This is a genomic window from Ruminococcus sp. D54t1_190329_F1, from assembly GCF_015551645.1.
In the GTDB taxonomy this organism is placed as follows: domain Bacteria; phylum Bacillota; class Clostridia; order Lachnospirales; family Lachnospiraceae; genus Blautia_A; species Blautia_A faecis.
In genome coordinates this window covers 78,100-135,770 of record NZ_JADNDC010000007.1, presented here as the reverse complement: position 1 = coordinate 135,770, position 57,671 = coordinate 78,100, and the positions used below count along the sequence as shown (strand labels likewise).

Annotated in this window: 50 protein-coding genes, 1 tRNA gene and 1 pseudogene (1 of these 52 running past the window's edge); 15 read left to right on the top strand and 37 right to left on the bottom strand. The window is 45.1% G+C overall.

Translation table 11 applies throughout. The annotated features are described in order from the left end of the window. The 7 genes from I2D69_RS04930 to I2D69_RS04905 form a co-directional block, all read right to left on the bottom strand. Window positions 1–1,118: the 5' portion of a serine hydrolase domain-containing protein gene (locus I2D69_RS04930; RefSeq protein ID WP_195379485.1), read on the bottom strand. It extends 55 nt beyond the left edge of the window; only the first 1,118 of its 1,173 coding nucleotides appear in the window; its start codon is at window positions 1,116–1,118; its stop codon lies off the left edge, out of view. A gap of 103 nt (window positions 1,119–1,221) precedes the next feature. Beyond that, a complete protein-coding gene (locus I2D69_RS20790) occupies window positions 1,222–1,368 on the bottom strand; it encodes a DUF6783 domain-containing protein (RefSeq protein ID WP_347708379.1) in 147 nt (48 codons plus the stop codon). Beyond that, window positions 1,352–2,902: a cardiolipin synthase gene (cls, locus tag I2D69_RS04925; RefSeq protein WP_227199262.1), complete on the bottom strand. Its 1,551-nt coding sequence runs from the start codon at window positions 2,900–2,902 to the stop codon at window positions 1,352–1,354. The genes I2D69_RS20790 and cls overlap by 17 nt, the downstream gene beginning before the upstream one ends. Before the next feature lie 174 nt (window positions 2,903–3,076). Continuing rightward, window positions 3,077–3,253 (bottom strand): 30S ribosomal protein S21, encoded by a 177-nt coding sequence (gene rpsU, locus I2D69_RS04920; protein ID WP_004222305.1) that lies wholly within the window; start codon window positions 3,251–3,253, stop codon window positions 3,077–3,079. 159 nt (window positions 3,254–3,412) lie between these two features. Then, window positions 3,413–6,052 carry an alanine--tRNA ligase gene (gene alaS / locus I2D69_RS04915; RefSeq protein ID WP_195379484.1) on the bottom strand — a complete coding sequence of 880 codons (2,640 nt, stop codon included), beginning with the start codon at window positions 6,050–6,052 and terminating at the stop codon, window positions 3,413–3,415. Between the two features lie 210 nt (window positions 6,053–6,262). After that, on the bottom strand, window positions 6,263–7,492 hold the full coding sequence (gene tyrS, locus I2D69_RS04910) for a tyrosine--tRNA ligase (protein ID WP_173772460.1): 1,230 nt from the start codon (window positions 7,490–7,492) through the stop codon (window positions 6,263–6,265). Window positions 7,493–8,089: 597 nt separating this feature from the next. After that, window positions 8,090–9,463: a cell wall hydrolase gene (locus I2D69_RS04905; protein ID WP_195379483.1), complete on the bottom strand. Its 1,374-nt coding sequence runs from the start codon at window positions 9,461–9,463 to the stop codon at window positions 8,090–8,092. Window positions 9,464–9,837: 374 nt separating this feature from the next. On the opposite strand from I2D69_RS04905, the gene I2D69_RS04900 reads away from it, so the two are divergent. After that, window positions 9,838–10,128, top strand: a complete 291-nt coding sequence (locus I2D69_RS04900) for a hypothetical protein (RefSeq protein ID WP_195379482.1) — start codon at window positions 9,838–9,840, stop codon at window positions 10,126–10,128. Window positions 10,129–10,302: 174 nt separating this feature from the next. On the opposite strand, the gene I2D69_RS04895 is transcribed toward I2D69_RS04900, so the two are convergent. Continuing rightward, entirely contained in the window at window positions 10,303–10,461 is a 159-nt protein-coding gene (locus I2D69_RS04895) for a hypothetical protein (RefSeq protein WP_173717738.1), read from the bottom strand. A gap of 186 nt (window positions 10,462–10,647) precedes the next feature. On the opposite strand from I2D69_RS04895, the gene I2D69_RS04890 reads away from it, so the two are divergent. Together I2D69_RS04890 and I2D69_RS04885 are read left to right on the top strand one after the other, a co-directional pair. Beyond that, the gene (locus tag I2D69_RS04890; protein ID WP_118578020.1) at window positions 10,648–11,013 is read left to right on the top strand and encodes a hypothetical protein; all 366 of its coding nucleotides are present in this window, start codon (window positions 10,648–10,650) and stop codon (window positions 11,011–11,013) included. Between the two features lie 75 nt (window positions 11,014–11,088). Then, window positions 11,089–11,361: a hypothetical protein gene (locus I2D69_RS04885; RefSeq protein WP_118578019.1), complete on the top strand. Its 273-nt coding sequence runs from the start codon at window positions 11,089–11,091 to the stop codon at window positions 11,359–11,361. Window positions 11,362–11,385: 24 nt separating this feature from the next. Here I2D69_RS04885 and I2D69_RS04880 read toward each other — a convergent pair whose 3' ends face one another. The 7 genes from I2D69_RS04880 to I2D69_RS04850 all read right to left on the bottom strand — a co-directional run bounded on the left by I2D69_RS04880 (window position 11,386) and on the right by I2D69_RS04850 (window position 17,093). Continuing rightward, window positions 11,386–12,648, bottom strand: a complete 1,263-nt coding sequence (locus tag I2D69_RS04880; RefSeq protein ID WP_195379481.1) for a competence/damage-inducible protein A — start codon at window positions 12,646–12,648, stop codon at window positions 11,386–11,388. 127 nt (window positions 12,649–12,775) lie between these two features. After that, entirely contained in the window at window positions 12,776–13,315 is a 540-nt protein-coding gene (gene pgsA, locus I2D69_RS04875) for a CDP-diacylglycerol--glycerol-3-phosphate 3-phosphatidyltransferase (RefSeq protein ID WP_195379480.1), read from the bottom strand. Then, a complete protein-coding gene (gene rimO / locus I2D69_RS04870; RefSeq protein ID WP_118578016.1) occupies window positions 13,299–14,636 on the bottom strand; it encodes a 30S ribosomal protein S12 methylthiotransferase RimO in 1,338 nt (445 codons plus the stop codon). Before rimO ends, pgsA begins: the two co-directional genes overlap by 17 nt. Window position 14,637: 1 nt before the next feature. Further along, window positions 14,638–14,982, bottom strand: coding sequence for a DNA-directed RNA polymerase subunit omega (gene rpoZ / locus I2D69_RS04865; protein WP_173769072.1), 345 nt, complete (start codon window positions 14,980–14,982; stop codon window positions 14,638–14,640). 135 nt (window positions 14,983–15,117) lie between these two features. Beyond that, the gene (gmk, locus tag I2D69_RS04860) at window positions 15,118–15,744 is read right to left on the bottom strand and encodes a guanylate kinase (protein ID WP_173769073.1); all 627 of its coding nucleotides are present in this window, start codon (window positions 15,742–15,744) and stop codon (window positions 15,118–15,120) included. Continuing rightward, window positions 15,737–16,003, bottom strand: coding sequence for an extracellular matrix/biofilm biosynthesis regulator RemA family protein (locus tag I2D69_RS04855; RefSeq protein ID WP_118578014.1), 267 nt, complete (start codon window positions 16,001–16,003; stop codon window positions 15,737–15,739). Before I2D69_RS04855 ends, gmk begins: the two co-directional genes overlap by 8 nt. Before the next feature lie 211 nt (window positions 16,004–16,214). Next, the gene (locus I2D69_RS04850; protein WP_195379479.1) at window positions 16,215–17,093 is read right to left on the bottom strand and encodes a YicC/YloC family endoribonuclease; all 879 of its coding nucleotides are present in this window, start codon (window positions 17,091–17,093) and stop codon (window positions 16,215–16,217) included. A 262-nt stretch (window positions 17,094–17,355) separates the two neighbouring features. Here I2D69_RS04850 and I2D69_RS04845 point away from each other — a divergent pair, with 262 nt between their 5' ends. Together I2D69_RS04845 and I2D69_RS04840 are read left to right on the top strand one after the other, a co-directional pair. Next, on the top strand, window positions 17,356–19,104 hold the full coding sequence (locus I2D69_RS04845; protein WP_195379478.1) for an NFACT RNA binding domain-containing protein: 1,749 nt from the start codon (window positions 17,356–17,358) through the stop codon (window positions 19,102–19,104). A gap of 131 nt (window positions 19,105–19,235) precedes the next feature. Further along, the gene (locus I2D69_RS04840; protein ID WP_148461965.1) at window positions 19,236–20,792 is read left to right on the top strand and encodes an ABC-F family ATP-binding cassette domain-containing protein; all 1,557 of its coding nucleotides are present in this window, start codon (window positions 19,236–19,238) and stop codon (window positions 20,790–20,792) included. 169 nt (window positions 20,793–20,961) lie between these two features. Here I2D69_RS04840 and I2D69_RS04835 read toward each other — a convergent pair whose 3' ends face one another. Then, window positions 20,962–22,020, bottom strand: coding sequence for a hypothetical protein (locus tag I2D69_RS04835; RefSeq protein WP_195379477.1), 1,059 nt, complete (start codon window positions 22,018–22,020; stop codon window positions 20,962–20,964). An 85-nt stretch (window positions 22,021–22,105) separates the two neighbouring features. Next, complete coding sequence (locus I2D69_RS04830) at window positions 22,106–24,196, bottom strand: elongation factor G (protein ID WP_118578841.1); 2,091 nt, start codon at window positions 24,194–24,196, stop codon at window positions 22,106–22,108. A 210-nt stretch (window positions 24,197–24,406) separates the two neighbouring features. Here I2D69_RS04830 and I2D69_RS04825 point away from each other — a divergent pair, with 210 nt between their 5' ends. From I2D69_RS04825 to I2D69_RS04815, 3 genes are all read left to right on the top strand, one after another. After that, the gene (locus tag I2D69_RS04825) at window positions 24,407–25,516 is read left to right on the top strand and encodes a prephenate dehydrogenase (RefSeq protein ID WP_148461963.1); all 1,110 of its coding nucleotides are present in this window, start codon (window positions 24,407–24,409) and stop codon (window positions 25,514–25,516) included. 174 nt (window positions 25,517–25,690) lie between these two features. Further along, window positions 25,691–26,965, top strand: coding sequence for a 3-phosphoshikimate 1-carboxyvinyltransferase (aroA, locus tag I2D69_RS04820; protein WP_195379476.1), 1,275 nt, complete (start codon window positions 25,691–25,693; stop codon window positions 26,963–26,965). Window positions 26,966–27,410: 445 nt separating this feature from the next. Further along, on the top strand, window positions 27,411–28,400 hold the full coding sequence (locus tag I2D69_RS04815) for a 2-hydroxyacid dehydrogenase (protein WP_118578845.1): 990 nt from the start codon (window positions 27,411–27,413) through the stop codon (window positions 28,398–28,400). Window positions 28,401–29,069: 669 nt separating this feature from the next. On the opposite strand, the gene I2D69_RS04810 is transcribed toward I2D69_RS04815, so the two are convergent. Beyond that, complete coding sequence (locus tag I2D69_RS04810) at window positions 29,070–29,903, bottom strand: deoxyribonuclease IV (protein WP_195379475.1); 834 nt, start codon at window positions 29,901–29,903, stop codon at window positions 29,070–29,072. Between the two features lie 369 nt (window positions 29,904–30,272). On the opposite strand from I2D69_RS04810, the gene I2D69_RS04805 reads away from it, so the two are divergent. Next, a complete protein-coding gene (locus I2D69_RS04805; protein ID WP_177968310.1) occupies window positions 30,273–31,646 on the top strand; it encodes a sodium-dependent transporter in 1,374 nt (457 codons plus the stop codon). 148 nt (window positions 31,647–31,794) lie between these two features. Next, window positions 31,795–33,048: a CapA family protein gene (locus tag I2D69_RS04800; RefSeq protein ID WP_195379474.1), complete on the top strand. Its 1,254-nt coding sequence runs from the start codon at window positions 31,795–31,797 to the stop codon at window positions 33,046–33,048. Between the two features lie 55 nt (window positions 33,049–33,103). Here the strand turns inward: I2D69_RS04800 and queA are convergent, their stop codons facing one another. The 13 genes from queA to plsX form a co-directional block, all read right to left on the bottom strand. Beyond that, window positions 33,104–34,129 (bottom strand): tRNA preQ1(34) S-adenosylmethionine ribosyltransferase-isomerase QueA, encoded by a 1,026-nt coding sequence (gene queA / locus I2D69_RS04795; RefSeq protein ID WP_148461957.1) that lies wholly within the window; start codon window positions 34,127–34,129, stop codon window positions 33,104–33,106. Beyond that, window positions 34,116–34,880, bottom strand: a complete 765-nt coding sequence (gene trmD, locus I2D69_RS04790; RefSeq protein WP_118578851.1) for a tRNA (guanosine(37)-N1)-methyltransferase TrmD — start codon at window positions 34,878–34,880, stop codon at window positions 34,116–34,118. The genes queA and trmD overlap by 14 nt, the downstream gene beginning before the upstream one ends. After that, window positions 34,881–35,384 carry a ribosome maturation factor RimM gene (gene rimM / locus I2D69_RS04785; protein ID WP_148461956.1) on the bottom strand — a complete coding sequence of 168 codons (504 nt, stop codon included), beginning with the start codon at window positions 35,382–35,384 and terminating at the stop codon, window positions 34,881–34,883. Between the two features lie 104 nt (window positions 35,385–35,488). Then, window positions 35,489–35,719 (bottom strand): KH domain-containing protein, encoded by a 231-nt coding sequence (locus tag I2D69_RS04780; RefSeq protein ID WP_021926512.1) that lies wholly within the window; start codon window positions 35,717–35,719, stop codon window positions 35,489–35,491. Between the two features lie 160 nt (window positions 35,720–35,879). After that, on the bottom strand, window positions 35,880–36,125 hold the full coding sequence (rpsP, locus tag I2D69_RS04775; protein ID WP_117852013.1) for a 30S ribosomal protein S16: 246 nt from the start codon (window positions 36,123–36,125) through the stop codon (window positions 35,880–35,882). Between the two features lie 54 nt (window positions 36,126–36,179). Beyond that, window positions 36,180–37,532 (bottom strand): signal recognition particle protein, encoded by a 1,353-nt coding sequence (gene ffh / locus I2D69_RS04770; RefSeq protein WP_177968306.1) that lies wholly within the window; start codon window positions 37,530–37,532, stop codon window positions 36,180–36,182. Between the two features lie 3 nt (window positions 37,533–37,535). Further along, the gene (ylxM, locus tag I2D69_RS04765) at window positions 37,536–37,859 is read right to left on the bottom strand and encodes a YlxM family DNA-binding protein (protein WP_118578857.1); all 324 of its coding nucleotides are present in this window, start codon (window positions 37,857–37,859) and stop codon (window positions 37,536–37,538) included. A 460-nt stretch (window positions 37,860–38,319) separates the two neighbouring features. Beyond that, the gene (gene trpS / locus I2D69_RS04760; RefSeq protein WP_177968305.1) at window positions 38,320–39,381 is read right to left on the bottom strand and encodes a tryptophan--tRNA ligase; all 1,062 of its coding nucleotides are present in this window, start codon (window positions 39,379–39,381) and stop codon (window positions 38,320–38,322) included. 274 nt (window positions 39,382–39,655) lie between these two features. Then, on the bottom strand, window positions 39,656–40,867 hold the full coding sequence (ilvA, locus tag I2D69_RS04755; RefSeq protein ID WP_118578861.1) for a threonine ammonia-lyase: 1,212 nt from the start codon (window positions 40,865–40,867) through the stop codon (window positions 39,656–39,658). A gap of 29 nt (window positions 40,868–40,896) precedes the next feature. Further along, window positions 40,897–41,838: a signal recognition particle-docking protein FtsY gene (ftsY, locus tag I2D69_RS04750; RefSeq protein WP_118578863.1), complete on the bottom strand. Its 942-nt coding sequence runs from the start codon at window positions 41,836–41,838 to the stop codon at window positions 40,897–40,899. 14 nt (window positions 41,839–41,852) lie between these two features. Next, entirely contained in the window at window positions 41,853–45,413 is a 3,561-nt protein-coding gene (gene smc, locus I2D69_RS04745) for a chromosome segregation protein SMC (protein ID WP_177968304.1), read from the bottom strand. Window positions 45,414–45,431: 18 nt separating this feature from the next. Continuing rightward, complete coding sequence (gene rnc, locus I2D69_RS04740; protein ID WP_118578867.1) at window positions 45,432–46,115, bottom strand: ribonuclease III; 684 nt, start codon at window positions 46,113–46,115, stop codon at window positions 45,432–45,434. 79 nt (window positions 46,116–46,194) lie between these two features. Then, a complete protein-coding gene (plsX, locus tag I2D69_RS04735; protein ID WP_173717143.1) occupies window positions 46,195–47,220 on the bottom strand; it encodes a phosphate acyltransferase PlsX in 1,026 nt (341 codons plus the stop codon). A gap of 261 nt (window positions 47,221–47,481) precedes the next feature. Here plsX and I2D69_RS04730 point away from each other — a divergent pair. Beyond that, a tRNA-Sec gene (locus I2D69_RS04730) sits at window positions 47,482–47,578 on the top strand. Window positions 47,579–47,611: 33 nt separating this feature from the next. On the opposite strand, the gene selB is transcribed toward I2D69_RS04730, so the two are convergent. The 3 genes from selB to I2D69_RS04715 form a co-directional block, all read right to left on the bottom strand. Continuing rightward, window positions 47,612–49,234 carry a selenocysteine-specific translation elongation factor gene (gene selB, locus I2D69_RS04725; RefSeq protein WP_195379473.1) on the bottom strand — a complete coding sequence of 541 codons (1,623 nt, stop codon included), beginning with the start codon at window positions 49,232–49,234 and terminating at the stop codon, window positions 47,612–47,614. Between the two features lie 153 nt (window positions 49,235–49,387). Beyond that, entirely contained in the window at window positions 49,388–51,226 is a 1,839-nt protein-coding gene (gene glmS / locus I2D69_RS04720) for a glutamine--fructose-6-phosphate transaminase (isomerizing) (protein ID WP_195379472.1), read from the bottom strand. Window positions 51,227–51,250: 24 nt separating this feature from the next. After that, window positions 51,251–52,633, bottom strand: coding sequence for an exopolysaccharide biosynthesis polyprenyl glycosylphosphotransferase (locus tag I2D69_RS04715; RefSeq protein ID WP_173717140.1), 1,383 nt, complete (start codon window positions 52,631–52,633; stop codon window positions 51,251–51,253). A 447-nt stretch (window positions 52,634–53,080) separates the two neighbouring features. Here I2D69_RS04715 and I2D69_RS04710 point away from each other — a divergent pair, with 447 nt between their 5' ends. The 4 genes from I2D69_RS04710 (at window position 53,081) to I2D69_RS04695 (ending at window position 56,424) form a co-directional block, all read left to right on the top strand. Further along, window positions 53,081–54,091, top strand: a complete 1,011-nt coding sequence (locus I2D69_RS04710; RefSeq protein ID WP_173717139.1) for an LCP family protein — start codon at window positions 53,081–53,083, stop codon at window positions 54,089–54,091. Between the two features lie 75 nt (window positions 54,092–54,166). Continuing rightward, window positions 54,167–54,916, top strand: a complete 750-nt coding sequence (locus I2D69_RS04705) for a Wzz/FepE/Etk N-terminal domain-containing protein (protein ID WP_118578879.1) — start codon at window positions 54,167–54,169, stop codon at window positions 54,914–54,916. Then, on the top strand, window positions 54,916–55,707 hold the full coding sequence (locus I2D69_RS04700) for a CpsD/CapB family tyrosine-protein kinase (RefSeq protein WP_195379471.1): 792 nt from the start codon (window positions 54,916–54,918) through the stop codon (window positions 55,705–55,707). The genes I2D69_RS04705 and I2D69_RS04700 overlap by 1 nt, the downstream gene beginning before the upstream one ends. 123 nt (window positions 55,708–55,830) lie before the next feature. After that, complete coding sequence (locus I2D69_RS04695; protein ID WP_173717137.1) at window positions 55,831–56,424, top strand: hypothetical protein; 594 nt, start codon at window positions 55,831–55,833, stop codon at window positions 56,422–56,424. 85 nt (window positions 56,425–56,509) lie between these two features. Here I2D69_RS04695 and I2D69_RS04690 read toward each other — a convergent pair whose 3' ends face one another. From I2D69_RS04690 to I2D69_RS20785, 3 genes and pseudogenes are all read right to left on the bottom strand, one after another. Next, the gene (locus I2D69_RS04690; protein ID WP_173717136.1) at window positions 56,510–56,890 is read right to left on the bottom strand and encodes a hypothetical protein; all 381 of its coding nucleotides are present in this window, start codon (window positions 56,888–56,890) and stop codon (window positions 56,510–56,512) included. A gap of 155 nt (window positions 56,891–57,045) precedes the next feature. Further along, window positions 57,046–57,231 (bottom strand): hypothetical protein, encoded by a 186-nt coding sequence (locus I2D69_RS04685; RefSeq protein ID WP_173717714.1) that lies wholly within the window; start codon window positions 57,229–57,231, stop codon window positions 57,046–57,048. A gap of 238 nt (window positions 57,232–57,469) precedes the next feature. Continuing rightward, window positions 57,470–57,671: pseudogene (locus tag I2D69_RS20785) on the bottom strand (AAA family ATPase); the annotation flags it as partial.

Here is a 57,671-nt window from a genome sequence, read left to right as displayed (position 1 = left end):
GCATCTTTCTTCTGCATCATCATAAGAATCGTCATATTCTCCTTGGGAATATTGGCGAAATAGCAGCCAAGCCAGCCATCCCAGCCATATTCACCCTCACAGCATGCAAAAGGTGCCTTCCACGGATCCGTCATCACACGCATCAGATTACCATAAGAATATCCATTCATCTCCCACCATTTGTCAAACCACTCCTGCTGACATGGTATAAGCTTGTGGGTGGTCATATATTCCACAGAAGCAGGCTTAAGGATCTGTCTGCCCTGGAAGCTGCCTTTGTTTATAAGCATAGCCGCAAATCTGGAATAATCCTCAATGGTGGAAACAAGTCCTGCCCCTCCGGCTTCATAAGCAGGAGGCACGTCCATGGAAAGACGGATTCCAAGACTATTGTCACGAAATTCTTTCATTTCACCAGCAGTCTGCTCATAGGTCATGGCCAGTCTGTCCAGCTTCTCACTGGGAACATAGAAATCTGTATCTTTCATTCCCAAAGGCATAAACAACTCTTTCTTAAGAAATTCACCGTATTTCATGCCGGAAGCCTTCTCCACCACTGCTGCCAGAATATCTGCGGATACCCCATACTTCCAGCGTTCTCCGGGCTGAAACTCCAAAGGGCATCTACCGATCTTATCTGCAAATTCCAGTGTTGTCATGGGATGCTCTGTATTCAGACGTGCATGTATTTCTTCGATCACATTTCCAACGGCAAACTCTGCAGCACTGCTGTTTCCGCCATAAGTCAAACCACTGGTCATAGACAACAAATGATAAACCGTTACATTATGCCATACTGGTGCCAGTCCACCAGGTACAGACACCATCTGGTCTGCAAATCCCGGAATATATCTGGAAACCGGATCTGCCAGATCAATTACTCCTCTTTCAAATAAAATCATGGCCGCTGCCGCTGTAATCGGTTTCGTCATGGAAAAAAGACGGAATATGGTATCCCGTTCAATCATTTTCCCATTTGCTTTATCCGCATAGCCACACTGAAGATAAGCTTCCTCCTGGCCGTCCTTTATTACCATCATATTCATACCGGCAATCTGATTATCCTTTACTGCCTGATCCATAATCATCTGAAGCTGTTTCTTTATCTCTTTTCTCATGTCTGACCTCCTGATTTATATATGGCAATGCCACAGGTAAGAGGCATCATCTATATACTCATTCTGCTTAAGGTTTAGAGTCTAAAAAAAATATTCCCACAATCTATACGCCCCAATTTGCGGGAGATTTTGCCCGAATTCGGTTGCCGCAGCCCACTGCGGTGCCCTCATCCGGACAAAATCTCCCACAAATTGTGACACACATCTTGCAGAAAGCCTTTTTCGAACACGCTCTACAGCATCGGTGCAAATAACCTTAGAATACTCTGCATCGCCCGCACTGCAATATTTCTTCCACGACAGAATTCCAAAGATACCGGATTACAATATTCCAGGGTATCTGTGAAATCCTTTTTAATATCATAAATCACCTGATTCCGATAGATCCATACACCATCCTCAAAGTGAAGATACAAGCTCCGGTAGTCCAGATTGATGGTTCCCACAACAGCGATCTCGTCATCACATACAAAGGACTTGGCATGTAAAAATCCCGGCTGATATTCATAGATTTTCACTCCTGCTTCCAGAAGCTGCTCGTAGTAAGACTGGGTAAGAAGAAATACCAATTTTTTGTCTGGAATCCCAGGTGTCATCAGACGGACATCCACACCACTTTTTGCTGCGAGACAAAGAGCAGTCATCATCTCATTGTCAATAACAAGATAGGGTGTACAGATATACACATACCTTTTTGCACGATTGATAATATTCAGATAAACATTCTCTCCAACAGTCTCATTATCCAGCGGAGAATCACAAAACGGCTGAATATATCCATCCCCTTCAAATGCCTCCGGATGCCATACATGAGGCAGATATTCCTCAAGTGAATGATCCTCACGGTTATTGGTAATCACATTCCACATATGGAGGAACATGGCAGTCATATTCCAGACAGCTTCCCCCTTCAGCATAACCGCAGTGTCCTTCCAGTGTCCAAAGCGCTCCTTCTGGTTGATATACTCATCTGCCAGATTCACACCACCTGTAAAGCCCACATATCCATCAATAATACAGAATTTCCGATGATCACGGTTATTCTGGATAATATTCAAGATTGGACGGAAAGGATTGAACACCTGACACTTGATTCCTTTGGATCTCATGGTTTCATAATATTTATGAGGGAGCGTGGTAAGACATCCCATGTCATCATAAATCAGACGGACATCCACACCTTCCTGAACCTTCCTCTCCAGTATATCCAGTATGGTTCTCCACATTACCCCATCATGGATAATAAAATACTCAATAAAAATATAATGCTGTGCCTGCTCCAGTTCTCTTACAAGAACCGGGAACATGTCATCTCCTACCTGGAAATATTCTGCAGTGGTATTTCCGTGAATAGGATAACCTGCATTACGATATATATAATCCGACTGGTTGCATGCAGATATATCTTCTGCCTCCAGAAGATCATGTATTTCAGGATCTGTCTGTAAAAGATTGCTGGACTTCACCAGCATTTCATTAAATCGATCCTGCATATAAGCAGCAATTCTGGAACGTCCAAATACAAGATACAAAACAAGGCCAAAAATTGGCAGGCACAGGATCAGCATCGTCCATGCCAGTTTATACGAGGGGTTTATCTTTCGATTCACAATTTTCAGAACAACCAGAATGCTGATAACATCCAGAATAAAAGACATATATCTGGAATATCCTGCAAGACGCAGAAATATGGTCAACAGCCAGCCAAGCTGCACCGCCATGGCAAATATTACATAAAATACCCGGTTAAACAGAAGCTTGGCTATTTTTTTCAAAATCATCATAAGTTTATATTTTCTCCTTCATACACCGGTCAGCAACAAAACAGACATGTGGCCAGCCAACGATATCACCATATAGAAAAATCAGCTCTTCCCAGAAGACAATAAGCCGAATTTGAAGATATTGCTGGATTTAAAAATCCCTGACTGAATGCAGCCAGGGATTTTTGCGCACAATTAATTATATTTACGTTTTCTTGCGGCTTCAGATTTTTTCTTACGACGAACGCTTGGTTTCTCGTAATGCTCTCTTTTGCGGATTTCCTGCTGGATACCTGCTTTTGCACAGCTTCTCTTGAATCTGCGAAGAGCGCTATCTAAAGTCTCGTTTTCTTTTACGATAACGTTTGACATAGACTCACACCTAACCTCCCTCCAGTTGTAGATTGTGCTAAAATACAACTGTCTGGGTATTTTTCTTGCACGAACATTATTATATATCATGCACTCGGGGTTCGTCAACAACTTTTGGTTTAATTTTACAAAAATTTTTGACAAAATTTTGAGTGTTTTTTAGTGAATCTGTCCTTCCAGGATTCCGGCTACTGCTTCGATTGCCTCTCCAGCCTTCTCCGGATTCTTTCCACCGGCCTGAGCCATATTCGGACGTCCGCCACCGCCGCCACCAACGATTGCCGCAACAGCTTTGATCAGGTTTCCTGCATGTGCTCCTGCTTTCTGTGCAGAATCAGTAGCCATTGCAAGAAGGTTTACCTTGCCCTCATTTACTGCAGCAAGGACAACGACGCCCTCGCCAAGCTTCTCTTTCAGCTGGTCACCAAGATCACGAAGTCCGTTCATGTCAACGCCCTCTACCTTGGCAGCAAGGAGTTTCACACCTTTTACTTCTACAACCTGATTCATAACATCTCCCAGAGCACCCTGAGCCAGTTTGCTCTTCAGAGATTCATTCTCACTTGCAAGAGCCTTCACCTCACCCTGAAGATGTGTGATCTTCTCAAGCATCTCGGAAGGGTTTGTTTTCAGAGCCTTGGCAGCCTCGTGAAGAAGTGCTTCCTGCTTCTTATAGTATTCCAGAACTCCGTTTCCTGTCAGTGCCTCAATACGACGGACACCTGCTGCGATACCGGACTCAGAAACAATCTTAAACAGCATGATGGAGCTTGTATTTGCAACATGGGTACCACCACAGAGCTCTCTGGAGAAATCACCCATAGATACCACACGTACCTTCTGGGAATACTTCTCGCCAAACAGTGCCATAGCACCGGACTTCTTTGCTTCCTCAACATCCATGATATCGGTATGAACCTCAAGTCCTGCCTGAATCTGCTCATTTACAATTTTTTCAACTTTACCGATTTCCTCAGCAGTCATAGCTGTGAAGTGGGCAAAGTCGAAACGAAGTCTGTCAGCAGTTACAAGAGAACCCTTCTGCTCTACATGGGAACCAAGAACTTCTTTCAGAGCTTTCTGAAGAAGATGTGTCGCACTGTGGTTCTTCTCAATATCTTTTCTTGCAGCAACATTTACTTTCAGAGAAACGGTCTCTCCCTTGGAAATCATGCCGGATTCCATATATCCTACATGACCGAATTTGCCGCCGCGAAGCTTGATGGTATCTTCTACGATGAATTTACCATTTGCAGTCTCGATCACACCGGTATCTCCAACCTGGCCACCCATAGTTGCATAGAAAGGTGTTTTCTCTACAAAAACAGTCCCCTTCTGACCTTCCATCAGGGAATCTGTGATCTCAGCTTCTGTGGTAAGAACAGTAACCGGAGATTCAAAGGAAAGGTGATCGTATCCAACAAACTCTGTGGTAACAGAAGTATCAATCTGGTCATATACAGTAGCGTCAGCTCCCATATAGTTGGTTACCTCACGGGAGGAACGTGCTTTCTCTCTCTGCTCATCCATAGCAGTCTTGAAGCCTTCCTCGTCGATCGCGTAGCCCTTCTCCTCAAGGATCTCCTTGGTCAGATCAAGAGGGAATCCGTAAGTATCATATAATTTAAATGCGTTTTCACCGGAAAGAGTCTTCTCTCCAGCTGCATTCATAGCCTCTTCCATATCAGCCAGGATACGAAGTCCCTGGTCGATGGTCTTACCGAACTGGTTCTCCTCGTTGGTGAGAACGTTGAAGATAAATTCTTTCTTTTCTTCCAGTTCCGGATATCCATCCTTGGAACCGTCAATTACTTCTGCACTTAAAGTAGCAAGGAAGTTGCCCTCAATTCCCAGAAGTCTTCCGTGTCTTGCAGCACGGCGGATCAGACGGCGAAGTACATATCCACGTCCTTCATTGGTAGGCATAATACCATCGGAGATCATGAATGTCGCAGAACGGATATGGTCTGTGATCAGACGGATGGAAACATCGTCCTCATGATGTACCCCATACGGTTTGCCGGAAATCCTGCTTACCAGGTTACGAAGGGAACAGATGGTATCTACATCGAAAATGGAATCTACGTCCTGGACAATAACCGCCAGACGCTCGAGACCCATACCGGTATCAATATTCTTCTGTTTCAGAGTTGTATAATTGCCGTTTCCGTCATTCTCAAACTGGGTAAATACGTTGTTCCATACTTCCATGTAGCGGTCGCAGTCACAGCCTACTGTACATCCCGGCTTGCCGCAGCCATATTTTTCTCCACGGTCATAGTAGATCTCGGAACATGGACCGCAGGGACCTGCGCCGTGCTCCCAGAAGTTATCCTCTTTGCCAAATTTGAAAATACGCTCTGCCGGAATTCCAATCTCTTTATTCCAGATATCGAAAGCCTCATCATCCTCCAGATAAACAGACGGATAAAGACGGCTGGCATCCAGACCTACCACCTCAGTCAGGAACTCCCATGACCAGTGAATAGCCTCTCTTTTAAAGTAATCTCCAAAAGAGAAATTACCAAGCATTTCAAAGAATGTACCGTGACGTGCAGTCTTACCTACATTCTCAATATCACCTGTACGGATACATTTCTGGCATGTGCTGACCCTTGTACGGGGTGGTTTCTCTGCTCCTGTGAAATATGGTTTCAGTGGTGTCATTCCTGCATTGATCAGCAGGACACTTTTATCGCCCTGTGGAACCAATGGAAAGCTTTTCAGAACAAGATGTCCCTTGCTCTCCATGAAATCCAGAAACATTTTTCGAAGTTCGTTTACTCCGTATTTCTTCATTTCAATTCTCCTCCTACGCAATAAAGAAGTACTTTCGTTACTGTGAACAATAACGTGCATTCCTCTTATTGGAATGCTTGCATGGTTTATATGATAGCATATATCTTTATCACGGTCAAAATATTTTTTGCATAAGTCGGGGACCAGTACAAAAATCTGTTTTCGCATCAACGATCAGATTTAGAGCATATCTGGTCCCCTTTTATGATCTTATTTTACAAATACTTTATTAAATTTCTTCTTTCCTCTCTTAAGGACAATACCGTCACCTGTGAGAGCGTCTTTGGAAAGTACATGTCTGATGTCCGTCACTTTCTCACCGTTAACGGAAACGCCGCCCTGCTCGATGGCTCTTCTTCCCTCGGAACGGGTTGTTACAAGAGCGGATTTTACAAGAAGGCTGATCAGGTCAATATTGCCTTCTTCGTCAAAATCCTCTGCAGCAAGCTCAGTAGTCGGCATATGCTCTGTATCTGCTCCGCCTGCAAAAAGCGCCTTGGCTCCAGCCTCTGCCTTCTTCGCTTCCTCTGTTCCATGAACAAGCTCAGTAAGCTGGAATGCAAGGATTTCTTTTGCCTTGTTCAGCTGGCTGCCTTCCCATTTCTCCATCTCCTGGATTTCTTCCAGCGGAAGGAATGTAAGAAGCTTCATGCATTTGATAACATCCGCGTCGTCCACATTTCTCCAGTACTGGTAGAAGTCGAATGGAGATGTCTTATTTGGATCCAGCCAGACAGCACCAGACTGTGTTTTACCCATTTTCTTGCCTTCTGAGTTAAGAAGAAGGGTGATTGTCATAGCATATGCATCTTTTCCAAGCTTACGGCGGATCAGCTCAGTACCGCCAAGCATGTTGCTCCACTGGTCATCGCCACCGAACTGCATATTGCAGCCGTATTTCTGGTACAGCATATAGAAGTCGTAGCTCTGCATGATCATGTAGTTAAATTCCAGGAAGCTTAAGCCTCTTTCCATACGCTGTTTGTAGCACTCTGCTGTAAGCATACGGTTAACAGAAAAGTGAGCTCCAACCTCACGTAAAAGCTCCACATAATTCAGGTTCATCAGCCACTCTGCATTGTTTACCATAAGGGCCTTTCCATCAGAAAAGTCAATGAAACGCTCCATCTGTTTCTTGAAACAGTCAATGTTATGCTGGATGGTCTCTTTCGTCAGCATCTGGCGCATGTCGGTTCTTCCGGATGGGTCACCGATCATACCGGTTCCGCCGCCAAGAAGGGCGATCGGTCTGTTTCCTGCCATCTGCAGACGTTTCATCAGGCAAAGTGCCATGAAATGTCCTACATGAAGGCTGTCTGCGGTTGGGTCAAATCCAATATAGAAAGTTGCCTTTCCGTTATTTACCATTTCTTTGATCTCATCTTCGTCTGTTACCTGGGCGATCAGGCCTCTGGCTTTCAGTTCTTCCCAAACTGTCATTTTATTTTCCTCCTGTAAAATAGAAATGTGAGCTGCTTATTCTCTCTTTACGAAAAAGCCGCTGCAAATATAAAAAGCCCGGTTCTCATGTCCCTTTAGGACGAGAACCGGGTCCCGCGTTACCACCTAAATTTACAGAAAGCTCGCACTTTCTGCCTCGATAAGTGACCATACTGAAAAAATTCTTCCAGACGATTATCCCCATAGACAATGCTGTCCAAAAATAAATATCTTCGAATACTCTTCAGAATTATCACCCCGGCATGATAACGTATGCCACTCCGTCACAGCCTACTGGATTTCTGCAATCAATCACAAGCGCCTGTCCGCTGCTGTCTCTGCCACTTCAAAACCGTTCGGTGCAAAGCTCCGGGATGTATTCACAATGGATCTCTGCACGCGCCTCTCACCATCCGGCAGCTCTCTGTGTGCTCTTTCCAAAGCTACTTGTTCCCTTCAAAGCCTTTCTCATTTAATACTTGCAAGTATACAAAGGCTGTCTGTTTTTGTCAAGGATTTTAGCTTTGTATTTTAGCAACTCACCGCGGTAAAGTTCACTATTCACTCCGTGACCAGTACATCAAAAAACAGCAGCCTTTATACCCAGTCCACAAAAAATGTATGATCCTTGTATGTCTCATATACAACCTTATTAAAATTCAATGGCTGCTTCCAGAACGCAGAAGTCATCATAAAATACTTATAATTAAAATCTTTGGCCTTGATTCCGCTTACTGTACGCGGTGTACCATTCAGCACATAAGCATTAAAACTGTCAAGTGCCTGCTGGGCAGCTTCATAAGCGCTTGCACGGTCAATAAACTGACCATTCAGACGTTTCAGCAGCTGGTTGTTTGTCACGACTGAATACTGGGGGAAGGTAGTTCCCTGGTAAAGCACATAACGGACACTGGACGGAAACTCCTTGTCCAGAGTTCTGTTCAAAAGGCAGAGAGCAACTGCCTTCATACCTGCAATTCCCTGGTCTCCTGCCTCAGCCTCGCAGACAGCTGCCAGAATATCAAGATCAGACTTGGTTCCATCTGCAACTCCCGGATGACTCTTAAGCTCCTTCATAATAGTAAAATTGCGGCCACGTTTCTCATCATACCAGGTAAAGGTAATACTGCTGTCATTGTCATCCTTTCCTGAATCCTGTTTCTCGGAAGCAACACCATTGGAATCAAACGCGTAGGTCTTTCCTCCAATGGAAGCTGTAGTGTTTACGTACATCACGCCTGTTGTTCCAAAATAATAGCTGTTTCCATCCAGACTCAGCCAGCCGGTCTGCGCTTTGCCATCTGTGGTACTAAAATAATACCGCTTGCTTCCAACCTTGCCAAAGCCTTTCTGATAACGGACTCCGCTGGTCTTGGAAAAATAATAGATATCTCCATCTACAGTCTTAAGTCCGGTATACATAATACCGGTGCTGGTATTAAAATAGCGGGTATATCCCTTAGAATCCGTGAACCAGCCGGTTAGCATCTGACCATTGCTCTTGAAATAACGTTTCTCTTTCTTAGCTGTGGTCTGCCAGCCCTTTACCATAGCGCCTGTCCCGCTGGTAAAATAATATTTCTTACCCTTTAAGGTCAGCCAGCCGCGGACAAGCTTACCATTGGAAGGTCTGAAATAACGGGTTACGGTTCCGCTCTTCAGAAAACCGGTGGCCATCACACCTTTTCCCTTGGTAAAATACCGGATGTTTCTGCCCTTACTGTCTTTTTGCCAGCCTTTTAACTGTACGCCTGTTTTTTTATTAAAATAGTATTTCTTGCCTTTCAGAGTCAGCCAGCCTTTCTGCTTGGCTCCGCTGGCTGTTATGTAGTAGGTCTTGCCGTTTATAGTCTTAAATCCGGCTTTCGCAGCCTGAACATCCCTTGTCATCAGAAAAACCGTACATAATGTGGCAATCACAAGCAGCACCAGAGCCAGACTTTGCTTTCTGTTTCTCTCTTCTTTTATCATAGCATTTTCCTCTCTTTGACCTGACTAATTCCGAAGCTTTCCCACCTCTGCTTTTCACAAACAGTTACTGTTTACTCCGTGACCAGTAACACGCTTCGCGATGCACAGAAATCATGCATTCGCATGATTTCGCGCTGAGATTCTCGGGTTTTCTGTGAACTTTGTTCACAAAAAACAGCGTTTGCTTCGCAGACTTAATTCTTAACAAATCAATCCTTGTTTTATATATTTTATGTCGAATTCTTTTCAAAGATTACAGAAATATTACGTTTCAGTTTATTATAGCCAAATTTCTCTTTTCTGTCAACTGCTTTGTCACACACCCCCTGTCCCCTCCATATGATGAACTGTAAACATTTTCTGGAGGTAACAGCATGAGTGATTTAGCTGCTACAAACTGTGGCTGCGGCGAGGAAAGATCCGGTTGCGGATGTGGTAACTGCGGTTGTAATAATGGCTGCGGATGTGACAATGGATGTGGGCTTTCCTTTGGGAACGGCTCCTGTGGATGCAATATTCTCTGGATCATCATTCTTCTTTGCGCATGCGGCGGCAACGGTATTGGCTGCAACAACAGCTGTGGCAACGGAAATGGTGACTGCTGCTGGATCATTATCATCCTTCTGCTTCTCTGCGGTGGATGGGGGAATGGCTGCAGCTGCTGATCTGAGTTTCCCACATATGAAAAAGGGCTGTCTTCTCAGTCCTTTTCAAAAAAATCGGGACAGCGGGAATTTTCCCCTGTCCCCTTTTTCAGGCATATTCTAAAAGCATTCTTACGTTTCCTTGTTTCTTTTTCAACCACGCTCTGGGTAGAAACTCTCTCCTGCAAATTGTCTTTAATCCCCGGTATGGTTTGCGGACTGCCTTCTTTCTTCTGACTGCTCCACACACCTGCCATTTCCTTCCTGTTTTCCTTGCTTCTTTCGCACACATTCCAGATCCAGCTCGTATATGGCATTTCCATCTATAATAAGCTTTTCATTTTCTCTTCTCATAACTTTCCCTCCTGACTTTGCGGGAAATTCATACATCCCCCTGCTATAGAATATGTTACAGATGTCAGAGCGTGTTTGAAAAATGCTTTCTGCAGAATGTGCGTCACAATTTGCAGAAGATTTCACCGTTTTCAAACCGTCGTCATATTTTAATAACAACAACATAGATATAGAAAAGGGATTTTTATGGATCAGGAATATATTGCCCAGACAGCTCTGGATCAGATGGTGGGAACTGACCAGGGACAGCTGTTAAAAGCTCTCATCCCCTATTTTCCACCCAGGCAGCAACAGTTTCTGTCCGTTTTTGCAAAAGCCAGGGAACTTTCCAATACAGTCGCTCTTTTTACAAAGCCGTCAGAAGCCATGCAGATACAGGCTGCAGCAGCCCCTGCCCAGCCTCTTGAAGTCATAAACGACCTGCGCCGCTACTGTTTTGGAGATATACGAAAGACTCTGGATCAGATCACCAATATGATGACCATGGCAGAAATGCTGAGGATGATGAATGAACCATCTCCAGAAGATAATTGCGAAGAAGAACGACAGTAAAAACAGAAAAATTTCATTCAAAACGGACATGTCGCCAATTGGCAGCATTACTATATAAGAAAGGAATGATTCCATATGGATGACAACTGGCAGGATAATCCAAAGCTTGCAGGTATCGACAAAAACAAGCTTGACATGCTCCAGCAGATGGCCCGGCAAGGAGCCGGAAAATCTCCCTCTGATCTGCTGCCATTTATTATGAATGCAGCTTCCCAGGGGAGAAATGCCGGTCTGAACTTTAACAGTAATGAAATCAATACCATCATTGAGGTTTTGAAAATGGGAAAAAGCCCCCGGGAACGTGCAAAGCTTGATAAAGTGGTAAACCTGATGAAGATGATGAAGTAAAACATTTTCTGCGATTAAGAAAGCTTACTTCTCAACTTCTCCCATCATGCACTCGCGAAGCAACACCAGTGCACTAGCAACAGCCTGCTGACGGATTTTGGTCCTGTTTCCGGTAAAATGATATTCCCGGGTAACCGTATGTCCATTGCAGCAGCAACCCATAAACACGGTTCCAACAGGAGTCTCACTGGTTCCGCCATCCGGGCCTGCAAGGCCGGTAACAGAAAGACAGATATCAGCTCCTGAAGCTGCGCAGCCCCCCTTTGCCATCTGTTTGGCACATTTTGCAGAAACAGCTCCCACTGTTTTCAATGTGGATTTCTTCACTCCAAGACATTCTCTCTTGGCACGGTTGCTGTAAGTAACAAATCCATGGGTAAACACCTGGGAAGCACCTGGAACATTTACAATGCGGGCAGCAATGGCACCACCTGTACAGGATTCTGCAAGAGACAGAGTTAATTCTTTCTCCTTCAGCAGATCCACAACAGATTCTTCCAGCGTTTTGTCCGCATCCAGGGCAAATACATTTTTGCCGAATCGCTTTTGAAGTTCCTTTACTACAGGTTTGATCAGCTTCTTGCAGGATTTCTCATCCTCACCCTTGGCTGTAATACGGAGATGAACCTCTCCTGTCTTTGCATATGGAGCAAGCGTTGGATTTGTCTGAGCCTCGATCATATCCTGGATATCGGCAGCCACCTGACTCTCACCGATTCCACAGATCTTCACAACCTGGGAGCAGATGATCTCCGGCTGTTTCTTGCGAAGATATGAGAAAACAGACTCCTCAAACATAGGGATCAGCTCGTTAGGCGGTCCCGGAAGAAGAATGGCAGTCTTGCCATTTTTCTCAAGGATCAGACCAGGTGCTGTACCGTTGTGGTTATCAAGCACAATAGCGCCTTCCGGAACCTGCGCCTGCTTATAATTATTGGAGGTCACACGTCTGTCCGGATGATTCTTCTTATATTCCTTCATATAGCGCTCAATACGCTTACGGGAATGAGGATCTTCAGAAAGAGGAAGTCCCATTACCTCAGCACATACTTCCTTAGTCAGATCATCCTCAGTTGGTCCGAGACCTCCTGAAAGAATTACCACGTCAGATCTGTCAAGGGCAGATGCAATCACAGCTTTCATTCGGTCGCGATTATCTCCCACAACAGACTCATAGTAAACAGAAAGTCCAAGCTGGGCACATTTCTCAGAAAGATATGCGCTGTTGGTGTTTACAATATTTCCCAGCAAAATCTCAGTTCCTACAGCTACAAGTTCTGCAATCATATATATACCTCTTTTCCAGAGCATGTTTGAAATCAGCCAACATCTCTGCTCACAAAGATGCTGGCTGATTTACATTCAGATATTCTCACTCTCTGCACGCAAAAACGTTTCGCGGGCAGCAGCTATTTTATTCCTGCATGGAAATTACATTCTTATTCTGCACAATATAAGTGATCAGAGAGATCACCGTCAGAGCAAGTGATGCCCATACAAAAACCTGTGTCAGTATTTCAAAAACTCCCCCAAAGTTCAGGATCAGAAGAATGATCATGACCATCTGGGATACAGTTTTAAATTTGCCCCAGTAGTTTGCAGCGATGACAACGCCGTTCTCGGCAGCGATCAGTCTGAAGCCACTGATAATAAATTCTCTTGCAATGATAATGATCACGAACCATGCCGGCAGGCGGTCAAGCTCGATCATGCAGATCAGTGCAGAACAAACAAGAAGCTTGTCAGCAAGAGGATCCATGAATTTACCAAAATTGGTAACCAGATTATTCTTGCGGGCAAGATAACCGTCAAACCAGTCCGTAATACTTGCCACTACAAAAATAGCAAGGCAGATATAGCGGTTGGCATCTCCGCCCCAGCCAGTCAGAATAAATAATACAAAAAACGGTACCAGGATCATTCTGGCAATAGTCAGTTTATTCGGTGTATTCATCTTCCAGCTCTCCTATCAAATCGTACTCCAAAGCTCCGGTAACCCGGACTCTCGCAAAATCTCCTGTCATGAGAAGTTCGCCAGTCTGTACAAAAATATATCCATCGACCTTCGGCGCATCTCCGTAGGTGCGTCCGATGTACGCACTCTCTCCGGATACTTTGCCCTCGATCATAACAGTCAGCACCTGACCAACGCGGCTCTCACCCTTTTCAAGAGAAATTTCCTGCTGAAGTTCCATGATCTCATCGCGTCTGGCTTCCTTGACCTCCTCCGGAATCTGATCTTCCATAGTGGCTGCCGGGGTATCCTCCTCAGCAGAGTATGGGAAAACACCAAGGCGGTCAAACTCGATCTCATCCACAAACTCCATCAGTTCTTCGTGGTCTTCCTGTGTCTCTCCAGGAAAACCACTGATCAGGGTTGTACGAAGGAAAATATCCGGGATCTCCCGGCGCAGCCTGCCAATAATATCCACCAACTCCTGCTTGGTGGTACGGCGGCCCATGCGTTTCAGCACACGGTCACTTGCATGCTGGATCGGAAGATCCAGATAATGACAGATCTTCTTCTCTTCCTTCATAGTCTGAATCAGCTCATCATAAATCTCTTCCGGGTAACAGTACAAAATACGGATCCAGCGGATTCCCTTTATTTTGCAAAGCTCCTTTAAAAGGACATGAAGAGATTTCTTTCCATAGATGTCCTTGCCATATACAGTGGTCTCCTGGGCAACCAGAATCAGCTCTTTCACCCCTTTTTCAGCAAGAGACCGGGCTTCTTTTACGAGCTGCTCCATAGGCACGCTTCTGTAGCCGCCCCGGAGTCTGGGGATAATACAGTAGGTACAATGCTTGTCACAGCCTTCTGCAATTTTCAGATATGCAAAATGTCCACCTGTGGTCAACATACGCTTGCCGGAAATATCCGGAAGAAAATCAATGCTCTTGTACTCTTCAAAGTGTCTACCTGCCTGGGCTTCCTTTACAGCCTTGCTGATATCGCCGTAAGAGGTTGTACCAAGAATGGCATCCACTTCAGGTATTTCCTCTGAAATTTCTTTCTTGTAACGCTGTGCCATGCAGCCGGTAACGATCAGCACCTTGCAGGTACCTGCCTTTTTCTTCTCTGCCATTTCAAGAATGGTATTTACACTTTCTTCTTTGGCATCACCGATAAAACAGCAGGTATTGACAATAATGACCTCTGCTTCGTCCTCATCATCAACAATCTCATGTCCGTCTGCAGCAAGCATTCCAAGCATTTCCTCAGAATCTACCAGATTCTTATCACATCCAAGGGAAATGAACAGTAATTTCATATTATTCTGCACTCTCCTCAGACTCAGCAGGATCAACTGCAGCTACAGGTTCTTCAGAAGCAATTTCCTCTGCAGAATGTCCTGCGATCTCTGCTAAATCCTCTTCCTCATGTTTACCTGGAAGGATCTTAACCTTGCCGTGATATAACTCGTCAATTGCGATAGAAAGAGGTTTCTTGCCTTTAACATTGTCTGCCAACGGCTTTGCACCACCGATCAGCTGACGCGCACGCTTGCTTGTAGCAAGAATCAGGGAATAACGACTGTTGAGCACCATGCTCTCATCGTCGTCCTCATTGTTCGTATTGATTGCTTCGATTAACTCAGAATAAGATGGATGGATCATATATATACTCCTTTCAAAAATTGTGATTATTGTTATTATTTTTATAAAGATTCGCAGTTTCAAACTGTGTTTTCGTGAATAAATCTGCAAATCGATATTTCATTTTATGGCAGTTTCATCTGCTCTTTATTTGGATTATTCTTCCACAAACTTTGCTGCCTGTGCCTGGATCTCATGGATAAAACCAAGGTTTCTCCTCATGGCGAAATGTTCGCTCTGAATAATATTATGAAGCCTGTCTACAGCATCCTCCAGCTGGTCATTCACCAGAAGATAGTCGTACTCGTCAACTCCTTCTGCCTCCTGTGCAGCTCTTGCAAGACGCTGGTGGATCACTACCGCAGTCTCAGTGCCTCTTCCAACAAGACGCTCTTTCAGTTCCTCCATGGAGGGCGCTGTTACAAATACCAGCACAGCTTCCGGGAATTTCTTCTTGATCTTGCGAGCTCCCTGAATCTCGATCTCCAGGATCACATCCCTGCCTGCTGACAACTGCTCCTCCACATAAGCCTTAGGTGTGCCGTAGTAATTCTCCACGTACCAGGCATATTCGATCAGCTGATCCTGACGGATCATTTCCTCAAATTCTTCTTTTGTGCGGAAAAAGTATTCTCTTCCGTCTTCTTCCCCTGGTCTGGGGTTTCTGGTGGTGGCAGATACAGACAATGCATAATTGTCGTACTTCGCCATCAGGCTTTTCATAATGGTGCCTTTTCCTGCTCCGGAAAATCCGGAAACAACTGCCAAAACTCCTCTACTCATGGCCCTCTCCCTTATTTTCTATAACTTCTGCAAATCTGCGGGCGATCGTGTCCGGCTGGATCGCAGATAATATCAGAATGTGGTCTGAAGTAACGATCACGGACTTGGTCTTTCTTCCCTGAGTGGCATCCACAAGGGAATTGGAACCTTTCACACTCTGAACCATTCGTTTCACCGGAGCGGCATCCGGGTTTACCACAGCTACGATTTTCTGGGAATTCACCACATTACCGAATCCGATATTGATTAATTTTGCCATGTTTTCACCCTTCTGTCAATAAGGAAAGCTTACGTCTTTGATTCTCTAGTACATCGCTTCGTAAATAACTATACCAATCACGTAGGATGTGGATTCGAGTGTGCAGGTATAAAAACGCAGGCGTAGCGGGCTACGCCGAGGCTTTTATACCTGTGCAATCGGATTCACAGACAAGTGAGTGGTATAGTTATTTCGAAAACGATGTACTAGGTTACTCCACATTCTGAACCTGTTCCCTGATCTTCTCAATCTCTGTCTTCAGATCAATCGCTATATTGGAAATAATCAGATCACTTGATTTCGACAAAATGGTATTTGCCTCACGGTTCATCTCCTGTGCCATAAAATCAAGCTTGCGTCCAATGCCTTCCTTCTCCTCCAGCATCTTCTTCATTCCCTGGATATGGCTGTGGAGACGGACGGTTTCCTCATCGTTGCAGATCTTGTCGGAGAACAGGACAACTTCTGCTGCAATACGGGAATCTTCGATCTGAGAATCCTCCAGAAGCTCATGAACCTTGGCTTCCAGCTTCTCTCTGTAAGAATCCACAACCTCTGGAGAGCGGGCTTCTACCTGGCTTACCTTCTCATCAAGAGCATTCAGCTTGGCGATCAGGTCGTTCTTCAGATTCTCTCCCTCTCTTGCACGGGACTGGGCAAATTTCTCGCAGGCCTCACGAAGCGGTGCTTCCAGAACTGCCCACAATGCGTCCTCATCTACAGACTGCTCCTCCATAGTCAGCACGTCCGGATAACGGGAAAGAGCTCCTGCCTTCACATCGTTCTCAAGGCTAAATTCCTCTGCCATCTGACGGATATATGCAAGATATTCTCCTGCAAGCTCCTTATTATACTTCAGTGCGCCACAGCTTAAGGTGTAGTCCTCATATGTGATAAACACATCCACTTTACCACGCTGCATATAGGTCTTCATAAGATTCCGGATCGCACCCTCAAGGAAAACCAGCTTCCTTGGCATTTTGATACTCAGATCCAGATATCTGTGATTGACGGATTTTAACTCAACGGTGATTTTCCGCTCTTTTGTAATCACCTCGGCTCTTCCAAAGCCAGTCATACTTTTTATCATAGTAATCTCTTTCTGTATTTTTATTCCGAATACTGTCTGAAAAGAGTACCATTCCTCATAACAGAATCGTCTCTGATATTCAGGCAATAACTCTACGTAGGTTACTGTTCACTCTGATCACAGCTGCCTACGCATACAGATTTATTATAGTTCATTCTAAAACCCTAGTCAAATCCTTTTTTTGCTGTTATAATAAAGTCTACATGTTACGGTTACTGTTCACGGAGTGACCGGTAACCTGTCAGCAGAAAGGAGTTTTTTTATGGCTTTTGACGGAATTACCATTGCTGCAATGGTTTCTGAATTAAATAAAAATCTCTCCGGGGGACGCATTAACAAAATCGCCCAGCCGGAAAGTGACGAACTGCTGATCACCGGAAAAGGTGCAAATGGTCAGAAGCGTCTGCTTCTCTCCGCCAGCGCCTCCCTGCCTCTGATCTATTTTACAGGCAAAAACCGGATCAGCCCTTTGACTGCACCTAATTTTTGCATGCTTCTCCGCAAGCACATCGGAAGCGCCAGGATCACTGCGATCCGCCAGCCTGGTCTGGAGCGTGTTGTAGAATTTGAGCTGGAGCACCTGAACGAACTTGGCGATGTATGCCATAAGGTTCTCATTATGGAACTGATGGGAAAGCACAGCAACATTATCTTCTGTGATGATAATAATATGATCCTGGACAGTATCAAGCACGTATCCTGCAACGTAAGTTCTGTACGTGAAGTTCTGCCAGGACGCCCTTATTTCATCCCCCACACTCAGGACAAGCTGGATCCTCTTACCATTTCCAGAGAGGATTTCATGGAGAAAGTTTGCGGCAGATCCAATGCCGTCTCCAAAGCTCTCTATCAGACGCTTACCGGTTTCAGCCCGGTAATGGCTCAGGAACTTTGCTATCGCGCTTCCATTGATGGAAATGACGATGTCCAGACATTAGATGAGAATACCAGAGAGCAGCTTTATACAGAATTTACCCGTTTAATGGAGCAGATCCGTGGGGAAGAATTTACCCCGGTTATTGTTTTCAAAGGGGACGAGCCGGTTGAATACGGTGTTCTTCCTTTTTCCCAATATGGAGAAGGCTTCACCACCCGGACCTTTGAATCTGTGTCAGAGATGCTGGAAACCTATTATGCTTCCCGCGACGTGATCACCCGTATCCGCCAGAAATCCGCGGATCTCCGAAAGATCGTCCAGACTGCCCTTGACCGCAACCGCAAAAAATTAAGCCTTCAGCAGAAGCAGATGAAAGACACTGAGAAAAAGGACAAATACAAGGTTTACGGCGAATTGATCAACACCTACGGCTACGGCCTGGAAGAAGGCTGCAAATCCTTTAAGGCTGTGAACTATTATAATGGAGAAGAAATCACTATTCCTCTTGATCCTACCCTGACCCCCCAGGAGAATTCCAAGAAGTATTTCGATCGTTACGGCAAGCTGAAACGTACCCAGGAAGCTCTGGAGGTTCAGATTGCAGATACTACAAGCGAGATCGAGCATCTGGAATCCATATCCAATGCCCTGGACATTGCCGCAGAGGAGAGCGACCTTTCCCAGATCAAGGAAGAGTTGATGGAATACGGCTATGTGAAGCGCCACTACGGAAACAAAAAAGGTGCCAAGATGCAGGTGAAATCCAAACCCTTCCACTATGTTTCCAGCGATGGCTACGATATTTATGTAGGAAAAAACAACTACCAGAATGATGAGCTAACCTTTAAATTTGCCACAGGAAATGACTGGTGGTTCCATGCCAAAAAGATGCCGGGCTCCCATGTTGTGGTAAAGACAAAAGACGGCACACTTCCGGACCGCACCTTTGAAGAAGCAGGAAATCTTGCAGCCTTTTATTCCAAGGGACGCACTGCACCAAAGGTAGAGATTGATTATCTCCAGAAAAAGAATGTGAAGAAGCCGGCTGGAGCCAAACCGGGATTTGTAGTTTATTATACAAACTATTCTCTGATGGCTTCACCAGATATTGCAGGAATCCAGCAGCTATCCTGATTGTAACCGTTTTTCCCTCTTTGCATGCAGCCCTGAATTTGCGAAACGGCTGCTCTGCAAACCGCAAGCTGCTATCTATATACACCGGAGCCTGTTTCAAACGCGCTCTGATTTAAGAACAGGAGTTATCTATGAGTATTTTAAATGTTGAACACCTTACCCACGGCTTTGGTGACAGAGCCATTTTCCATGATGTTTCCTTCCGTCTTTTAAAAGGAGAACATATTGGCCTGGTAGGCGCCAACGGAGAGGGAAAATCCACCTTCTTCAATATTGTAACTGACAAACTGATGCCAGATGAGGGCAGGATTCAGTGGGCAAAAAATGTCCGCGTAGGTTATCTGGACCAGCATTCTGTCCTCGCTCCTGGCATGACCATCCGCGACGTGCTGAAATCTGCTTTTTCCTGGCTTTTTGAACTGGAAGAACGAATGAATACCATCTGTGATTCCCTTGGTGAAGCCTCCCCGGAAGAAATGGAAACTCTTATGGAGGAACTGGGAACTATCCAGGATACCCTGACCATGCACGACTTCTACGTAATTGATTCCAAAGTAGAAGAGGTTGCCCGGGCACTTGGTCTTCTGGATCTTGGACTTGACCGTGATGTCACAGATCTCAGCGGCGGACAGCGTACCAAGGTGCTCCTTGCCAAGCTGCTTCTGGAGAAACCAGATATTCTTCTTCTGGATGAGCCCACCAACTATCTGGATGAAGAGCACATTGCATGGCTGAAACGCTATCTCCAGGAATATGAGAATGCCTTTATCCTGATTTCCCACGATATCCCGTTTCTCAATGATGTGATCAATATCGTTTATCATATGGAAAATCAGGAGCTGAACCGTTATGTAGGCGATTATGACCACTTCCAGGAAGTCTATGAAGTGAAAAAGGCTCAGTTAGAGGCGGCTTACCGCCGCCAGCAGCAGGAAATCAGCGAACTGAAGGATTTCGTTGCCAGAAACAAGGCCCGGGTTTCCACCAGAAACATGGCAATGTCCCGCCAGAAAAAGCTGGACAAAATGGATGTGATCGAACTGGCTGCCGAGAAACCAAAGCCGGAGTTTCACTTCAAACAGGGACGCACCCCTGGCAAATACATCTTCGAGACAAAGGATCTTGTGATCGGATATGACGAGCCCCTTTCCCGCCCTCTCACCCTTTCCATGGAAAGAGGCCAGAAAATCGCGCTTGTAGGTGCCAACGGAATTGGAAAAACCACGCTTCTGAAAAGTATTCTTGGTCTGATCCCATCATTGAAGGGAACCAGGGAATTAGGAGACAATCTGCAGATCGGATATTTTGAGCAGGAAGTAAAAGGTGACAACAAAACTACCTGTATTGATGAGATCTGGGCAGAATTCCCGTCTTATACCCAGTACGAAGTACGCTCCGCACTTGCAAAATGCGGTCTCACCACCAAGCATATTGAGAGTCAGGTCCGTGTGCTTTCCGGCGGTGAGCAGGCCAAGGTCCGCCTTTGCAAGCTGGTAAACAAAGAGACAAATGTCCTTCTTCTTGACGAGCCTACCAACCACCTGGATGTGGATGCAAAAGAAGCTCTGAAGGAGGCACTAAAGGAATACCGTGGAAGTGTGCTTCTCATCTGCCATGAGCCGGAATTTTATCAGGATGTGGTTTCACAGGTGTGGGACTGCAGTAAATGGACAACTAAGATCCTGTAAATGCTATACTAAGATTATTATTTTATAAGCAAAACAGCATCCGGACAGAATATATTTTTTATACTTCTGTCTGGATGCTGTTTTTATTTCCTTTACTAAACGGACGTGTCACCTGTCGGCGGCATCACCATATATGAAGGATTTATGCATTCTGTTACATTTCAATCTATCAGTTCACAAACTGAATGATTCCAGATACCTGCTCGTATGCACTATCCCAGTCCTGACCACTTGCCAGTCCTTTTACTTTTCCCTTGATCGTTACTCGCTTGGAAGCCGCATATCCGGAAGCATCTGCCTTGATTCCCTTATTGGTTGTGAAATCATGCGTACCCCAGATCTTATCTGCATAATATTTGCCGTCAGCCTTCAATTCAATATTGCTGAATGTGGCATTTACAGAATCTCCGTTTAATCTTGCAGAACCCTCTACGCGAAGATAGACAGTTGTGTTTGCAAGACTGCTGTTTTTAACTGTTTTGGCAAGTTTGCCGTTGATGTAGCAGCTGCAGGTTCCGTCTTTTTTCACAGTCAGCATTACATGGTAAGTCTTATCTCTGGCCGCTTCCTGAACCCAGATATAGTTCTGACCGCCTGCACCATTGTGGGCTACATTCTCGATCATGAACCATGCCTTACCTGTATAGGGAGCTCTTGCATGCTTGTCATACTGGATACCAAAGCTTACTGCAGAGGTCGCCGTGCAGGCAACCAGCTTCGCATGGTAACCGGAACCGGAACCAGAAAGTACCATATCCGTTTCAATGGTATATTCGGAAGCTGTATTTGCAACAGTGGAACCTGTTGCCGTGGTATTTCCGCCGGCAGTATCCGGTTTCGTTGTGGTTGGCACCTTATAAACGATTTTCAGTCCTTTTTTGTTATAGGAACTTACTTTCTTTCCTTTGTAGGCTTTTACTGTGTAGTAGTATGTAGTTCCACTCTTCACTTTTTTATCTGTGTAAGATGTTTTGGAACCGCCTTTCACAGTTTTGATTTTTTTCCAGGAACTATTTTCTGTCTTACGCATAACATAGTAGCCGGAAGCGCCTTTACTCTTTTTCCAGGTAATTTTAACACTTTTGTTTACACGTACCACCTTGGAAAGCTTCGGTGCTTTTAATGCTGCTGCCTGAACCGCCTCTGCTTTTCCAAATGAATAAACCGGAAATACAAGCATAAAAGCAAGTAAAAACAGCATAATCTTTTTGATTCCTTTTCTGTTCATAATATTCCTCCTTCTTTCCTCATATGAACTTCCATCATAAAAGACGGAGAACTTCTTCAAGAAATTCTCCGTCTCATTATACTACTTATTCATCAGCAGCGTCAACCTTACTTGCTCTTGCTTCGATCTCTTTCTGCTGGATATCACCAGGAGCCTGCTCATAGCGGGCAAACTCGTAGGAGAAGTCACCACTTCCACCAGTCATGGAACGAAGATCTGTGGAATATCCATAAATCTCAAGAAGAGGAACGTCAGCTTCAATAATGGTATTTCCGTTATGATCCGGATTCATTCCAAGAACACGGCCGCGGCGCTTATTCAGATCGCCCATAACGTCACCTGTATATTTATCCGGAACTGTAACCTTCATGGAAACGATTGGCTCTAACAGTACCGGAGAAGCATCCATGAAGCCTTTCTTGAATGCAAGGATGGTAGCCATCTTAAACGCCATCTCTGAGGAATCTACCGGATGATAAGATCCATCATAAAGAGTAGCCTTTACACCAACTACCGGATATGCTGCAAGAGGTCCTTTCTGAACACATTCCTGAAGGCCCTTCTCGACTGCCGGGAAGTAGTTCTTCGGAACTGCACCACCAACAACAACCTGCTCAAATACGTATGGAGTCTCCATATCGCCAGACGGCTCAAAACGCATCTTAACATGTCCATACTGTCCATGTCCGCCGGACTGTTTCTTATGTTTGCCTTCTACGTCAGAATTCTTGCGGATGGTCTCACGGAATGGAACCTTCGGTTTGGAAAGCTCTACATCAACTTTATAACGCTCTTTCAGCATGCTGACAATAACATCAAGATGCTGATCGCCCATACCATAGATCAGACTCTGACGGTTAGCACCATCGTTCTCAACACGAACAGTCCTGTCTTCGCTCATGATCTTGGCAAGAGCCTGGGAAATCTTATCCTCATCGCCCTTGTTCACAGCCTTAAATCTCTTATAGGTATAAGGTGTGGAAAGAATTGCTTTCGGATAAAGAACCGGATTCGCCTTGGTGGCAAGGCTGTCACCAGTCTGAACACTGACTAATTTGGCAATTGCACCGATATCACCTGCATGGAGCTCTGGAACTTCGATAGGCTTGGAACCCTGAAGAACATATAATTTGTTCAGGCGCTCTTCTGTGCCTTTCTCAACATTGAGAAGGGTATCATCAGATTTGATAACACCGGAGCAAACCTTGATCAGGGAATACTTGCCAAGGAATGGATCCACGATGGATTTCCATACATATGCTGATTTTGCTTTGGCGAAATCGTAATTTGCTTCAAAAATCTCGTTGGTCTTCTGGGAAATACCGTTGCAGGAACGTTTGTCCGGGCTTGGGAAATATCCGCAGATGTCGTCCAGAAGGTTGGATACGCCGCGAAGATTGATCGGGGATCCCATGCATACCGGAACAATGCTTGCATCCTGTACATTGGCGGCAAGTGCTGCGGAAACTTCTGTAACGGAGAACTCGTCTCCCTCAAAATAACGATCCATGAATTCCTCGCTGGTCTCTGCTACAGATTCCATCAGGATATCATGATACTTCTCAAGATACTCATCCAGATAAGAAGGAATCTCGCACTCTTCCTTCTGTCCCTTGTCGATATATTTTCTTCCGGCCTGCTTCACAACGTTAACATATCCCACGAACTTGCCATCCTCACGGATCGGGAAATGCAGCGGGGCAATCTTCTTGCCATAAAGCTCGGTAAGCTGATCTACTACCTTACGGTAACTTACATCGTCCACGTCCATATCGGTAACGAAAATCATTCGCGGAAGTTTATACTTCTCGCAGAGATTCCATGCCTTCTGGGTACCAACCTGTACCCCTGCCTTACCTGATACTACGATGATTGCTGCGTCTGCAGCGCTGACAGCTTCCTCAACTTCTCCTACGAAGTCAAAATATCCGGGAGTGTCCAGAATGTTTACCTTGTTCTTCTGCCACGGGACCGGAATCAGAGATGTAGTGATAGAGAAATGTCGTTTGATTTCTTCTTTATCATAATCACTGACTGTATTGCCATCTTCTACACGGCCTAAACGGTTGGTCAAGCCGGCAAGATATGCCATTGCTTCTGCCAGAGTTGTCTTTCCAGCACCGCCGTGTCCTAACAGCACTACATTTCTGATTCGGTCAGTTCTAAAAACGTCCATATGTAATACCTCCCTGTTTGTCTAATATGTTCATATTTTACTAAATATTCAGAAGAATTTCAAGTATTTTCTGGGATTTTGACGGTCTTTTTTCAAAAAAGTTTAGATTATTTTGTCATTTCTGTAGGAATTGACAATTTGCGAGGAATCTCGTACAATATCATAAGATAATTTTTCACTTTAACGAAGGAAAGGAAACGACATTATATTATGAAGACAATCGGTTTTATCGGTCTCGGTCTGATTGGCGGCTCTATCGCCAAGGCCATCCGGAAGTACCATCCGGATTACCACATTCTGGCCTATAACCGCAGTAAGGAAGCACTTGCCTCCGCCATTAGCACCGGCATTATAGATGGTGTCTGTGAGGAAATGAAGGATCCACGCTTTGGATCCTGTGATTATGTATTTTTATGTGCTCCGGTAGAGATCAACCTGGAGTGCCTTGCATATCTGAAAGAGATCCGCCAGCCAGGCTGCATTATCACAGATGTGGGAAGTGTAAAGGGAATCATCCATCAGAAAGTGGATGAGCTGGGAATGACAGACTGCTTTATCGGCGGTCACCCTATGGCCGGTTCTGAGAAAACCGGTTTTGACCATTCCAACGAGCGCATTCTGGAAAATGCATACTATATTCTTACTCCGGGCGGGGAAGTGGGACTGGAATATATTTCAGATTTTACAGAGCTGATCAGTTCTCTTGGTGCTATCCCTATGGTGCTTACAGCTGAAGAACATGATTTTATTACAGCAGGTGTAAGCCATCTGCCCCATATTATTGCTTCCGCCCTTGTAAATCTGGTAAAAACCCTAGACAACGATGCCGAATATATGAAGACCATCGCTGCAGGCGGTTTCCGCGATATTACAAGGATTGCCTCCTCCTCTCCCGTTATGTGGCAGCAGATCTGCATGGAAAACCATGAGAACATTTCCAATGTTCTGGACGACTACATCCGCATGCTGATCCAGATCCGCTGTTCTGTAGACAACTGTGCTACAGATGGGAAGGAGGCAGATGCTATTTATCAGATGTTTGCAAGCTCCAGGGATTACCGTGATTCCATTGATGTTGTGGATAATGGTCCTATCCGCAAGGCTTATGTGCTTTATCTGGATATTGCAGATGAGGCCGGCGGAATCGCTACCATTGCCACCATCCTTGCCATGGACAAGATCAGCATTAAAAACATCGGCATCATCCACAACCGCGAATTCGAGCAGGGCGTTCTGAAAATCGAATTTTATGAAGAAGACGCTATGGAACGGGCCATTGCACTTTTGAAAAAGCGCAATTATATTGTTTATGAGCGATAACCTGCGCACCGACAGTTGTTTATTGGATACATTACAATTATTTTTTCAGACAAACTCTGTATCAATACAGCAAATATGAAGTAAACGCCATATTGACTCGTCTAATTCTTTATAAGCAATATAGTCGATACCTGTTTTTGCTGTATGAAACTTTATATTTAAGGAACGATTATTATGGAAATAAAAAAACTTACAAATCTCCACGGAGAACTTACAGTTCCAGGCGACAAATCCATCTCCCACCGTGCCGTCATGTTCGGTTCCCTTGCCAAAGGAACCACAAAGATCACCCATTTTCTGGAAGGAGCTGACTGCCTTTCCACCATCTCCTGTTTCCGCAAAATGGGTATTGATATTGAGAATAACAACGGAGAAATCCTGGTTCATGGAAAAGGACTCCACGGATTATCTGCCCCTGTTGATATTCTGGATGTTGGAAACAGTGGCACAACTACCCGCCTGATTTCCGGTATTCTTGCAGGACAGAATTTTGTATCGGAGCTTACCGGCGATGACTCTATCCAGAGCCGTCCCATGAAACGGATCATGACGCCTCTCCTTTCCATGGGCGCTGATATTGCAAGCATAAAGGGAAATAACTGTGTTCCCCTTCGGATCACAGGTCATCCTCTGAAGGCCATTCACTATGATTCCCCAGTTGCTTCTGCTCAGGTAAAATCCTGTGTACTTCTGGCAGGAATGTATTCTGACGGAATTACCAGCGTCACCGAACCGGTTCTTTCCAGGAACCATACAGAAATCATGTTAAACTATTTTGGAGCTCGGGTAACTTCTGAGGGAACTACCGCTTCCATTGCTCCGGAACCATCTCTTTTTGCCAGAGAAATTACAGTACCTGGGGATATTTCTTCTGCTGCTTATTTCATCGCTGCAGGACTTCTGGTGCCAGGCAGTGAGATTCTTCTGAAGAATGTGGGAATCAATCCCACAAGAGACGGACTGCTCCGTGTGTGCAAGGATATGGGAGCTGACATTACGCTCTTAAATGTAAATATGGAAGGAGAGCCTACCGCTGATCTTCTTGTTCGCACCAGTTCTCTTCACGGTACAACAGTAGGCGGGGAAATCATTCCGACTCTTATCGACGAGATTCCGATGATTGCAGTTATGGCTGCTTTCGCAGAGGGAACTACTGTGATCAAGGATGCAAAAGAACTTAAAGTAAAAGAATCAGACCGTATTCTGGTTATGGCAGAGAATCTTTCCCGCATGGGTGCGGACATTACACCTACAGATGACGGCATGATCATTCATGGGGGAAAACCACTGCATGGGGCAGAGATTGACTCTTACCTGGATCACAGAGTGGCTATGTCCTTCGCTGTTGCCGGACTGCTCTGTGATGGACCACTCTCTATTAAGGGGGGGGACTGTGTGAAGATTTCTTATCCGGAATTTTATGAGGATCTGTATCGGTTAGGGGAATAATCTGAGCCTCAGGAACTTAAATGAGAACATTTTTCGTTACTGTGAACGGAGTGAGCAGTAACCATTTTTCCATTTAGGTTCCTGTTTTTTTGCCTTTTTAGATGTGCATTCCTATTATTTTATGTTAAATAATAGTCAATGTTAGTTTAGTGAAACTATCATATTTTGCCAGATTATATGCTTGTATTTTCTTTTAAAATATACATATTGCACATTTTAACATGTATTAATTTCTGTGCAATTTTAAAATTCGTTTTAATCTCATTTCTATATTGATATTCTTTTAACGATTTCGACGAAGTTAAAAAACTTTCCGTTTTCCTCTTTTTTTCTTCAAAAAAATAACGTATAATCCCACTGTAAGTTGAGGAACACTAAAACAAACAAAGCGAAGGTGAACAGCCCAGACAAAAGAGCGGCTGCCACAAGAAAGGAGCCAGAAATAATGAAAATTTTATTTTACGGAACCAAAAATTATGACGAGCAGTTTTTTGAAAAACTTTTACCTGAATTTCCAGATATTAAGATTAAATTTATTGAAGCAAATATCCATGAGGAGACCGCTTCTCTTGCAAAAGGTTATGAAGCCATCTGTGCTTTTGTAAATGCAGATCTTGGCGCTCCTGTTATTGAAGAATTACATCAGCAGGGTGTAAAACTGATCCTTATGCGCTGCGCTGGTTACAATAACGTGGATCTTAAGACAGCCCACAAATATGGCATGAAAGTTCTGCGTGTACCAGGTTACTCTCCCGAGGCTGTTGCAGAGCACGCAATGGCGCTGGCGCTTACAGCTAACCGTCACACTCACAAGGCTTACATCAAATGCCGTGAGAACAACTTTACTTTAAGCGGTCTTATGGGCGTGAACCTTTACAAGAAAACAGCCGGTATTATCGGTACTGGTAAGATTGGTCAGGCTATGGCAAGAATCTGCAAGGGATTTGGAATGCGGGTCATTGCTTATGATCTTTTCCCCAACAAGAATCTTGACTTCCTGGAATACGTTTCTCTCGATGAGTTGCTGGCTACCAGTGATCTGATCAGCCTGCACTGCCCGCTTACTGACGAAACCAAACATATTATCAACGAAAAGACAATTGCCCAGATGAAGGACGGAGTTATCCTTGTAAACACTTCCCGTGGCGGTCTTATCAAGACGGAGGATCTGATTTCCGGTATCCGCGACCATAAGTTCTTCGCAGTTGGTCTGGATGTTTACGAGGAGGAATCTGATTATGTATTCGAGGATCTGTCTGAGAGCATCATGCAGACTTCCTTGATCCAGAGGCTTCTCTCCTTCCCGAACGTAACCATGACCTCCCATCAGGGATTCTTTACAGAAGAAGCGCTCACTAACATTGCAGAGACAACTATGGAGAATGCGCAGGCTTATATCAATGGAGATGAGCTGAAGAACGAGGTTCTTTCATAATTCATAAATCACTATAGAAAATACGGTGTTTCAATGCATAGGTATTGAAACACCGTTTTTCTATTTAGTTGGTTAAAAGTTCTTCAGGAGGGACGCATTTGGACAATGTGTATTACTCACTCGCCGGCGCAACGCTGCAGCGAACTAATCGCTAACTGCGATTAATGCGTTCGGGAGAGCCCTCACGCATAAGTCTCCGTAAGCGCTGGATTTCGCTTCCGCTAAGAGCGCGCCTAAAATGGCTCGCTGGAGTAATACACATTGCCCAAATGCTGTGTACTGGCTGGGACTTGCTGGTTAGCAAGAACTTTTAACGAAGGGGAGGGGGAGTGACTGGTTTCCCGATACTTTCTTGACAACGATAGATTAGAAAAAGCAATAAAGTTGCGGGATACCAACTACTTCACCCACCCCCGTTGTTGTCGTTATTGTTTCTTTCTTCCCTTTTCAGTAACCAGCGATTTTGCAATGTATATTCGCAAGCCGCGCATTTTAGGAGCGGTTTTAGTGGAGGCGAGATCCATGACTTACGGAGACTTAGGCGCGAAGGCTCTCCTGAGCGTCTTAGTCGTAGTTAGTCATTAGCTTGCCGGAACGTTGCGACGCGCGGCGGTGAATATACATTGTGAAATCGCGTCCGGAATAACGACCAACACACTAAATAGCAATTTATTCTGAATATCTTTCCCTAAGAAGTGCAATTTCTCTTGTCCAACCCTCATCATCATTAGGCGTTTCCAGAATAAAAGGCTTACCCTCCAATGCCGGGTGCCGGATGACACGGACAAGGGCATCAAGACCAATCTGGCCTTCCCCGATTCTGGCGTGGCGGTCTTTGTGACTGCCAAGAGGATTGAGGCTGTCGTTTAGGTGGATGGCTTTTAAGTGGTCGAGACCGATGATGCGGTCGAATTCAGTTATGACACCGTCCAGGTCGTTTACAATATCGTAGCCACCATCCCACACATGGCAGGTATCCAGGCAGATTCCAAGTTTATCGCGTTTTTCTACAAGGTCCATGATGGCACGAAGCTCCTGGAAATAGCTTCCCACCTCAGAGCCTTTTCCAGCCATGGTTTCAAGAAGAACTGTAGTGGTCTGTTCTTCAGTAAGAACTGCATTCAGCACTTCTGCAATCTTCTGAATTCCAACCTCTATTCCCTGTCCCACATGGCTGCCTGGATGGAAATTATAATAATTTCCTGGTGTGGCTTCCATGCGTTTCAGATCATCCGAAAAAGTATTTCTGGCAAAATCCCGCAGATTTTCTTTGGCCGCGCAGGCATTTAAGGTATAAGGCGCATGCGCCACGATTTTGCCGAATTCATGCTCCCTGGCAATCTCCTGAAACTTCGCCACATCTGCAGGGTCAATAGCTTTGGCATTCCCTCCTCTTGGATTTCTGGTAAAAAATGCAAACGTGTTGCCGCCATTTTTTACAATCTGGCGTCCCATGGCTGCGTAGCCTTTGGATGATGAAGTATGATTTCCTATATATAACATGTCGTTTTCCCTTCTTATTTACTATTTTATTATGAAAATCCCGTACGGTAGCCAAAAATGAGCCATGCTTGCACGAGCGAACTCTTGGATATCGAACGGGCTAGACCGTATGAGTAAGTAGGGCGATGGCCCGGATTACGATTGCGGTCGGCAGCTGCGGGAGCGCCATAGGCGCGAAACAGCTGACTCTCAGGCACTCCTTAAGTACATCCTATATATTTTAGCATTTCCCCCTTCTTTTTCAAGATATTTATTGACGAAAACCCATTTTATTCTTATACTGTTAAAAGGTGTGCTCTTCTGTAAAAAAGACTTTTGTCCCATATTTTTTCACAGAATTCATACATAGAAAAAAGGAAGGAAATCAACATGAAAGAACGTGAAAAGTTTTCATCCCGGCTTGGATTTATTCTCATTTCAGCCGGCTGCGCCATTGGAATCGGCAATGTATGGCGCTTCCCTTATATAACAGGACAGTACGGCGGCGCAGCATTTGTACTGATCTATCTTCTGTTCCTTGTAATTCTTGGACTGCCTATTATGGTTATGGAATTTGCTGTCGGACGCGCAAGCCGCAAGTCCGCTGCCAGAAGCTTCCATCTCCTTGAGCCAAAGGGCACCAAATGGCACCTTTACAGCTATGGAGCCATGCTTGGCAACTATATGCTGATGATGTTTTACACCACTGTAGGCGGCTGGATGCTGGCTTACTTCTTTAAAATAGCAAGCGGCACCTTCACAGGTCTTGATACAGAAGCGGTAGGAAACGTATTTAACACCATGCTCTCCAATCCTGGAGAAATGACCTTCTGGATGGTAATCGTAACTGCATTCGGTTTTGGTACCTGCTGCATGGGACTGCAAAAAGGTGTTGAGCGTATCACAAAGGTTATGATGGTATGTCTTCTTACTATTATGGTAGTTCTTTGCGTTAAGAGCTGTACGCTTCCAGGTGCCATCGAGGGTATTAAGTTCTATCTTCTCCCGGATTTTGGCCGTCTGAAAGAGAACGGACTGCTTTCCGGTATTTATGCCGCTATGGGACAGGCATTCTTCACCTTGAGCCTTGGGATCGGCGCAATGGCAATCTTTGGAAGTTATATCGACAAAGACCGTAGCCTTATGGGCGAATCCATCCAGATTGGTATTCTGGATACTTTCGTGGCACTAATGGCCGGACTTATTATTTTCCCGGCATGCTTTGCTTACAATGTAAGCCCTACACAGGGTGTTGGACTTGTATTCGTAACACTGCCGAACATGTTTAACCAGATGATGGGCGGTCGTTTCTGGGGTGCACTGTTCTTCATCTTTATGACATTCGCAGCTCTCTCCACCATCATTGCAGTATTTGAGAATATCTTAAGCTTTGCCATGGATCTGTGGGGCTGGAGCCGTAAGAAGGCAGTTCTGGTAAACGGAATTGCAATCTTTGTTTTATCCATGCCATGCGTACTTGGTTTCAACGTATGGAGCGGATTTCAGCCACTGGGCGCAGGAAGCACCATACAGGATCTGGAGGACTTCATCATCTCCAATAACCTGCTTCCGCTTGGAAGCCTTGTTTACCTGCTGTTCTGCGTAACCCGCTACGGATGGGGATGGGACAATTTCATCAAAGAAGCGGATACAGGAAACGGCATTAAATTTCCGAAGTGGGCACGTCCGTATCTTACCTATGTACTGCCGCTTATTGTACTGTTGATTTTCGTAATGGGTTATTACGATAAGTTCTTCAGATAAATATTATTGTAATGTAAATCAAAGGCAAAAGTTCACAGGGCTATTCACTCAAAACATGACCTATGGATTTTTGCCTCAATGTTTATACGGAACAAACACGTCGCCTGTCGGCGACATCATATACAAAAAGCCATATGAGGATAGACGTATGCAAAAGAAAAAAAATTTATACAAAAAATCCAAATATTACCGCCAGCGCCAGAAAAAGATCCGGCAGATCTGCATGTCCGCGGGGGGTGTCCTGCTGCTGGTAGTACTGATCCTAATCGTCCGGGGATGTGCAGGAAAGACAAAGAGTGTAAACTCTTCGAATGTAAACAACGCAACCGACGAAAAGACAACAGGTTCTGCTCTTTCTTCTGACAGTGAAAAGAACGATTCTTCATTTGCCGATGGAGCTAAGCAGACTGCAGAATCTTCCAGTGACAGCTCAGATTCATCTTCTGATTCCGAAAGCAGCGATACTGTTTCAACAAAATCGAAGCACGACACCCCAGTCACCCTTACTATAAGCGTTGTGGGAGACTGTACCCTTGGTACAGATGAAGCCTTCGATTACAGTACCAGCCTGAATGCATATTTTGAAAATTATGGAAAAGAATACTTTTTACAGAATGTAAAGAGCATTTTTGAAGCAGATGACCTGACTATCGCCAACAATGAAGGAACCTTCACAGACAGCAGCAGCCGCGAGGATAAAACCTTCGCATTCAAAGCCCCTGCGTCTTTTGCAGGAATTTACTCCAGCAGTTCTGTGGAAGCAGTAAACACAGCCAACAACCACAGCCATGATTACGGCGAGCAGAGCTTTCAGGATACCATGGACGCCCTGGATGCCCAGGGAATTGTTCATTTTGGCTATGATGAGACGGCCGTAATGGATATAAAAGGGGTAAAAGTAGGTCTTGTGGGAATCTATGAGTTATACGATCATCTTGAGCGTGAACAGCAGCTGAAAGACAACATTGCCAAGGTAAAAGAAGATGGTGCAGAGCTGATCATCGTTATCTTTCACTGGGGAAACGAAAAAGAAACCGTTCCAGACTCCAATCAGACCACACTTGGACATCTTGCCATTGACCTTGGCGCTGACCTGGTGTGCGGACATCATCCTCATGTACTTCAGGGAATTGAAGAATATAAAGGAAAAAATATTGTATACAGCCTTGGAAACTTCTGCTTCGGCGGAAACAGCGCCCCAAGTGACATGGACAGTATGATTTTCCAGCAGACCTTTACCATCTCAAATGACGGCGTAAAAGCAGATAATGTAACAAATATCATCCCATGTTCCATCTCCTCCGCTTACGGCTATAACAATTACCAGCCAACGCCTGCTGAAGGGGATGAAAAGACCAGAATTATGGAAAAAATCCAGGAAAGAAGCTCCTGGATCGGATAGAAGAAAATATGTTATTCAGCCCCCCAGAGCGAAAGCTCCGGGGGGTATTTTTTGATTATAATATCAGCATCGCATCCCCAAATGAAAAGAACCGATACTTCTCCTGCACTGCCACCTCATAGGCATGCAGAATATTCTCTTTTCCAGCCAGTGCAGATACCAGCATAACCAGTGTGGATTCCGGCAGATGGAAGTTGGTGATCAGACCGTCGATCATCTTAAATTTATAGCCTGGATAAATAAAAATCTCTGTCCAGCCGCTTCCAGACTTCAGAACACCATCAGCGCCAGTTGCAGATTCCAGTGTACGGCAGCTGGTAGTTCCAACTGCGATCACACGGCCGCCATTTTTCCTGGTATCGTTGATCAGCTTCGCCTGGTCTTCTTCCACAATGTAGAATTCAGAATGCATGTGATGCTGCTCCACATCATCTACCTTAACCGGACGGAATGTGCCAAGACCTACGTGAAGAGTTACATGGGCAATATTTACCCCTTTGGCTTTCACCTGCTCCAGAAGTTCCTTTGTAAAATGCAGACCTGCTGTAGGCGCTGCTGCAGAACCTTCATTCTTTGCATAAACAGTCTGGTAGCGATTCTTATCCTTTAATTTATGAGTGATATATGGAGGCAGCGGCATCTCTCCCAGCTGATCCAGAATCTCTTCGAAAATACCCTCATAATGGAACTGGATCAGACGATTCCCCTCGTCCACCACGTCAATAATCTCTCCCTTTAAGATACCATCTCCAAAAGTGATCTTAGCACCTGGGCGTGCCTTTTTACCTGGTTTTACCAGGCATTCCCAGATATCGTTCTCTCTTCTTTTCAGAAGAAGGATCTCGATCACTGCGCCAGTCTCTTCCTTGTGACCGTAAAGTCTTGCCGGAATAACCTTGGTATCATTGATAACCAAAGTATCACCTTCATTCAGATAGTCCAGTATATCCCTGAAATGGCGATGCTCAATACTGCCATCTGCCATAGAAAGATGCATAAGTCTGGAAGAACTTCTGTCCTCCAGCGGATCCTGGGCGATCAGCTCCTGAGGGAGCTCATAGTAAAAATCAGATGTTCTCATCTTTGGATTCCTCCTCTTTCCACTGCTTTTTCAGCTGCCGCACAAAATTCCATTCTTTGTTGGTGAGATCTGCCTTTTTCAGCAGATCCGGGCGCCTTCTGGCTGTACGAATGATAGACTGCTCTCTGCGCCACTTCTCTATATTTGCATGATGACCGGACATAAGAACCTCCGGAACCTTTTTACCATGCCACTCTTCCGGGCGGCTGTACTGGGGATATTCCAGAAGATTTCCTGCAAAGGACTCGGTCTCGCCAGACTCCTGATTGCTGAGCACGCCTGGAACCATGCGGGAAATAGAATCCATCATAACCATGGCCGGAAGCTCGCCGCCTGTAAGCACATAATCTCCGATAGACACATAATCCGTCACAATTTCCTCCAGAACACGCTCGTCAATCCCCTCATAGTGACCGCAAAGGAAAACCAGGTCTTCCTCTTTCGCCATGTCTCTTGCCATCTGCTGATTAAACACCTGTCCCTGCGGGGTGAGATAAACCACACGGGGGCGCTTCCCGGCTTTCTCGGCAATCGCTTCATAAGCCAGGTAAACCGGTTCTGCCTGCATCAGCATTCCAGCACCGCCGCCGTAAGTATAATCATCTACTTTCTGGTGCTTGTTAAAAGCATAGTCGCGGATATTTATGGCCTCCACAGAAAGGATTCCTGCATTAATAGCACGCCCTGTAATGCTGGTGTTCATTCCATTCCGGATCATTTCCGGAAAAAGGGTCAAAACATGGAAATTCATTTATAAAAGTCCTTTCATCAAATGTACCGTCATCACATTCTCTTCCAGATCAACGTCAAGGATGCATTCCTTGATTGCCGGGAGAAGTACTTCCTGATGATCTGGAAGCTCTACTACGTAAACATCATTGGCTCCTGTCTCCATAACATCTTTCAGGGTTCCGAAATGGGTGTTGCCCTCCAGAACCACTTCCATGCCAATCAGGTCGCCGATGTAATATTCATCTTCATCCAGTTCCTGGGCTTCTTCTCTGGGAACCCACAGGTCTCTGCCTTTGTACATTTCAATATCATTTATATTATCAATCCCATTAAATTTCAGGATCACAAGATTCTTAAAAAATTTCACGTTACGGATTTCCAGCTTTTTCATCTCTCTGCCGGCATCCAGAATCACGTATTCAAGATCCAGGAAACGCTCCGGATCTGTGGTAGGGAATACTTTTACTTCTCCCCGCACGCCATGAGTGGTGGTAATTACTCCAACCTTTAATAAATCTTCCATTCAAAACTCCTCTACAAAAAACGAATATGTCTGCCGTCCAGGACTTTCATAAGTAAAAACAGGAGCCATGTCTCCACAGCTCCTGCATCCATATATCTTGCTTATCATTGCAGAATATCTACAATCACTTTTTTGCTGCTTTTGGAAGAAGCCGCTTTTACTACGGTACGGATGGCCTTGGCGATTCTGCCCTGACGTCCGATCACCTTACCCATATCAGATGGTCCTACCTTCAGTTCGATAACAACAGCGTCATCCTTTTCTGTTTCGGTAACGACTACTTCGTCCGGATTTTCAACAAGAGATTTTGCAATTACTTCTACTAATTCTTTCATTACACACCTCCCTGATCCCGCCCCGGAGCATATTCAAAAAATGCCCTCATCTGGACGTCACAGAAATACCCCCTGAAAATTGCCGGTTACAGTTCACGACTTTCACAGGAAATACTGTGCAGTCTGAACCATTCTGGCAACCTCTAAGATACTCCTTAAATTATTTCTCGATTCCGGCCTGTTTGAGGATCTTAGCAACAACCTCTGTAGGCTGAGCACCGTTTGCAAGCCATTTCTTAGCTGCTTCTTCGTCAACCTTGCATACACTTGGCTCCTGGTTCGGATCATATGTTCCGATCTCTTCGATACATCTTCCATCACGTTTGCTGCGGGAATCTGCAACAACGATTCTATAGTAAGGTGCTTTCTTCTGTCCCATTCTTCTTAATCTGATCTTAACTGCCATTTTAATTTTCCTCCAATTTACTTTCTCTTTATTAGTTAATTTAATTATTTTATGTTAAAAAGGGAGCTTAAAGCCGCCTCTTTTACCACCCATTTTGCCGCCGCCCATGAGACCCGGCATCTGCTTCATCATCTTCTTGCTCTGCTCAAACTGCTTCACAAGGCGATTGACTTCTGCAACATCCACACCTGCGCCTCTGGCAATTCTGTTCTTGCGGGAAAGGTTCAGGATTCCCGGATTAGAACGCTCCTGTGGGGTCATGGAAAGAATAATGGACTTGGTTCTGTCCATTGCTTTCTCATCGATCATGCTCTCCACATCTTTCATCTTGCTTCCCACACCTGGGAGCATGTTCAGGATGCTGGAGATTCCGCCCATCTTATTCATCTGTTCAAGGCTGGTAAGATAGTCATTGAAATCAAAATCCATCTTCTTCAGCTTCTTGGACATCTCCTGGGCTGCTTCCTGATCCACGGCTGCTTCTGCCTTCTCGATCAGGCTCATTACATCTCCCATACCAAGGATACGGGATGCCATTCTCTCCGGATAAAACTGTTCCAGATCGGATAACTTCTCTCCCATACCTACATACAGGATTGGCTTGCCAGTTACGGACTTGATGGAAAGAGCTGCACCACCACGGGTATCACCATCCATCTTGGTCAGGATCACTCCATCGATTCCAACCTTCTCTGCAAAAGTCTGGGCTACATTGACTGCATCCTGTCCGGTCATGGCATCTACTACAAGGACTGTAGCATCTACCTCAATATTAGACTTAATATCAGCAAGCTCCTGCATCATATCCTCATCGACATGAAGACGACCTGCTGTATCAATGATCACTACATTCTGCTGATTCGCCTTGGCATGTGCAACAGCCGCCTTGGCTATGTCTACCGGGCTCTGTTTATCGCCCATGGTAAAGACTTCCACGCCTTGTTTCTCACCGTTTACCTGCAGCTGAGTGATCGCTGCGGGTCTGTAAACGTCACAGGCTACCAGAAGAGGTTTCTTACCTTTCGACTTGATCTTACCTGCAAGCTTGGCTGCGGTAGTAGTCTTACCGGCTCCCTGAAGACCTGCCATCATAATGACAGTCAGATCATTGCCAGGCTTGATCGGAAGCTCTGTAGTCTCGCTTCCCATAAGATTAACCAGCTCTTCGTTTACAATCTTGATGACCATCTGGCCTGGGTTCAGTCCGTTCATAACGTCCTGTCCAACTGCACGTTCCTGTACAGATTTCGTGAACTGTTTCACGACTCTGAAGTTAACGTCTGCTTCAAGGAGTGCCATCTTAACTTCTTTAAGAGCAATCTTAACATCCTCTTCGGTCAGACGGCCTTTGCTTCTCAGCTTCTTGAATACATTCTGAAGTTTATCTGTTAAGCTTTCAAATGCCATGAATTATAACTCCTCTAAAATCACATTGGATATTGCCTCAATATCATCAGCGTGATATCCGGATGCAAGCTCATGTATCTTCTGTACCTGTCCCCGGATATTCACAAACTTCTCCACCAGATGCAGCTTCTCTTCATATCCTTCCAGTGCCTTGTCACAGCGTCTGATCATATCATGTACGCCCTGACGGCTGATATTCAGTTCCTCTGCAACCTCACTTAAAGAATAATCCTCCAGAACTACACTCTCGTAGATCTGCTGCTGTCTCTTCGTAAGAAGCTCTCCGTAAAAATCATAGAGCAAAGTACGTTCCACAAACTTTTCCATTCGTTATCACCTTGGGTATCATACCGTATTTTGTGGTGTGTGTCAAGTGTTTTTTCTTTACATGCAATATTTTTTATATGTCCAAATTTATTATACGCTATTTCTAATTATCTGCCCTTATGTTATACTATAAAAGCTGCCGAGCCTCCAGCAGAAAGGAGGTGAATTCGATGGATAATATTATTGCTCTAATCCTTGTCCCTGTCGCAGTAAATGTAATTAGCTACTGCATTTACAAATGGCTGGACAGAAAAGACAAATAGGCAGCATAACAGCCTAAGGCATAAGCCACCTACATAAACGGAATAGAAAACCCCGGAAGTCTCGCACACCTCCGGGGTTTTCGTTTGCTTTCGATGGACTATTGCTCTAATCCTTAGCTACTATTAGGATATGCCATAACCAACGAAATGTCAACTTAAAATTCACATATTTTACTGACACTTAAAATCCACATATTTTACTGAATCAAACTATCATCATCAAAATAATTAATTTTCATAGAAGCCTTTACATCCCTCAGAGTCTCAGCAGCCTTTGCCTCAGCCACCTTACTGCCCTCTCTTAAAATGTCATAGACATCCGGAATGCGCTGCTCCCACATTTTACGGTGCTCGCGGATCGGGCCAAGCTCAGCCTGGAGAACGTTGTTCAGGAACTTCTTAACCTTAACATCTCCAAGTCCGCCTCTCTTATAATGGTCTTTCAGCTCGTCCAGGTTCTGATAATCCGGAAGAAATTCCGGGAAGTATTCTGGTTTGCAGAAAGCATCCAGATAAATAAATACCGGGTTGCCATCAACATTTCCTGGATCCTGAACACGAAGATGATTCGGATCCGTGAACATGGACATAACCTTCTTCTTAACCTCATCTGCCTCATCGGAAAGATAAATGCAGTTTCCAAGAGATTTACTCATTTTTGCCTTACCGTCAATACCTGGCAGACGCAGGCACGCCTTGTTGGAAGGAAGTACGATCTCTGGCTCTGTAAGCGTCTCACCATATACTGTGTTAAACTTGTGTACGATCTCTTTGCACTGCTCCAGCATAGGAAGCTGATCCTCGCCAACCGGAACTGCTGTTGCGCGGAAAGCCGTGATATCTGCTGCCTGGCTGATAGGATAGCAGAAGAATCCAACCGGAATGCTGGCTTCGAAATTACGCATCTGGATCTCAGATTTCACAGTAGGGTTACGCTGAACACGGGCCACTGTAACCAGATTCATATAATAGAAGGTAAGCTCTGTAAGCTCCGGAACCATGGACTGGATGAAAATTGTGGATTTCTCCGGATCAATCCCGCAAGCCAGATAATCAAGTGCTACCTGGATAATATTCTGACGAACCTTCTCCGGGTGCTCTGCGTTATCAGTAAGCGCCTGGGCATCCGCGATCATAATATAAATCTCGTCATAATTTCCGGAATTCTGAAGCTTTACACGCTCAGATAAAGAGCCCACATAATGTCCCACATGAAGACGTCCTGTAGGGCGGTCTCCTGTTAAAATTACTTTTTTCATAGTTTGCTACTCCTTATATTCACCGCCATGCCGATCCTTTTTTAACCAACACAGTTGTACTTATTTATAATCATTTCAGCAAACACTCCCCATTTTTTTACATGAATATGCAAAACGTCCAAAGCACATAGATTAACTTTAGTTACTATTCACTGGTAACATTCCGCGAGGTGTTTTTTGTGAACGGAGTGAACAGTAACTAACTTTATTCATACCATTTGTAATGCTGCTTCAGCTATTAACTGCAAGGCGGGGAAATGCTTCTATTTTTCAATTACAGACTTGCGCGAATTACTTTCGGTCTGCATCCGGCAGTCTCCAGCGCTTTCACGATCTGATTCTTATGATCTGTACCAAATGCCTCCAGAGTGATTTTCAGTTCTACAGCGGCATTACGGTTTGTGCTTACAAACTGGTTATGATCCAGCTTGATAACATTTCCCTGATTCTCAGCAATAATAGAAGCCACACGTACCAGTTCACCAGGCTTATCCGGGATAAGAACAGATACGGTAAAGATTCTGTCACGCTGGATCAAACCATGCTGTACTACAGAAGACATGGTAATCACATCCATATTTCCACCACTTAAAATGGACACAACCTTTTTATTCTTGAAATCAAGATGACGAAGCGCAGCCACTGTCAGAAGTCCTGAATTCTCAACGATCATCTTGTGATTCTCTACCATATCCAGGAATGCAACGATCAGCTCATCATCCTCAACCGTGATGATTTCATCCAGATTCTCCTGGATATATGGGAAAATATGAGAGCCCGGAGTCTGAACTGCAGTACCATCTGCAATGGTGTTTACATGGGGCAGTGTAACAACCTCCCCTTTCTCAAGAGAAGCCTTCATGCAGGCTGCACCTGCCGGCTCTACACCGATTACTTTAATATGAGGATTAAGAAGCTTGGCAAGTGTGGATACACCTGTTGCAAGTCCGCCTCCACCGATTGGCACCAGAATATAATCTACAAGAGGAAGCTCCTGAATGATCTCCATAGCAATGGTTCCCTGTCCGGTAGCAACTGCAGGATCATCAAAAGGATGAATAAAGGTATAGCCCTTTTCTTCAGCAAGCTCCAGAGCGTATGCACAGGCCTCATCATAAACATCACCATGAAGAATAACCTCTGCGCCATACCCTTTTGTACGCTCTACTTTAATAAGCGGTGTAGTGGTCGGCATTACGATCACGGCCTTCACACCGTACTTGTGTGCTGCATATGCCACACCCTGTGCATGGTTTCCAGCGGAAGCTGTGATCAGGCCTTTGCCCCTCTCCTCGTCGGAAAGAGTACTGATCTTATAATAAGCTCCACGCACCTTATATGCACCTGTTCTCTGCATGTTCTCTGGTTTGAAGAAGACCTTGTTTCCAGTGAGTTCAGAGAAATAACTGCTCTTCACCAGCTTGGTCTCCTGGGTTACCTGCTTAACTATTTCTGCCGCTTCTTCAAAACTCTCTAATGTAAGCATTTTTATTTTTCCTCCTGTAGTTTGTGGGGTTAGTTTTCATCCGGATGAATATCAAACAACGCATCCACAAAAGAATTTGCATCGAATTTCTGTAAATCGTCAATGCTCTCACCAACGCCGATATATTTCACCGGAATATCAAGCTCAGACTGGATTGCCACCGCAATACCACCCTTGGCTGTACCATCAAGCTTGGTAAGAATGATACCGGTTACATTTGCCACCTCTGCAAACTGTCTTGCCTGCACAAGTGCGTTCTGTCCTGTCGTTCCATCCAGAACCACCAGAGTTTCCAGATACGCTTCCGGATATTCCTTCTCCAGAATGCGGTAAATCTTGCGAAGCTCTTCCATAAGATTCTTCTTATTATGAAGTCTTCCTGCGGTATCACAGATCAGAACGTCTGCATTGCGGGCCTTGGCTGCTGCCACTGCATCATAGACAACTGATGCCGGGTCTGCTCCATCCTGACCGCCAATGATCTCCACTCCTGCCCGGTTCGCCCACTGGGTCAGCTGTTCCCCTGCTGCTGCACGGAAAGTATCCGCAGCACCAAGAATAACCTTTTTGCCCTGGTCCTTCAGCTTGCCGGCAAGTTTTCCAACGGAAGTTGTTTTTCCAACACCATTGACACCGATCACAAGAATAACGGATTTGCGGTTTTCAAACTCGTACTCTGTGCTGTCTACCGTCATCTGCTCCTTGATGGTATCAATAAGAAGCTGCTTGCACTCCTTGGGATCCCTGATATTCCGGATTTCCACCTGGTCTTTTAATTTGTCCAGAATGGCTGTGGTGGCATTGATTCCAATGTCACCCATGATCAGGATTTCTTCCAGTTCCTCATAAAAATCATCATCTATTGTTGAATAGCCGGTGAAAAGAGAATCGAATCCTGCCACAATGTTGTCTCTTGTTTTTGTCAGGCCACTGACAAGTCTTTTAAAAAAGCCCTTCTTTTCCTCTGCCATTTCCTCTCCTCCTTTTACTGCGTAAGCTGGTTTTCCACAAGATCAACGGAAACCAGCGTGGAGACGCCTTTCTCCTGCATGGTAATACCATAAAGTCTGTCTGCGGCATTCATAGTACCACGCCTGTGTGTTATTATAATAAATTGCGTGTTCTTCGTCAACTTCTGAAGATAGCCTGCGAAACGGCCTACATTCGAATCGTCAAGTGCCGCCTCGATCTCATCAAGAAGACAGAATGGCGACGGCTTCAGATTCTGGATTGCAAACAAAAGTGCGATTGCAGTAAGTGCCTTCTCACCACCGGAAAGCTGCATCATATTCTGAAGCTTTTTGCCTGGCGGCTGGGAAATAATACGAATTCCTGCTTCCAGAATGTCCACGTCTTCCTCAAGCTCCAGAGTCCCCTTACCGCCTCCAAACAATTCCTTGAAAGCCTTGTCAAACTCTCTCTGGATATCCTGGAATTTCTCCGTAAACTGTTTACGCATTCCCTCATCCAGTTCCTGGATAATGTTCTCCAGCTGTGCCTCTGCGGTTTTCAGATCCTCATACTGTCCGGAAAGGAAAGCATGACGCTCTGAAATCTCCTTATATTCCTCAATTGCATTTACATTAACGTTACCAAGCTTACGGATTTCATCCTTCACCTGGGCAATTTCTTTCTTCATGGCTTTCAGATCGTTCAGCTCTTCTTTTTTGTACTGAAGGGCATTGTTCGGGGTGATCTCATACTCATTCCACATATAGGAAATCTGAGATTCCCTGTGCTCTTCCAGCTTCTCGATCTGACTTTTCAGACGGTAACACTCTTTGTCCAGAAGTGAAATCCTGCCGGACAGCTGATCCCGCTTCTCAAAAAATGCCTTATGGCTGGCATTTTTTTCATCCTTCACACTCTGCCAGCTCTCCATCTGAGCCTTCGCCTTGGTTTCATCCTCTTCCAAAGTCCGGATCACTGCCTCCAGGTTCTCTACAGACTGGCGCTTTCTCTCATTCTCTTCGCCGCCAAGCTCCAGCGTTTCATGAATATCTGCTTCCTCCTGGCGAAGAGCTTCCATCTCATGGGTCAGACGGCCCAGAGTCTCTGCTGCGAAGCTTTCTTTCTGCTGGGCTGTACTTGCTTCCAGACGAAGAGCCTCCAGTTTTCTGGAAACCTCCTGCTCAGAAGCCCTCCAGGTCTCTAATTCTTCCTGTTTATTCTGGATAAAAGTCTCCAGTTCTTTCTCATCCTGCTCAGAAGCCTTCAATTCTTCGGCAATCTTGCTGTGATCAGCCTCTGCCTCCTCGATCTGACGGCGGATTTCCATCTGCTCTCTCTGAATCTCTCCGTAGCCAGCCTGGATTTCCTTTGTTTTGGCTTCTACCTGGTTAATGTTCATCTTCGCCGTGTTCTGGGCAACATACTGCTGACGCAGTTTTTCCTGCAGATCTGCAATGGTGTCACGCATAACATTGCGCTTGCTTCGATTATCATTAATAGCAGTCTGCATGTCATCCATGTCTTTTCGAAGAGCCTTCACACTGGATTCCAGTTCTTCGATCTCACGGCGGCGGCCAAGAAGGTTGCTGTTATTCTTAAAAGAACCACCTGACATAGAACCGCCCGGACTGAAGGATTCACCCTCCACAGTTACCATGCGAAGACTGTGCCGGTACTTTCGCGCAATGGCAATGGCATTGTCAATGTGATCCACCACAAGCACACGACCCAGAAGATAAGTAGCAAGTCCGGCATACTCCGGACCTGTAGTTACCAGTTCACTGGCAAGCCCGATCACTCCCGGCTCCTGCAGCGCATCCCTCTGGGTAAAACCACTTCTAGTATTGATACTGTTAAGTGGAAGGAACGTAGCACGGCCGAAACGGTTTTTCTTCAGAAATTCAATCATGTGCTTGGCAGTCTGTTCATTGTCTGTGACAATGTTCTGAATACTTCCGCCAAGAGCCGTCTCAATGGCGATCTCATACTCCTTATTTACCTGGATCAGATCTGCTACAACACCCTTAATTCCCGGTACTCGGTCCTTCTGTTCCATTACACGGCGGATACTGTTTCCGTATCCGTCATAGCGCTCTGTAATATTTTTCAAAGATTCCAGCCTGGAAGCCTCACGGTGATATGCGCTCTGGCCGATTTCCATCTGGCCGTTCTGTTTCTTTAATTCATCTGTAATTTTATGTACTTCATTATCCAGGCGCTGACACTCTGCATTCATGTCCTGGATAAGTGTGGTAATTCCCTGAAACTTCTCCTTTGCCCTCTCCAGCTCACTCTGCTGCTGGGCTTCCTCTGTTTTCAAATGAAGCTGTCTCTGACTGATTCCCGCTTTACGGATATCGATCTGCTCCATCATGGTATCGAAACGCTGGGCTTTTCCTTTGGTAGTGGCACGGGTATTGAGAAGCTCGATAATCTCGTTCTTGCCATTCTCCACTGCCTGGGAGCACTCTTCGATCTGTGCCTGAATATTGGAAATCCGGTCCTCTTCTGCCTCCTGGCGCTTCCTTGCTTCCAGAAGAGCTGCATGGAGCTGGGATTTCTCCGCCTCCTGCCTCTCCAGAGACTCCTGGCGTTCCTTCAGATCCGCCTCAATGGACTGCAGACGGCTCTTGTAATGTTCTTCACTCTGCACTCCGGACAAAATCTGTTCCCGAAGTACCTTGGTCTCGCCATCCAGCTGCTGCCTGCGGATTGCCTTATTCTGCGTCTCTTCACGCAGCTGATCCATCTGGGAATTCAACTGTTCCAGTTCCTCTTCCAGACGATCATATTCCACTTTCGTCTGCTCGTAGGCCTTCTGATTCTCCTCCAGCTCCTCAGCAGCCCGGGTATTCTTGGTATCCAGCTCTTTTAATTCACGGCTGGTCTCCTCGTTTTCCAGAAGAAAACTGTTCACATCCAGTTCCCGCAAAGTGTCTCTTTTGGCAAGATAAATTCTGGCTGTCTCGGACTGGCGCTCCAAAGGGCCCAATTGTCTGGTAAGCTCACTTAAAATATCGGTAACACGCACCAGGTTCGCCTGCTCGTCCTGCAGCTTCTTAATGGTAGTTGCCTTTCTTCGCTTAAACTTTACGATTCCGGCAGCTTCGTCAAAAAGCTCACGGCGCTCTTCCGGCTTACCACTTAAGATCTTATCGATCTGTCCCTGCCCGATGATGGAATAGCCCTCTTTACCAATACCGGTATCGTAAAACATCTCATTAATATCCTTCAGACGACAGGCACTTCCATTAATAAGATATTCACTTTCACCGGAGCGGTAAAGTCTTCGGGTAACCGTAACCTCATTAAAATCAACCGGAAGCTTGTGATCGCTGTTATCCAGAGTAATGGCAACAGAAGCAAAGCTAAGGGGCTTTCTGGTCTCCGTGCCGGAAAAAATAACGTCCTGCATGTTTCCGCCTCGAAGCTGCTTGGCGCTCTGTTCTCCAAGGACCCAGCGGACCGCATCACCTACGTTGCTTTTTCCACTGCCGTTGGGGCCAACGATTCCCGTAATTCCATTATGAAATTCGAAATTGATTTTCTGTGCAAAGGACTTAAACCCGTGCACTTCAATATTTTTTAAATACATATATTCGAACCCTTGTTATTATTTTCTCATCTTCCGGATTGCCTGGTAAGCAGCTTCCTGCTCGGCAGCTTTCTTGGTATGTCCTACTCCGGTACCCATCACATGACCGCTGACAAGCACATCCACGGTAAAGCTTTTATTGTGATCCGGGCCTTCTTCTTTTATCAGATGGTACTCCACAAGATGGGTTCCCTTCTCCTGTACGATTTCCTGCAGGATGGTCTTGCTATCATAAAAGAGCTGTTTATTCTCAAGATCGTTCAGAATGAATTTCAGAACAAACTCCTTTGCGCTAGCAAAACCACCGTCCAGATAGATAGCTCCAAGCAGAGCCTCTGTTGCATCAGAAACAATAGAGTCACGGTTTCTTCCACCGGTCATGTCCTCACCTTTTCCAAGGAGCAGATACTGCGGCAGTCCGAAATCTCTTGCACAATAAGCAAGACTGGGCTCGCAAACCAGGCTGGCTCTCTTCTTGGTCAATTCGCCCTCTGGAATCTGGGTGAACTTCTTATAGAGAAAATCACTGCTGATCAGCTCCAGAACTGCATCTCCAAGAAACTCCAGACGCTCGTTGCAGCCTGCCTTACCAAGCTTCTTCTCGTTTGCATAGGAACTATGTGTCAGTGCAAGGATCAGAAGGTTCCTGTTCCTGAACTCATAACCGATCCGGTTCTCCAATGCTTTTAACTTTTTTTCCATGATAAACTTCCTTCCCTCTGACTAGCTGGCAGCCCTCCGGCAGGTCTTTGCCGAAGAGTCTGCTGCAATGCATGGATGATCATGCTTTTTCTGGTGTCTCTTCCACCATATGGGCAGCGATTTTCTCATTGATCTTCTGCTGTCTGAACTGAACACACTGAAAAATAGCGTGACGAATCTCAACCGCCCTGGCACTGCCGTGTGTCTTCACAACCAGTCCCTTAAGACCCAGAAGAGGGGCTCCGCCGTACTCACTTGCATCAAATGCCTTCATAGTTTCTTTGACGGCCGGTTTCACCAGAAGAGCTCCAACCTTGCTGCGGGTGTCTTTCATAAGGCCGGTTTTAAGCATCTTCATAAAGGTACTTCCAAGTCCTTCATAAAGCTTCAGGATCACGTTCCCGACAAAAGCCTCGCAGACAATCACATCTGCATAACCAGCCGGAATATCCCTTGCTTCAATACTTCCGATGAAATTGATCCCCGAGCATTCCTTCAAAAGAGGGAACGTCTCCTTCACAAGGGCATTTCCCTTCTCCTCCTCTGCACCAATGTTTACAATGGCAACACGAGGGTTCTTGATTCCAACCACGTCTTCCATATAGATGGAACCCATCTTCGCAAACTGTACCAGATGCTCTGGTCTGGCATCTACGTTCGCACCGCAGTCAATAAGAAGTGACACACCATTCTGGGTGGGAATCAAGGGTGCCAGCGGCGGACGCTGTACTCCTTTGCTTCTTCCTACGATCACCTGACCACCTACTAAAATAGCGCCTGAGCTTCCAGAGGAAACAAATGCTTCTGCTTCCTGCTTCTTCACAAGATTCAGTCCTACCACAATGGAAGAATCTTTCTTCTTACGGATTGCCAGAACCGGAGGCTCTGCTGTCTCGATCACCTCTGTGGTATTCACGATCTGGATTCTTTCCTTGGGGTAATTCTGAAATTTACTCAGCTCTTTCTCAATTACATCCTGCCTGCCGGTAAGGATCACATCAATGTCTTCCCTCTCGGCAACAGCCTCTACGGCTGCTTTCACTGGTTCTGCCGGAGCGTTGTCTCCGCCCATGGCATCTACTACAACTCTAACTGTCTCTGCCATATTTTTCTCCTCTCCGGATATTCTTCAATACTGTAATCTGGTAATGTGAAAACATCCATTATAATCGGGATATGCAAAACACAGCCCAATTCAACAGCTCCTCCATACCATAGCATGTTTGAAAAAGGCTACAAGGTACACTATCCCGAATAATACTATTCTACTTTATCTGCCCCCTCTTAGTCAATAGGGAATCAAAGAAAGGTTTCTGACCCAAAGACTGTAGTTGACGAAGCTTCCAATCTCCGCTATACTCTCACTGGGAGCAGATAGGTGCCGGTGTGCCTCCTGGTCTTCAAAACCAGTGTGGGGCGCTAATCCCGTCCCGGATGGGTTCGATTCCCATATGTTCCCGCCAAAAAACGTACCCAGCTTTCCACTCTTACTCTTCTCATTGAGACCGGTCTGCCTGCTGCAAGTTTCGTTTTAACACTCTTCCTCCATTTTCCATAACTGTAATCCGCTCTCTGTCAAACCCCTCCAGCAGTATGATCGCACATTTACGGGATATTCCCAGACGGTCACGAAATTCTCCAGTCTGGATCATCCCCTTTTCTTCATATAACAGATACGCCATATCCAGAGCTTTCTGCCGTATTTCCCAGTGCATATAATGCTTCTCGTCAAACCGTACAAGAACACCGTCCCGCACCATGGCAAAGAACACTTCTGAAAAATCCCGCTCACCGGAAAATACTTTCTTCACTTCATCTGTCAGCGGAGGCATAAAGCCCGATTTCAGATATAATTCCTGCAGCTGCAAAAAGACAGAATTCCCACATATTTCTTCTGTTATTTTTCCTGAAGCGTGTGCTTTTTTTCTTTCCTTTCCGGTACATGCGCAATGAACAACAGCATCTGCATTCTGTCTTTTTTTCCTTTTTACCCCATTGGGATTCAGCACAACTCCACCGCCGATGGTTTCTACCGGCGAATAAAATCTTATAACAAAATGATCCCCTGCTTTCATTGCCGTCACCTGCTCCATCCGAAGCTGGACTACGGCCTCTTCACCGGGCTTCAGCACTTCTCTGTCAAACAGAATTATTTTACACACCAGTTCTGCTGCCCCATGATAAAGATGAACACGGGTACCGCTTTTTAAAGAACGCTGTCCTGATTTCAACAGCTGCAGCCGTACATCTGCGATCATGGTACCTTCCATACTTCCTGCTGTTGCCAGGATTTCTCCCCGGGAGATCTGTTCTTTTCCAATTCCCGGAAGGTTCACTGCCACCCGCTGTCCCGGAACAGCTTCGGATACTTCCTGTCCATGCACCTGAATTCCTCGGATTTTTATCCTTTCAGCTCTGGGATAAAGCATAGCGTCATAATCCAAGCCTAAACTGCCATCAAGCAGCGTCCCTGTCACTACGGTTCCAAAGCCCTTTAAAGAAAATACACGATCTATGGGCAGGCGAAACGCAGATGCTTTTGTACCCATTCTGCCTGTGCAGCTGTCACTTTCATTTCGGGAAAGATTCTGATTTTCCGTGGTTTTTCCGGCTGTGCACAGTTTCCACAACACCCTGCGCAGTTCCTCAATCCCACGCCCATCCACAGCACTGGTCACTACCACATCCGCATTTTCCAGAAACGTTCCCTCTGCAAATTCCCTGATTTCCTGGTCAAGTCCCTTTTTCCATTCCAGGTCACCTTTGGTGAGCACAAGCACACCCTTTCGAATACCAAGCAGGGAAAGTATTGCCAGATGTTCCCTGGTCTGAGGCATAACTCCCTCATCTACTGCGATCACTACCATGGCAATATCAATTCCGCCAGCTCCAGCCAGCATATTCTTTATAAACCTTTCATGGCCTGGCACATCAATAATCCCGGCTTCCCTGCCATCCGGAAATTTCAGAAACGCAAAACCATTTTCAATTGTAATCCCCCGCCTTTTTTCCTCTGCCAGGCGATCCGTATCCGTGCCTGTCAGCGCCTTGACCAGCCAGGTTTTACCATGATCAATATGTCCGGCAGTACCTATGATCCTGTACCTTTTTTCTTCCATATCTTTTTCACGCCCCATTTTGTTCGAACAATCCCACTATTTCGTTTCCAAATAAACAGCGCGAAGAAGCCACTTCTCCGCGCCATGTTTACGTTTATAACAATATTGTCTTTTTTCTGTTGTTTGGAAATATAATTCAGTAATTTAATAACATTATTCTACAGTAACAGATTTCGCCAGGTTTCTCGGCTTGTCCACATCCAGGCCCTTCGCTACGCTGACATAATATCCCATCAGCTGCAGCGGAACAATTGCAAGACTGGTTGTGAAATACTTCTCCGTCTTGGGAACATATACGGAGAAATCAGCGGTATCCTCAATACTGTAATTGCCATAGCTGGTCAGTCCCATCAGATAAGCACCACGGCTCTTTACCTCAACCATATTGCTCAGTGTCTTCTCAAAAAGATCCTTCTGGGTCATCACACCGATCACCAGAGTACCATCCTCTACAAGGCTGATCGTTCCGTGCTTCAGCTCCCCTGCTGCGTAAGCCTCAGAATGAATGTAACTGATTTCCTTCATCTTCAGGCTTCCTTCCATGCTGATGGCATAGTCAATTCCTCGTCCGATGAAGAAAATATCATGGGCATTTGCATACTTGCTTGCAAACCACTGGATACGCTCTTTATCATCCAGAACACGGCTGATCTTGTCCGGCAGGGTCTCCATCTCAGCAAGCAGACGGGTCACATTCCCCTCCTCAAGCTTTCCCTGGACAAAAGCGCTCTGAATAGCCAGCAGATACATGGCGATCAGCTGGGTGCTGTAAGCCTTGGTGGTGGCAACAGAAATCTCAGGTCCCGCATAAGTATATAACGTATAATCGCTCTCTCTTGCAATGCTGGAGCCTACAACATTGACTACGCTAAGTACCGGAACATTTCTATCTCTGGCAAGACGAAGGGCAGCCAGGCTGTCTGCGGTCTCTCCAGACTGGGAAATAATAACCACCATGGAATCCTCCACAAGGATCGGATCACGGTAACGGAACTCAGAAGCCACATCCACCTCAACCGGGATCTTCGCCATGGATTCGATCACATATTTGCCAACCATACCAACATGGTAAGCAGAACCGCAGGCGATGATATAGATTCTCTTAAGAGAAGCCAGCTTCTCATCTGTAAGCCCTGTCTCAGAAAAATCAATGTGTCCCTCTTTTACATAAGCGCCAATGGTGTCCTGAACGGCCTTCGGCTGCTCATGGATCTCTTTCAGCATAAAGTGCTCATAGCCGCCCTTCTCAGCAGCAGCTGCATCCCACTGGATCTCCACAACGTCTTTCTCAATCTCTTCACGGTCGATATTGTAGAAATGGATCTCATCACGGGAAAGCTCCGCAATTTCAAGATTGCCGATATAATAAACTCTTCTGGTCTGATCCAGGATCGCAGGAACATCAGAAGCGATAAGGCTTCCGTTCTCGCTCTTTCCAATGATCAGCGGACTGTCCTTGCGGGCTGCAAACAGTTTGCCCGGATAGTCCTTGAAAATAACACCAAATGCATAAGAACCGCGGATACGGAGCATTGCTCTGGAGATTGCTTCCAACGGAGTTCCGGTTTTCTTATAGTAGTAATCTACCAGCTTCACAGCCACTTCTGTATCTGTCTGTGAATAGAACGTATAACCGGAACGAAGAAGCTTCGCCTTCAGCTCCTGATAATTCTCGATAATTCCATTATGAACAAGTACTACGGACTTATCATCTGTACAATGAGGATGGGCATTTGTCTCAGAAGGCTCTCCATGAGTCGCCCAGCGGGTATGACCGATACCGCAGGTACCCGGTACGGCTGAACCGCCGTCTGTCTTCTCGATCAAAGTTTTCAGACGCCCTTTCGCCTTTACGATTGCGATCTTATCAGTTGCCTCGTTTCGAACTGCGATACCTGCTGAATCATAGCCTCTGTATTCCAGCTTGGAAAGGCCTGTCAGCAAAATCGGTGCCGCCTGTTCATCTCCTACATAACCAACAATTCCACACATAAAATTTCCTCCTCAGTCTCAGTCTTAATCATTCTCCTCGTTTTTCTCCTGGCCAGCTGTCTTCTGCCATGCCTCAACCCCTTCTGTATTTTCCTTCTGGAAAAGGATTTTGAAGGTAAGCATCAAAAGCTTCAGATCCAGCTTCAGAGAATAGGTCTCAATATAGGTGAGATCCAGTTTCAGCTTATCATAAGGTGTCGTGTTGTATTTACCATAAACCTGGGCATAACCGGTAAGTCCGGCCTTCACTTTCAGGCGGTAATCAAATTCAGGGATCCTCTCGCTATACAGTGCAGCAATTTCCGGCCGCTCCGGTCTTGGGCCTACCAGAGACATATCACCTTTCAGGATATTAAAAATCTGTGGCAGCTCATCGAAATGGATCCGGCGGATAAGCTTCCCGACCGGTGTGATCCTGTCATCCTCTTTCTTCGCCAGCTGGGCACCCTTCACTTCAGAGTCCATTTTCATGCTTCTGAATTTCAGGATCATAAAGATCTGCTTATCCTTCGTAAGACGCGGCTGCTTATAAAAAACAGGACCGCCATCATAAAGCTTAATAGCAAGTGCGATCAGAATCATAAACGGAGATGCAATCACCAGCCCTGCCAGGGAAAATATAATATCCACAATTCTTTTGAAAAACAGCTGCTCTGCTGTCAGACGCAGGTTTCTGGAAAGAAGAAGCGTGGTATCAAATAAATGAATATCGTCTGCATTCCGGAGCATAATATCAGAAAGCTTCGGAATAGAATAACAGCGGATATCCTTCTCAAAGCAGTATTTCAGGAGAAGATTTCGTTCGTGGGACGGGATATCCCCGATCACAACTGCTTTATATCCGTTGATCTTCTCCTTGATCACGTCAAGGCCAAGGGAAAGGGATGCCATCTCTTTAATGGCATATTTATCCTCTCTGGTCTCAAACTTATTCCTTAAATCTCCCGGATTACGTCCGCCATAAATCATCAGCATCTGTCTGGGCGGATACAGTCTGGTGTACACATAACGCATACCAACCACCCATATGACAACGATCACCAGGTCAATCCCCGTCATAGCCAGCATAGGTGTCAGATGCTCTCCCAGACGCCAGCGACCGATCAGGCACAACTGTAAATAGGTAATAAAATTCACGCAGCACACAGACAGGATCTGGGAATAGATTACTTCAAATACCCGCAGATAACCCACCTTAAAACCACCGTAAATTTTGTAAAAGAAGTATATCATCAGCACATACAAACCGATGACTACCTGATTACCTCTGTCAAAGCGTCTGCCGATGACCTCCTTGTGGGCATAAAATTTATACCAGATATAGGCGAAAAGCAATGTTTCAATAGCGATGATCACCGCAGACGCCAAAAACATGATCAGTCTCTTATATCGTTCGCGATTTTCCATTTTTTCCTCCAGTAAATTTCCTCTGAAATCTATACGTTGTATAAGTATAGCACAAAAAATCCCAGAGGAAAACGATTTTTTCGTCACTCATTTTTGACAAAAAATGACAGAGCGGGTTGATATCCACCCCAAACCGTGATAAAATCAGTACATATTGTGGTAAAGCAATATAATATTTATACAATATGATATTTTATAATGTGAAGTAAATAACAGATTCTAAGTTTTGTCAATATGTAATTTTCAGAGTGCCGGTTTACAGGTACTGTTCCGTTACTGTTCACAGGGAATGTTCCGCGAGGTGTTTTTTGTGAGCAAGGCTCACAGAAAACCCGAGAATTGCGGCGCGAAATCATGCAAATGCATGATTTCTGTGCATCACGGAGCGTGTTGCTGTGAACGGAGTGAACAGCTGCGAAGTATACCTCGGTCTGCAGAAAGGAATCAATGCGTCATAATCAAATTTCCAGACAGAATAAAAATAAAAAAATAAAATATCTCGCCATAGGACTTGCCGCTGGCGTTCTTGGCATAGGCTCAGCTGCAGGTGTTCTCACTTCTGCCAACAGCCATGCTGTGAACCGGAGTGCATCCTCTTCCACACAGGATACTGACCAGATCACTTATAAAGGTGTTACCTATGTTCCGAAAGGGAATCTTGAGACTTACCTTTTCGCCGGAATTGATTCTCCGGATAAGGTAACCGAGATCAAGGAATACGACGGTACCGGTCAGTGCGACGTGCTGCTTGTGCTTGTCCGCGACAGAAGCACAGACACCTGCAAGTTTCTCACCATCGACCGGAACACCATGACTCCGGTGAAAAGCCTTGCAGATGACGGTTCTTACATAGATACCACAGAATGCCAGATTTCCCTGGCACACGCCATGAGCCTGGATCATGAGACCCGTGCAGAGAATACTGTGGATGCAGTTTCCACGCTCCTTGGAGGTCACAAGATCGATGGCTTTGCAATGGTAAACATGAGCGCCATCGAAGTGGTAAATGATATGGTTGGCGGTGTCACCGTCACCATCGAGGATGATTTCCCCGACAGTGACACACTGATCAAGGGACAGACCGTAACTCTGCACGGTAAGGACGCTGAACGCTTCATCCGTGAGCGCAAGACAGTTGCCGACGGACTGAACGAGAACCGGATGAGCCGTCAGGCCCAGTACGAGGAAGCTTTCAAGCCTGTTTTCCAGGCGAAATGCAGTGAAGATAAGACGTTCCCGCTGGATCTTTATCATGCACTTGAGGACTACATGACTACCAACATCAGTGCCAAGAAGTTTTCCCGTCTTGCCCTTCTTCTTTCCGATGAGAAAGAGGAGGAGAAAATATCCATAGAAGGCACTGCAGACTTCGACGAGGATGGCTGGCAGACTTTCACTCCTGATCCGGACAGCCTTCAGGAAGCGATCCTTTCGCTTTTTTATAAGGAAAAGAAATAATTTTCCTGTTAGAAAATAAATCGTAGCTGGGAAGATACTGAACAGCTACAATAAACAAAATTAAGGAGACCCGACATGAACGAAGAACTCACAAACGACGAGGTGGAAATCGACCTTGTGGATCTAGGCTACGTCTTGTTAGACAAATGGCGTTATCTGCTGATCAGTCTTATTGCAGGCGCTGTACTTCTGGGTGCGTATTCCTTTTTCTTTATCGCACCTACCTATGAATCCACGGCCAAGCTTTACGTAGTATCTGCCTCAGACGATTCTGTAGTCAATTTAAGTGACCTGAATCTTGGTACTTCCCTGACTGCAGACTATGAACAGCTGATGCTCAGCTATCCGGTACTGAACCGTGTCATTGACCGTCTGGATCTGGATGTTACATCCGATGAACTGGCTAAAGCTTTTTCACTGAACAACCCAAGCGATACCCGTATTCTGGAGATCACCGCTACTTCTACCGATCCGCAGATGGCTATGGATCTGGCTGAAACTATGGCTGAGGAAGCCATTGATTATCTCCCGGATACCATGAGCACACTTGCTCCGAATCTGGCACAGCATGCCAAGCTTCCTGAGAGTAAAGTAGCTCCAAGCTATACCAAGTTCACCATGATCGGTGCTCTGCTTGGACTTCTCATCTGTGCAGCATTCTTTATTGTAAAATATCTGATGGATGACACCATCCATACTGCAGATGATATGGAAAAATATTTTGGGCTGGTACCTCTTACCACTATCCCTGACAGCGATCAGGTAATCGATCTGGATGAGGAGCAGCACCGCAGACGCGGCAGAAAGAGAGGTCGTAAGAAATAATGAACCAGCTTAATGTAAACCTTCCGGAGCTGCCCTATGCAGTTTCCGAAGCGATGAACCGACTTCGTATTAATATTAAATTCTGCGGTAAAAATACCCGCAAGATCCTTTTGACCAGCTGCCAGCCTAATGAAGGTAAGAGTACCATTTCCTCCTACCTGTGGAAAATGCTTGCAGAAGCAGGATTTCCCACTGTTCTGGTAGACGTTGACCTTCGTAAATCCGTTATGAAAACACGTTTTCAGATGGACTATGACGATGACACTACTATGGGACTGAACCATTATCTTTCCGGTATGGCAGAATATGAAGACGTTGTATATAGTACCAATATTCCAAACGGCTATATGGTTCCGTGTACACAGCTCCTTGAGAATCCTTCCGCTCTTCTGGAAGACGTTCGTTTCAAAGAGCTTCTGAATACTCTTTCAGAGAATTATCGTTTTGTTATTATAGATTCCCCGCCGCTTGGCAGTGTAGCAGATGGAGCACTTATCGCTTCTCTGTGCGACGGCGCAGTTCTGGTTGTACGTGCCGGTACTACACCGCGTACTCTGATCAAGCAGTCTCTTTATGAGATCCAGCAGTCTGGCTGCAAGCTCCTGGGTACAGTCCTGAACCGTGCCGATGTAAAGGGACGTGCTTATGGCAAGTATGGCTATGGAAAATACGGTTATGGTTATGGATACGGCTATGGTTATGGATACGGCTATGGCTATGGTTATGAGCCTAAGGATAAGAAAAACAGCTCTGACTCCGCTGCCACAGATAAGAATTCTACCGGAAACTAACCGTTTGTACTATCTTTACCGGCTGTGAACTTTATTCACAGCAATCCAACTCCCGGATAAACGGGTCTGCGTGGGGAGACCGTTTATTAAATACATTAAATTAAGAAATAGAGGGTGTTACCAATGAAATCATTCAAAAAAGTAGCTGTAACCATCCTGGCTGCAGTAATGATGCTTCTCATCAGCACTACTGTTTTTGCAGCAGATTCACCTGTAAAAACATCTTTCAATGCTTCTCTTACCAAGAAAACTGTAACTTACACTGGTAAGAAACAGCAGCCAAAGGTTGTAGTTAAGAATGAAGCTGGAAAAACAATCAAAGCTAAATACTACACAGTAAAAGTTAAAACATGTAAGAATGCCGGAACATACAAAGTTACCATCATCGGTAAAGGAAAATATGCCGGATATACACAGACTCTTACTTACAAGATCAAAGCTAAAACTCAGAAGGTTACCTTAAAGTCTACTGACAAGTATACTGTAAAGGCTTCTGCAGTTAAGAAGAGCAGCAAGACTCTTAAGAAAGCTATCAAAGTAACTAAGAAAACTGGTAAAATTTCTTACACAACAAACAACTCCAAGATCAAAGTTAACAAAAACGGTAAGATCGTAGTTGCTAAGGGAACCAAGAAAGGTACCTATCAGGTAAAAGTTACTGTTAAAGCTAAAAACTACAAGACAGTAAACAAATATATCACCGTTACAGTTAAATAATCCTGGTGTATAATAAAAAACAGCTCTCTGACCACGCAGGGAGCTGTTTTTTCATTGTTACTGATTTTCGCCTCACATATTATCCTCAGCTCAGGCGGCTGACCTTCTGACGATACTCTTCCAGGTCGCCTTCATCAATATAACCGATACTTAACAAATATAAATTAAGCGCTTTTGTAAAATCCACCGTAGCTTCGGCACCGTTTAAAGCAAAATACAGATCTATAATCTTCTTCTCCTCTTCCTCCGTGCAGTCTACAATCTGAAATTGAACAGAGCATTGCTCTATGTCATAATTCATCGCAAGCAATATTTCCTTATCACCTTTGCAAACAGACAATTCAATTTCACGTTCCACCACCTGTTTCAAATCCAGTCCATAATTCAATATACCGCTATTTTTTACATATTTGATATCATCGGCCTGTAAAATCAGCTGAAGTACGTCCTGTATTGTTTCCTTCATTTTCTCTCACATCTTTCCTTTATTTTCGCAGCTGTTTGCTGCTTCAAATTTCTATGCTCATAATAGCACGGAAACAGGAGCTTCACAAGTTTTATCTGTCTGTTTTTATCTAAAAATTTCGAGATTTTTTGCTCTGTATTTGTCACATTCCAGATTTACTGTGCAGGTACTGCATCCGTTACAACAACCATAGCTGGCGGCCACCCTATGTCTACAGTATCATCAATAACTATACCGTCAGAAATATCCTTATATTCCGCCAGTATAAAATCAATTGCATTTTGTTCATCGTTTTCTTTGGGTCTATTTTTCAGCATAGCATTAAATGTATTTTTCATCATAGTTTCTCCTCGCTATGTTTACTTGAAATCTTCTAACTCCGATAATGATAAAATACTGTAAAACCAGGAATTTTAATATTTCTGAAATTTCTCAATCACACACTCATGCAGTTTCGTCTTCTTATCGTAATTAATACCTGCCAGCAGCAAATCCCCATGATAATCTTTTAGCACCTCACTATACTGCTGTCTCTTAATCTGGGCAATTGCTCCGGAAGCATTTTTATTCCATTTAAGTTCAATTATGGCTGCAGGTTTGTCCAGATGAAGCTTCCTGATGCACTTTATCGATTCCCTTTGCCACTGTATCACTGTCCATTCTCCACAAAGCTTCCAGCAGCTTTCTAGAATTTTCTACAGAGTCAATAACCTCAGGCCACTCCATAGTGCTGATTGCATTTATATATTCCTGAGATACTTCTTTATTGGGAATATAGACA

What these genes read in the sequence shown, in the direction of transcription:
- I2D69_RS04800 (WP_195379474.1), top strand. Translation starts at nt 31,795, where the DNA reads ATGCAAAAGAAAAAAAATTTATACAAAAAATCCAAATATTACCGCCAG.
- I2D69_RS04810 (WP_195379475.1), bottom strand. Translation starts at nt 29,903, where the DNA reads ATGTTATATATAGGAAATCATACTTCATCATCCAAAGGCTACGCAGCC.
- I2D69_RS04825 (WP_148461963.1), top strand. Translation starts at nt 24,407, where the DNA reads ATGAAGACAATCGGTTTTATCGGTCTCGGTCTGATTGGCGGCTCTATC.
- trmD (WP_118578851.1), bottom strand. Translation starts at nt 34,880, where the DNA reads ATGAATTTCCATGTTTTGACCCTTTTTCCGGAAATGATCCGGAATGGA.
- rimO (WP_118578016.1), bottom strand. Translation starts at nt 14,636, where the DNA reads ATGAAATTACTGTTCATTTCCCTTGGATGTGATAAGAATCTGGTAGAT.
- I2D69_RS04845 (WP_195379478.1), top strand. Translation starts at nt 17,356, where the DNA reads ATGGCTTTTGACGGAATTACCATTGCTGCAATGGTTTCTGAATTAAAT.
- selB (WP_195379473.1), bottom strand. Translation starts at nt 49,234, where the DNA reads ATGGAAGAAAAAAGGTACAGGATCATAGGTACTGCCGGACATATTGAT.
- aroA (WP_195379476.1), top strand. Translation starts at nt 25,691, where the DNA reads ATGGAAATAAAAAAACTTACAAATCTCCACGGAGAACTTACAGTTCCA.
- trpS (WP_177968305.1), bottom strand. Translation starts at nt 39,381, where the DNA reads ATGAAAAAAGTAATTTTAACAGGAGACCGCCCTACAGGACGTCTTCAT.
- rimM (WP_148461956.1), bottom strand. Translation starts at nt 35,384, where the DNA reads ATGGAAGATTTATTAAAGGTTGGAGTAATTACCACCACTCATGGCGTG.
- I2D69_RS04705 (WP_118578879.1), top strand. Translation starts at nt 54,167, where the DNA reads ATGAACGAAGAACTCACAAACGACGAGGTGGAAATCGACCTTGTGGAT.
- rpoZ (WP_173769072.1), bottom strand. Translation starts at nt 14,982, where the DNA reads ATGATCCATCCATCTTATTCTGAGTTAATCGAAGCAATCAATACGAAC.
- queA (WP_148461957.1), bottom strand. Translation starts at nt 34,129, where the DNA reads ATGAGAACATCTGATTTTTACTATGAGCTCCCTCAGGAGCTGATCGCC.
- I2D69_RS04835 (WP_195379477.1), bottom strand. Translation starts at nt 22,020, where the DNA reads ATGAACAGAAAAGGAATCAAAAAGATTATGCTGTTTTTACTTGCTTTT.
- I2D69_RS04780 (WP_021926512.1), bottom strand. Translation starts at nt 35,719, where the DNA reads ATGAAAGAATTAGTAGAAGTAATTGCAAAATCTCTTGTTGAAAATCCG.
- I2D69_RS04815 (WP_118578845.1), top strand. Translation starts at nt 27,411, where the DNA reads ATGAAAATTTTATTTTACGGAACCAAAAATTATGACGAGCAGTTTTTT.
- tyrS (WP_173772460.1), bottom strand. Translation starts at nt 7,492, where the DNA reads ATGACAGTTTGGGAAGAACTGAAAGCCAGAGGCCTGATCGCCCAGGTA.
- I2D69_RS04840 (WP_148461965.1), top strand. Translation starts at nt 19,236, where the DNA reads ATGAGTATTTTAAATGTTGAACACCTTACCCACGGCTTTGGTGACAGA.
- I2D69_RS04695 (WP_173717137.1), top strand. Translation starts at nt 55,831, where the DNA reads ATGAAATCATTCAAAAAAGTAGCTGTAACCATCCTGGCTGCAGTAATG.
- smc (WP_177968304.1), bottom strand. Translation starts at nt 45,413, where the DNA reads ATGTATTTAAAAAATATTGAAGTGCACGGGTTTAAGTCCTTTGCACAG.
- pgsA (WP_195379480.1), bottom strand. Translation starts at nt 13,315, where the DNA reads ATGAATACACCGAATAAACTGACTATTGCCAGAATGATCCTGGTACCG.
- I2D69_RS04885 (WP_118578019.1), top strand. Translation starts at nt 11,089, where the DNA reads ATGGATGACAACTGGCAGGATAATCCAAAGCTTGCAGGTATCGACAAA.
- cls (WP_227199262.1), bottom strand. Translation starts at nt 2,902, where the DNA reads ATGATGATTTTGAAAAAAATAGCCAAGCTTCTGTTTAACCGGGTATTT.
- I2D69_RS04850 (WP_195379479.1), bottom strand. Translation starts at nt 17,093, where the DNA reads ATGATAAAAAGTATGACTGGCTTTGGAAGAGCCGAGGTGATTACAAAA.
- ffh (WP_177968306.1), bottom strand. Translation starts at nt 37,532, where the DNA reads ATGGCATTTGAAAGCTTAACAGATAAACTTCAGAATGTATTCAAGAAG.
- rnc (WP_118578867.1), bottom strand. Translation starts at nt 46,115, where the DNA reads ATGGAAAAAAAGTTAAAAGCATTGGAGAACCGGATCGGTTATGAGTTC.
- I2D69_RS04700 (WP_195379471.1), top strand. Translation starts at nt 54,916, where the DNA reads ATGAACCAGCTTAATGTAAACCTTCCGGAGCTGCCCTATGCAGTTTCC.
- I2D69_RS04855 (WP_118578014.1), bottom strand. Translation starts at nt 16,003, where the DNA reads ATGGCAAAATTAATCAATATCGGATTCGGTAATGTGGTGAATTCCCAG.
- I2D69_RS04690 (WP_173717136.1), bottom strand. Translation starts at nt 56,890, where the DNA reads ATGAAGGAAACAATACAGGACGTACTTCAGCTGATTTTACAGGCCGAT.
- ftsY (WP_118578863.1), bottom strand. Translation starts at nt 41,838, where the DNA reads ATGGCAGAGGAAAAGAAGGGCTTTTTTAAAAGACTTGTCAGTGGCCTG.
- I2D69_RS04710 (WP_173717139.1), top strand. Translation starts at nt 53,081, where the DNA reads ATGCGTCATAATCAAATTTCCAGACAGAATAAAAATAAAAAAATAAAA.
- I2D69_RS04830 (WP_118578841.1), bottom strand. Translation starts at nt 24,196, where the DNA reads ATGGACGTTTTTAGAACTGACCGAATCAGAAATGTAGTGCTGTTAGGA.
- plsX (WP_173717143.1), bottom strand. Translation starts at nt 47,220, where the DNA reads ATGGCAGAGACAGTTAGAGTTGTAGTAGATGCCATGGGCGGAGACAAC.
- I2D69_RS04805 (WP_177968310.1), top strand. Translation starts at nt 30,273, where the DNA reads ATGAAAGAACGTGAAAAGTTTTCATCCCGGCTTGGATTTATTCTCATT.
- I2D69_RS04890 (WP_118578020.1), top strand. Translation starts at nt 10,648, where the DNA reads ATGGATCAGGAATATATTGCCCAGACAGCTCTGGATCAGATGGTGGGA.
- I2D69_RS04715 (WP_173717140.1), bottom strand. Translation starts at nt 52,633, where the DNA reads ATGGAAAATCGCGAACGATATAAGAGACTGATCATGTTTTTGGCGTCT.
- I2D69_RS04685 (WP_173717714.1), bottom strand. Translation starts at nt 57,231, where the DNA reads ATGATGAAAAATACATTTAATGCTATGCTGAAAAATAGACCCAAAGAA.
- rpsU (WP_004222305.1), bottom strand. Translation starts at nt 3,253, where the DNA reads ATGTCAAACGTTATCGTAAAAGAAAACGAGACTTTAGATAGCGCTCTT.
- alaS (WP_195379484.1), bottom strand. Translation starts at nt 6,052, where the DNA reads ATGAAGAAATACGGAGTAAACGAACTTCGAAAAATGTTTCTGGATTTC.
- ilvA (WP_118578861.1), bottom strand. Translation starts at nt 40,867, where the DNA reads ATGCTTACATTAGAGAGTTTTGAAGAAGCGGCAGAAATAGTTAAGCAG.
- I2D69_RS04895 (WP_173717738.1), bottom strand. Translation starts at nt 10,461, where the DNA reads ATGAGAAGAGAAAATGAAAAGCTTATTATAGATGGAAATGCCATATAC.
- I2D69_RS04900 (WP_195379482.1), top strand. Translation starts at nt 9,838, where the DNA reads ATGAGTGATTTAGCTGCTACAAACTGTGGCTGCGGCGAGGAAAGATCC.
- I2D69_RS04905 (WP_195379483.1), bottom strand. Translation starts at nt 9,463, where the DNA reads ATGATAAAAGAAGAGAGAAACAGAAAGCAAAGTCTGGCTCTGGTGCTG.
- glmS (WP_195379472.1), bottom strand. Translation starts at nt 51,226, where the DNA reads ATGTGTGGAATTGTTGGTTATGTAGGAGATGAACAGGCGGCACCGATT.
- rpsP (WP_117852013.1), bottom strand. Translation starts at nt 36,125, where the DNA reads ATGGCAGTTAAGATCAGATTAAGAAGAATGGGACAGAAGAAAGCACCT.
- ylxM (WP_118578857.1), bottom strand. Translation starts at nt 37,859, where the DNA reads ATGGAAAAGTTTGTGGAACGTACTTTGCTCTATGATTTTTACGGAGAG.
- gmk (WP_173769073.1), bottom strand. Translation starts at nt 15,744, where the DNA reads ATGAGTAGAGGAGTTTTGGCAGTTGTTTCCGGATTTTCCGGAGCAGGA.
- I2D69_RS04880 (WP_195379481.1), bottom strand. Translation starts at nt 12,648, where the DNA reads ATGATTGCAGAACTTGTAGCTGTAGGAACTGAGATTTTGCTGGGAAAT.